Genomic DNA, 57,671 nt, shown 5'->3' with positions numbered 1-57,671 from the left:
CAGGTGCATACTTTCAATTGGAAATACTAGCAACAGGAATATCTAGTAGTAGTCACGGGATTGCTGATTTTCAAAATGTTTCCTCTACAAGTAAAGATTCATTTAGATTCCCAACTTCTGAACCGGAAGAAGGGCAGGTGGATAACAACGAAATTATATCTCTTTTTCATCAAGGTGAAATTTTCCACTTGCTAGAAGTTGATGGTGGGGAAAAAGAATGGACAGCCTTTGAAACGGGTGATACAGGGTGGGGTTCATCTACATTAGCGCCCCTGTTTTGGTTACAGGGAGTTGACCAGGTAAAACCTCTAGGGACTTCTCGTTATCAGCTATCAATTAATATGCAACGGTATATTTCTGAACAACCCACGTCTGATGCACGTGCTCAAGCAAAAAAATCGTTGGAGAACAATATGGTTGGCTTGTCAACGCAAATACTTTCCTGTGAAGTGAAATGCGATCCTCGAGGGCGAATTGAATGGCTATCTGTTATTATGCCAATAGATAACTCTCCAGAAATCCCAGTTAGTTTGGAAGGAGAAGAGGAAGTACAACCAACGAAAAAGACTATTTCGCTGAGCTTCATCGATCATCCCCCATCCATTCCTAAACCTGATGCAAATTTTCGCTATTCGACAATGGAGTTTATTAATTCAGCAGTAGAACAGGATAAGTTGGACTTGCCTACAAGAGAAAAAGACTGAGATTAATCTTTTTTCAAAATGGATTCTTCTGCTTACGGTATATATAAAATTTGTAAGGTATTTAAAGCTACATAAAACTGAGATGTACCATATAACCCTTTGAATTATCCAAAGTGCATGATATTTTAAACGACTTTATTGTGCCCTTTTTGTAGAACAATTAGGTAACAGTACCAATAATTAAACAACTTTATTCCCACATTTGCCAAGAAAATGGGTGGTGTAATGCGCATTTGCGGCTTTAAAAATAAACAACTTTATTGTTATTGATCAAGACGTACAGAGGTGCGCTTTCTCGGTTCTTTTTCATGGCTAAATATCTAGTCACCTTGTGGCGGTTGATTTATAAAAAAATCTACGACTAAGATGTCCTACTTCCTAAAATCAACTCCGATTGGTGTAAGATTTTTTTAATTCGGGTATTGTAATTATGGACATCATGAAAATATCTATTTTCCATTCTCAAATTACATTGCAAAATTTTTATAGGAGATGAGATTTTGACTTTAAATAATAACGGTTTTACTTTAAACGATGGTGCAGTGCTTCCTTTTGTAGGATTAGGCACGATTGGTATTAATGGCGATCAGGGGACGTTTGAAATTTTAAACGCCTTAAATATAGGATATCGCTTGATCGATACGTCAACAAACTATGATAATGAAGGAATTGTCGGTGAATCGGTGCGTCGGTCTGCACTGCCCAGAGAAGAAATTTTAGTCAGTACGAAATTGCCCGGCGCCTACCATGAATATGATAGAGCATTTATCTTTATTCAAGAATCACTACGCCGCACTGGATTACAATACTTTGATAAGTATTTAATTCATTGGCCGAATCCTAAGGACGGCAAGTATGTGGAAGCTTGGAAGGCTTTAGTGGATGCTCAAAAACAAGGGTTAATCAGAACGATTGGCGTTTCAAACTTTGAACCTAAACATCTGGACGACATTATCGAAGCAACAGGTGTGACACCTGCTACAAACCAGGTGGAGCGTCATCCGTATTTTAATAATAACCGTATGGTGGAAGAAAATAAAAAACGGGGCATTCTTACTGAAGCTTGGAGCCCTTTTGGTCGAGGATATCTGAATGACGTGCTGGAAAATGCTACAATTAAAGAAATTGCGGATAAGTACGATAAGACCCCGGCAGAGATCATTTTAAATTGGAATTATCTAGCCGGCGTATTCTCTATACCAAAATCAAGTAATCAAGTACATCAAGAAGATAATTTCAATAGTACCAACTTTGAATTAGCACCTGAGGATATTAAAAAAATTGATTCATTGGATAAAGGAGAAGACGGTCGAGTAGAAGGGCAGGACCCAAACGAATACCACGAATATGTGTAGGCAGGGCGCTATAAAGTGAAACTTCACTTCAGGGGGGATTTTTGCTCTCCCCCCCCACTAAGGTATTCGTTTCATATAGACAATGTCGTTTTTGATAAGATATTCGGTTGGAAAATCTGAATTAGAAGTTTTTGAACAATAGATAAAAGGAGGGTCTGCTTTAAACAGGTCCTCTTTTTATTTTTAAAATTGTTCTGTTAACACGATTATGTAAAAAGGGTTAATTTAAATGAGATTAATGTTATATATATAAACAGTGTATCTCATCAATTGCTTCATAAATAATAACTATATTTTTATGCCGCACTTATAAGAACTGATTACTGTCATCAAATTTTCCAGTCGACCATGGTATTTACCACCGTTTCCCATCGTATTTGCCAATACATATGTAAAGCACTGGGACACCTTGTATTGGAATGTAGCTACGCCTTACCATTTAGCCAATAGTAAAACAAGAATGTGTTAGAATAGTTAGTAAGATTTAGTTAACAAACAATGAAACTCTTAAAAATATCCTAATAGAAAAGAGTTCAGTTAAAAATAGGAGGGTTTTAATGAAATCTATTACGAAAAAACGTACAAAAGCATTTTTAATTGATTTGGCAATCTCAAGCGCTGTAACAGCTGGTGTAGAGTATTTTCTAAGGAAAAAGGTGAAAAGCGAAGCGATTCACGCCCTAGTAACACCATCCATCGTAATGTGGACACTTGAATATGGACAGCTACGCCGAAATGGTCAAACATTTGGTTACAAAAAAATGGGGCTAGAACTCGAAAGCAAGGAGGGTTCAGAGCTGACATCTGGCCAAATTATAAAACGGATGGGTTATCGGGATACTGTGAGCTTTTTTGATTACTTAAAAAACCCTAAGAACTTTGAAGGCCAGGATGGAGCGGTACTTACTCACGATCGTTTTTCGAATACTGTAGTGAAAGAACTTTGAGAGATAAGTGTCAAGTCGCAATAAAGTTGCTTAACAACAAAAAAGTTTTGAGTGTTCGATTATACTAAAATTAAACGAACGTGCCTATATCACAGCTGAAGAGATGCTTGCAGAAAGTTCAACTGAAATTCAACCGATGGGAATAGGCCGTGGCATCTTATCTTGCTGCAGTGCTTGGTATTAGTGCTATCGGTGAAGCAAGCTTGTTTCGATCATTCGTAAGTATTGAAGAGGTGATTTGATGCACAAACTTTTGGCGATCTCAATTTTAGGAATGGGTTTAACTGGTGGCGTCTTAATAATTTCGGTCTCACAGTTATTTAGACCTCCAATAGGGAATATGTTGAAGATGATTAACGCTGCTTCAACAGTAGCTTTTATTATCTTCGCCGTCTCAGCTTTAGTATTTCGTCGGCGATTAAATGAAAAAAGAGAGTAATATATTTATTAATTTAATAAGGTCGTTATTAAGGAGTAGACAATCTTGTCTACTCCTTAATTGTTTGTTCTATGTATGGTCAGTTCGAGTAAACCCCAGAATTTTTGACAATAATCTCTTAAACTGATATCTCATATCGTACACAGGAAAACCGCAAGCTTTATCGAACTAGAATTATAGCAACCTAAAGTAGGCAAAATAGGTAATTTAATTTAAAGGGTTATGACGGACATCATATTTATGAATTATAGGTAAAATCTTGGAATGAGAGTACTTGATGAAATAATAAAGAGGCATCCAGTAATTGGGCGCGATTGTTGATGGAAGCATCTACAACGTATACTAATTCACTATAATTATATCTGCACTATACGTTATTGAATTGAGATAGAAAATTTATTGGGTAAATATCTAAGGAGGATTTCCAGGAAAATGAACGCTTTAACCAAATTTGAAAATCAACTAAAAAAGGACAAAATTAATAGTGCTCTTGTACAGAGGGATAATACTAGGATGGTCGAATATTACCGCAATAATAAAATGAAAGAAAAGCAACATAAAATATATTCTGTTACAAAAAGCATTTTATCCATAGTGGTCGGAATAGCAATAGATAAGGGGTATATCGAAAATGTTAACACACCAATTGATCATTATTTTCCGGAACTTAATAATACCAGAGAGAAGCAGAAGATCACAATAAAGCATCTACTTACAATGACTTCAGGAATACATTGGCCGGGTAATGGTAGCATGATACCAAGCAAAAATTGGGTCAACTTTGTACTTGATCAGCCTATTGATAACCCTCCTGGAAAAGAGATGGTTTACAGTTGTGGTTCTTCCCATTTGGTAAGTGCCATTTTACAAAAAGCTACCGGATTAAACACAGAAGTCTTTGCCAGAAAGCGGTTATTTACGCCACTTGGCATTACAGATTATAACTGGAACCATGATGCTCTAGGCATAGCTATTGGTGGGTTTGGATTAACGCTGAGAACAGAGGATATGTTAAAAATCGGCTAACTATATTTAAACAAGGGGAGATGGAAATCCAAACAAATCGTACCCTACCGTTGGATTGAGGAATCTACCGGTCCTAAGGTCAAAGTTGATGGTACAACTTCATACGCTTATCACTGGTGGAATGAAACATTCGATGGTCGAATTGGGAGGATGTTCTTAGCGTCTGGATATGAAGGACAGTATATTATTGTTGCACCTTACCACCAATTGGTTGCAGTTTTTACCAGCAGTATAAAGGATGATGCAAAAAGACCTTTAATCTATTTCAAAAGACTTTCTACTAACTTATGTCAGGAGTCAGTAAATGCTTTTTCGTCTCCCTTAAAAAAGTATATGCATTTTTAGTACCTATAAAGAATTGATGCTAATTCATGCTTATCTAACCCTTTATACAATGTGAAAGCTGTAAAAGGGTATTTTTTGTAAGTAGTTAATTAAAGGAAATAACTACTATTCAGTAGTTCCCCCAACTATCCCCTAGATTTATACAAAAAATAAAGGTCTTTTCAGTAAAGTATAGAATAAGTAAAACAGATAAACAAAAGTTACAAAAATTAAGTACACTTCATTTTATACAAAGTATCTTTATTAAAATAAATATAACACTTCCAATTATAATATATTCCCCTCCAGAAATGAGGTGAGCACCATAAAAAAGCTATTCATCATACTAGGTAGTCTTTTCATTGTTACGGCTTGTACAGATGCTAAAATAACGGTTCCTATAGAAAATATGAAGAAGTATCGCAAGAAAAAGAAATAGTTGAGGAAACGGGAGAAGAAACAGGCAATGAAGAACTAGTTCCCCAGAATGCTAATGAAAAAATAGATATTTCCATACTTAGTAAGTCAGACGTTGTTACACCAAGCAATATTGGTTTCTGTTGGAATGAAAGTGTAGAGGAAGACTGTGCACTAGCACCGAAAAATCCAAAAGAAGAAATTCCAAGCGAATCACCGTTATTAGTGAATAAAGAAGAAGAACTAGAAATCTATATGTATGTAGAAAGAGATAAATTGTTAGTCTCTGCTCAACCTTACAAAGTGGAAGTTATCCAATTTAGCCTTCGCGATGAAGAAGGGAAAATTGTAGATAGCAAGACAGATAGGGACCTAATTAAATTTGCAGCTCCTGATGAAAAAGGAGCACATTTTTATCTTATACATGTAATCTGGGATGAAAATGAGACAAAGAGAGCCTATTATGCATTCCGAGCAGTCGTAAGCTAAACGAATTTCGGCTATACCTTAATCAATTTGCAGGATCTTTTCTCTGGTTTGTTCAGAGGTAAGAAAGAATAAAAATTGGCGTTACATTGTTCTTAGACAGCAACAGCCACATCCAGCTTCAGCGCCCAGAGACTAGCGCGACTTCTCTCACCTCCGTACGATAAGTCAACATCAGCTCCCTACGGTCGCCGTGTTTCCTTTATCTCCTGCGGCTCAGTCCAGTCCATAAGTCTCTAAACGGTCGCTTGCGCTTTTGATCTAGGAGGTATTTCTATGAAGGATTTGTTATTATTTGAATTTAAAAAAATAACCAAAATCCTCTATTTTATGATGATGCTACTAGCATTAATCGCATTTGTTAGCTTTTTCTTTATTTATAGTTACGTTCATACAGCAAGGGTTGATGATTATATTTATAATAACGAAGCCATAAAATCAAGCCATCAATTATCAATTGATGAGCTAAGTAATACAGAGGAGGATAGAGCTACAAATAAAGAAGATATCAAATTTTTCCGGGGAGAAATGGAAGAGATCGATATGCTGTCTGAATCTGCTAGAAATCATGATTGGGAGAATATTATCCGTTACGAAATAGCATCTTCTGAAGAAACAGTCAAAGTACTTCCGTCTCAATCAGAGGAGAATGTTTACACATGGCCTACGCACTTTACAAATGAAGTTGTTATGGAAAAAAACAAATGGCTTCTCGAACACCACATAAAACCTGTCCTTCCTATACATAGTTTTTCAGAAATAACGGCGTATGACAGGGTGTTCAACACAGCCATTGATGAACAAATTGCATATGAATTTTTTAATAAGTATGATTCGTCTTCCATATATTTTTTATTTCTTCTTGTTGAAAATGGCTTAACCATTGGAGGGGCTATTTTCTTTTTATTCCTTTTTGGAAGTATGATCACAAGAGAAGGTCTAGGTCGAAATGGACCAATTCACTTCCTGGCTACCATGCCATTGAAGCGCTGGAAAATTATCTGGAGTAAGTTGATAACGACTATTCTCTTAACATTCTTTGTATTATTTGCCACAATCCTATGGGGAACCTTACTAGGAATTGTTTTTGACCGTTTTGGTGACTGGGGCTACCCTGTCCTCATTTACGAACCTGATTTCTCTTTTCGATTTATAGAGATGGGAAACTTTATTCTATTATCATTGCTACTCTTTTTAAGTTTATTGATTTTCTGTTATAGTTGGCTATTTTTATATTCTGTTTTATTGAAGCAGACGTTTATGACAATTGTGCTTACCATCATCACAGTGGGGTCGGGTTATCTACTAAGCGGTTCCGATATTGCAATAACCCAAGAGCTTGCACCATTTAATCCTTTTCATTACTTTCATATTACCGAAGTTATTACAATGGAATACGCATTTAACGCAGAGAACTATAATTTCACCATGTGGAACGGTATTATAAGTTTATTTATCTTCAGTTTAATTATAATACTCGTTGCTTTCTTACTTTTTAGAAGAAAAGCCAAGTAGTATTAGTTTAGTAGGATGAGGAGGATTCCGATGATTGTCCAGGTTGATAACTTAAAAAAGAAATATAAAAAAGACTGGATTCTTCAAGGGGTTCAGTTTGAAATAGATCACCCCCAAATCGTTGCATTAGTCGGCCCAAATGGCTCGGGGAAAACCACTCTATTTAATTGTATGACGAATCTATTATCTTTTAATAGTGGCAGGATTAAACTGCTAGAAAAGGATTATACGGATACATCCCTTTTCTATGATATTGCATATTTACAGGATAATCGAATTCTCTATGAAAACTTAACTGCATATGACCATTTGAAATTCGTTTCTAGTGTTATGAAGCTTCCTAATTCGAAAATAATAGAAGTGGCAGAGCGGGTTGGTATGCAACGTTATTTGAAAAAACGGATTCAAAAATTCTCGCTCGGTATGAAGCAGCATCTCCTTTTGGCGATGGCGATCATAAATAGTCCAAAGTTATTGCTAATGGATGAGCCAATAAATGGATTAGACCCTACTAGTGCCATTAATATGCGGAAGATCTTATTAGAGTTGCACGAAGAAGGTACCACTATTATTATTTCTTCCCATAATTTAGATGAAATTGATCGGCTAACGAACACGATTTACTTTATGAAAGATGGAAGAATTTTAGAAGAATCATTGAAAGACTATAATACAAAAAAGTATTTTCTAACTGTAAACCAGATAGACCAAGCAAAAGCCATTTTAGAAGAAAACGCCTATCCTGTTAAAGTTAATGAGGAGGAACAGATTGAATTTGATGACAATCATACGTCACTGCAAGAAGTGATTAGCCTCTTAAACCAACACAATATCCTAGTTGAGGATACGGAAATCATTCGAATTGGAGCTGAAAAAAGGTACTTGGAATTATTTGAAGGGACCAACTCGGAATGAGGGTATTTTTATTTGAGTTGAAGAAAATTGCTTGGACGAAGAAGTTTCTCGTAATACTTCTAATTCTTTTCTGTTCTGTTGCATTCTTATTCATTCGAAATAGTTTATTTGCGGATTACGCCCAAGAGCAAAAGATGAAAGAGCTCACCTTATTTATAGAAACGAGTGCTTCTCATGATTTTAACTACACAAATGAGATAGAACGCTTCGGCAGCAATGAGGAGACGGAGAGGAAACAAGCCTTAAACCTAAAAGTGTGGGATCTTGCAAAGGAGCTGGCTAATTCATTTACAGCAGAGGAATGGAAATCGACTTTAACAATCGAAAACAGTCTATTAATTGCAATTCGCAATTATAAGGCGACAGGCGAAGATTATCCTATTTCCGAAGATGATATCTCCTATAAACTAGCCAGGAACCATACTTTATTAGAGTTAGGGATTGCCCCGGAATATGAGAACTATAGCACAGCTTTTCCCAACTTCCTAAAGCAAGTGGTTGATGTATTCATTAATTACGGTGGTTTACTAATCGCTTTATTGCTTGTTGGAGAAATTGTGACAAGAGAATTTGAGAATAACTCTATTCGTCTATTATTTACATTACCATTAAGCAGGGCAAAGTTATTTTGGAGTAAGTATGTTAGTGCGCTTACTATTTCCTTTTTTACTTTTATCTTTGTTATAGCCGTCGGGATGTTGGTCGGAAAGTTATTCGGGACAGATGGTTCATTTGCTTATCCAGTACTGATTGAGAAAGAGGGACAATTCTTCTATATGCCTACAATGGACTACATACTTTATGTTATCCTGCTTTTTGCTATCATGCTTCTTTTTGTTACGGTTTTATATGTGTTTTACAGTTTAGTGTTTAAGCATTTACTTGCCACGTTAGCAGCTATCGTTGCAACGCTGGCAGGTGGCTATCAATTAGGAAATTTGATCAATTGGGCACCTTTCTCCTGGGTAAATCCCTTTCAATACATTTTCCCTCAAGAAGCAATTCTGTATCAGAACAATGAGCTGTTTTATCAAGGGATTCCCGTTACTTTGTTATTGACGTTGCTGTTACTAGTTATTTCCATATGGAGAATGAAGCAGAGTTTTGATTAAGGGTGGAATGGTGTGTCTGTTACTGTTAGTTCACTCATAACATATTGAAATCTAATTAAGTTGCTAAGGAGAGAAAGCATATGAAGTTTGTTCTTATTACTGGACCACAAGCAGTAGGTAAAATGACAGTGGGGCAGGAGTTAGCAAAGATAACAGACCTAAAACTATTTCATAATCACATGACGATTGAATTGGTCAATCATTTTTTTGACTATGGCACGAAAGAAGGGAAAAGATTAGTAAACTTATTTCGGCAAGAGATATTTGAAGAAGTCTCAAAAAGTAATTTGGAAGGAATGATTTTCACATACTTATGGGCGTTTAATTTACAAGCTGATTGGGATTATGTAAACAGAGTAACGCAGCTATTTGAGTCCAAGGGGGCCACAGTCTACTATGTAGAACTAGAAGCTGATCTGGACGAGAGAATTCAACGTAATAAAAGCTCTAATAGGCTGGAACACAAGCCTTCAAAAAGGAATGTTGAATGGTCTGAAAATGAGTTGAAGCGCTCACTTGAGAGCTATAGATTGAATTCTTTAGAAGGTGAGATCAATTTCCCGAACTATATGAAGATCAACAACACCAATTTGAGTGCGGAGGAAGTTGCAGAATTAGTTAAGAGGGAGTTTAATTTATAGAAGTTGCCTGAGAAGAATATAAAAAATCACAAATCTTCGAGGATGGAAGCTTTTGAATGGGGAGACTTGAAAAATGGAAATAAGAAAACCAAGTGAGGTTGAAATCGAAAAGATATTAGCACATTCACCCCAAGCGATATTTGAGGGAACTTTAGGAGAAGTAGAACCAACGATTGAGAAAGCAAAACAACTAGTAGAACCTCTTTTAAGAAGGGGAGTTATTATTTAATAGCAACTGAAAACAATGTAATAACGGGTTGGATTCTTATAGGAGGAAGCAAAGATCAGTTTTCAGATAAGGCAATCGGATTTATTTATAAATTGTTTGTTTTAGAGGAATACAGAGGTAAAGGCATTTCAAAGCAATTGATTAAAACAGGCGTTGAACAATTGAAACAAGAAGGATACTCCGAAATTCGTTTAAGCGTATTTGATGGAAATCCAGCAATTAAGATATATGAAAGTCTCGGCTTTAAAAACAGGACAATTACAATGAATATTTCATTATAAATAAACTTCTTTCATCGTTTGTTTGGGAGCAGCAATTTTAGTTTATCTTAAAGCTTGGTGTTATCTATTAAAAAAGTTTTCGTGCTACTTATATTTAATAATAATGTGCTATTTTGTAAGGATAATTTATATGTTTTATAACTTAGTATTCAATAAGAGGAAATTTTAATTTAGCTTTTTTTAAAATGCTTTTGAAAAGGGGGTAAGTACTAAATGCAATTAGGAAATGTATTGGTATTTGGCGGGACAGGAATGCTAGCTGAAGCCACTGGATGGATTGCTCAACATGCAAATCATACAATCGCCTTTGGAAGGGATGCTCATAAACTGGCACGATTAACCCAAAAGTATGAGGCTGGAACAAAAACTCTAGACTACACGGATATTGGTGCATTAAGAGAAAATATAATAAATGCTTACAAAGAACATAAAGAAATCAATATGGTGGTTGCCTGGATACATAATACTTCTCCTAAAGCGGTGTCTGTAATAAAGGATACACTAAATCAGCTACAGCTTCACCAAGAATGGACTCTGGTTTTAATAAAAGGTAGCAGTAGTCGTTTATCAGATATTAAGGAAACGCAAGAAGAGAAATTGCCAAACTGTACTGTTAAAGAAGTTAGGTTGGGGTTCAAAATAGAAGAGCAGGGCTCTAGATGGTTAACCCATGGTGAAATTTCAGATGGTGTTATTCAAGCCATTAGAGGAATTGACAAAGAAACGATTGTTGGGACATTAGTGCCTTGGCATAAGCGGCCGTAGTATTTTTAGAGTAGTGCAACATGGCAGCTTTCACCTTCGATTGTTGTAGTGCTGTCATTTAACCAAAAAAATAACCCACCCTTGAGTAAGCAGCTCTGGTGGATTATTTCTACCCTATGCTGACCCCCTTGCAGGGAGCCTTAACTATTGCAAACCGTTTGGTGTACCAGCATCAAGTGGTTTTTTAATTATATGTTATCTTACTTGTATTCTACCCTATTCTAAGTAAAAAGAAAACAATCACTCAATGGCATGAGTTTTTTCTGTGGTATCTATAACCAGAAGTTCACAAAAACCAAGTAAAAGCTCTTTAATGATCCACGACAGACATGCAAACCTAAAGTACAATCATGGAACCGCACATTTTGGGCAAAAGGGTACTATGTCAGTACAGTGGGGCTCAATCAAAAAACGGTGGCAAAGAACATTAATGAACAGGAATCTAAGGATAGATTACGAGACAACATGAGTAAAAGTGAATACGTCGATCCATTTAAAAAGTAGGTAGGAATATAAACGGTTGACGGTCAATTTCGAAGCCCCTTTAGGGGGCCTCGTTGGTAAAGTGACCTTATAGGGCGAAACTAAAACCGCCCGTTTTACGGGCAGATAGTTAATTTGTTTAAAAAGAAGTGAAATGAAAATTAGTGGTGAATGTTAGGCGTAGATAAGCCACGGCCAGATCCAGCCTGAAGCTGTGCTAGGGTGGAGATGAATTGTTTGGTTTTCCTGTATTAAATACAAATAACGAACATTTGTGCGTTTTTTCTGATATAATAGATGTAATATTCACATAAGAAGGTTGTGAAAAATATGTCTATTCACAAAGCCTATAAGTTCCGAATCTACCCAAATGCATCACAAGAAGTCTTCATTGCGAAGACGATTGGTTGCTCCCGTTTTGTGTTCAATCATTTCCTAAATCAATGGAATGAAGCTTACACGAAGACGGGAAATGGCTTGACATATAAGGCTTGTTCCGCCAAACTGACACAACTTAAAAAGCACTTAGTATGGCTTCAAGAAGTGGATAGCATAGCCATGCAGTCAGCGCTTAAACACTTGGCTAATTCTTATAACCGCTTTTTTAAAAAACAAAATAAAGCGCCACGCTTTAAGTCAAAGAAAAACCCTGTTCAGTCTTATACGACGAAGTGTACCAATCATAATATAGCGGTGGTTGGGAACAAACTCAAATTGCCAAAATTAGGTCTTGTTAGATTTTCCAAGAGCCGAGAAATTGACGGACGTATCTTGAGCGCTACGATCAGGCGCAATCCGAGTGGAAAGTATTTTGTTTCGGTTTTGGCTGAAACAGAAGTAAAATCGTTAACCAAAACAGGTTCTGCTGTTGGAATTGACGTCGGACTCAAAGATTTTGCCGTTCTTTCGGATGGAACATTATATAAGAATCCGCAACATTTTCGTACATTAGCGTGCCGCTTGGCAAAAGAACAGCGTATTCTATCACGGCGTAAAGAACTGGCGATAAAGCAAAAACGAGCCTTACAGGACGCCAAGAACTATCAAAAACAAAAACGAAAAGTGGCGCGTCTCCATGAGCGTATCAGCAATGCACGGCATGATTACCTGCATAAAATTTCTACTGCTATTGTCAAAAACCACGACATTATTGGTATCGAAGACTTGCAGGTGTCCAACATGCTGAAAAATCACAAATTAGCAAAAGCTATCAGCGAAGCGAGCTGGTCCCAATTTCGACAGATGCTGGAATACAAAGCGGCCTGGTATGGGAAGCGCGTGATAACCGTTGCCAGAAATTTTCCGTCTAGTCAGCTTTGCTCCACACCAGATTGTGGCTATCAAAATAAAGCCGTTAAAAATCTCGGGTTGCGCCAATGGGTTTGTCCCCATTGCGGCGCCCATCATGACCGGGATAAGAACGCAAGCTTGAATCTTAGAAACGAAGCGTTACGTACTTCTAACTGCGGGAGCGCAGGGATAGCCTAATAACATAACTTTCGGGTACGAAGGTGTTCTTAGGAATCCCCCACTGCAAACGTCCGTTAAGTGGGGGTCATTCAAGAAGGGCCGCCAACTGCAAATGGGCTGCCACATGCGGGCCATGCTCTTGGTAGAACGGTCAAAGATTTTGCAAGATACAAAACAATGTCTGGCTATCAGGTCTTACGAAAAGCTTGGGATACCCATGGCTTACCTGTGGAATTAGAAGTAGAAAAACAGTTAAATATTCGTGGAAAAGATGAGATTGAGGAATACGGTGTTGAGAATTTCATTCAGAAATGTAAAGAAAGTGTTTTTGCTTATGAAAGTGAATGGAAACAATTTATAGAGGCACTTGGTTATTGGGTTGATATGGAAGACCCTTATGTAACGCTAAACAACGAGTACATTGAGTCTGTCTGGAACATCTTATCCACAATTCATGAGAAAGGTTATTTATATAAAGGGCATCGAGTTGTCCCATATTGTCCACATTGTGAGACTTCCCTTAGCTCTCATGAAGAGGCACAAGGCTATAAAGATGTTTCCGATTTATCTGGAACAGCTAAGTTTCGGTTGACTCTTTTTACAGCCTGTATGCCGAGATCGATCAATTTAATCCAGCTAGTGACTTGGGAGGAACTCCGACAACGCTCGATAAATGGGTTGTATCTCGTTTAAACACCGTTACAAGGGATGTGGTTCAAAGTCTAGAGGATTATGACATTACAAAAGGCGCAAGAACCATCGCCACCTTTGTTGATGAACTTAGTAATTGGTATGTAAGGCGTTCAAGACAACGTTTTTGGAGTAATGGAATGACGGAGGATAAGCGAGCAGCATTTAGTACCTTATTTGAGGTTTTAATGAAGCTTTCTCAGCTAATGGCTCCTTACACACCATTTGTTTCAGAAGACATATACACAAGCTTAATGAACGAAAGTGTGCATATCTCGGATTATCCACAACCAGATAAAAAACTTGTGGATGAACGATTAGAAAAAGATATGGATGCCGTTTTGGAAATCATAGAGCTTACCAGATCGCTGCGAAATACAGTAGGCATAAAAACAAAACAACCACTATCCAGGTTGGTTGTCGTTCCAGCAGAAGAATCCAGTTTATCCACTTTGCAGAAGTATGCTTCTATCATCGAGGATGAAATGAATATAAAGGACGTAACATTTAGAGAGGATGCTCGAGATTTAGTACAGTTAGATTTTAAGTTAAATTTCTCAGTTGTTGGACCAAAGCTGGGTAAATCTCTAGGTGAAGTGAAAAGCAAAGTAGAAGCATTAGGGAACCTGGAAAAGGCGAAGTTTCTTGAAGAGAGCGAATTGCAGGTAGTACTAAATTCAGGTGACACTGTAAAACTCACTAAAGAGGACGTTCTTGTTGAGAGAAAGGGAAGAGATGGCTTTGCATTACTGGAAGGTAGTCATTTCCTAACCCTATTAGATACAAATGTAACGCGAGAATTAAAAGAAGAAGGATTAGTAAGAGAAATAATTCGAGCAGTCCAAACATACCGAAAAGAATTGAATTTACCAGTCGATTTACGAGTAGACTTATTCATCCAGGCTGATACATGGCTGCAAAACGTTCTGATTGAGCATGATGAATTAATGCAACGGAACCTAATATTAAACAATGTTCATTTTGAAGGTAAACCAGATATGAGAAGTTTCCATGTAGAAGGCAATGAAATAAAAATGTTTATTAAATCATAGGAAAACCATGTAGGATAAGACACCTTGCTAAACAGGAGCAAGGTGTCTTTTTTACATAAGTTTTTAGTAGGTTGGGTTGAATTAAATGAAACATCCTTTAGATAAAAACGTCTTACTTATTGGGGAGGAATAAATACAATGCAAAAGTTATTGCGATTTGTAAGTGTTTTAATTATTACCTTGGTCGTTGTAGGTTGTCAGAATACAGAGTACTCAACAAAACCGAATCAAGAACAAAATAATATTCCTGATTACACCCCTTCAACTGAAGACGTTAAAGATAGAAATGGTGATATTGAGAATATAAAGAGGTTTGAAGAATTTCGTCAGAATGTGGAAAATGGACGGAAAGATAGCGTTAGAGTAGTGAGGTATACCACTGAAGGTGACCCAATGCTGCACGACCTAGAATATAGCGGGGAAATAATAACTTCAACACGTGACACAAGAAGGGATACGTTTGGCGACGGGGAGATTAATACCACAACTTGTACCTCAATAAAAATAATAGAATCCACAGAAAGTACGGAGTACGTTTTAGAGGGTTGCGAGAATGTTAAAGACGATATTATTTTAGTAAATTTAAACTTATAGGTGTTGAGTAGTGCTGAAAATATGACACATCGTCTCTATACATATGGCTTTGTCATAAATTATAATACCCAAAGAACACCTGGAAAAGGTAGTGCAATTTTCCTTCTTACTGGAAGCGGTTATACACTTGGTTGTGTAGCAACTTCTCAATCAAATGTCGTATCAATTTTATAGTGGTTGGACCCATCTAAAAATCCAGTAATCGTTATGACTCCTAGTCAAAATTTGAGTAACTACTAAAAGCTAAAAGACCTCCAGTGTAGGTCTTTGCCAAGGGATTTAAATAAAATGCATGCTAGGGTTATTTTGGAATATATCATGAATAGTGGAGCCTCTCTATTAGTGAGAGGCCTGTTTGAAATATTTACTTCTTTACTGCATGAATGTAATGAATTGTTTCAAATGCGGTTAAGTAATCGTTTCGATTGCTAAAATATTGCTCATTAATTTTGTAAGGAGATAACTGTTCATAGATTAGCAAACCTGATTTCTCTAACACCTTTTCCATTTCCGATATAGAGTAACATGATTTCATGGGCTCTCCGCTAGCTTCGGCCATTTTAACCATGTTCTCTACCCTGTTTGAGAGCCCTTTTTCTTCAAAAAGACATTCATCTGCATAATCAAAAACAATAGAGCTCCCAGTTGGAACTTTGGAGAATAGTTCTTCTAATAAGCTAGAAAACTCATTTTTAGTTAGGTAATAAGAAACTCCTAGCAAACTAAAAAATGTTCTTTCATATTTAAAGTTTTTTTCTAGTAGTTTTTTATATGAAAATATGTCTGTAAAATCCATTGGAACAAAATGGATATTACTCGGTATTTTTATATTAACTTCATCCAATCTTTTCACTTTAAATTGTTGTGTAGATGGATGATCAATTTCAAAAATTTCAATGGTATTCTCCAATTCAGGATGTCTTATGGAAAACGTATCGAAGCCAGCTCCGAGTATTGCATATTGCTTTACCCCTAAACTAATTTCATTCTGTAAAACACTTTCACAATACGCCGCACGCGCCAAAGGTGTAGGAGATAACTGTACTTGTGTGATCCATTTTAATATTTCTTCTGGTTTATCCTTATACTTTTCTGCAATTTCTTTGTTGAAGAACTGAATGCCTTTCACCATATTCTCTTGAATGTTATGAAAATCTTGTTGGGAAAGTAACTGTATAGCGATAAAGTCATCAAAGATCTTTGGCGAGTCATATTTACTATGATATGCCCGACTGAATGCCGATACTAAAGAAGTTAAACTGGATTCATTCTGCTTCATACCAATTTCCTCCTATAAAAATAAGATTCCCCTGGCCAGGAGAATTTTATTATATAGAAAAAATTATTAACTGTAAATTATAGCATAAATAAATTATTTTGTCAAATATTTAGAACTGAACTGTTATTGGTTGCGCCCCCTTTTTAAAAGGCGGTCTTAAATGTATAATCGTAAACTCTGAAGTTAAGGAAACAGATTAAAACAAATGAAAGACTGGGTGCTTTAATGGGTTACATAGATGGGATAGACATTAAAGTATTCAATTATATAAGCTAACGGCTGATCTCTTATTTTAAATCTCATAACAGGATTTCAGATGTATACAACTAACAACTGGACTGCAAATTTAAAGAAGGATATCTTCTCTGTTTTGTGGAAATTAATTAGACAAAGGATTTTAGTTTAATCTTTGTTAAGGAGGTCGCTTAGTGTGAAACCATCTATATTATTCCTCGGGACCGATCATTTTTCTGAGCAAAATAACGGTGATATGTTTTACAAGAATGGGAATTCCTCATTAAGTAATAATGAGGTTGATCAACTAGGATTCCGCTTAGCTAAACAGTGTAATCTTAATCGGGTGAATGCGGTAAATTGGATTGAAGATGAAGAAGGCATCCCGGATTTTACAAATTTGGGTAAATGGGAACAAACGGATGCGAATAAATCATTAACAAAGCTGGGGCAATTTGGACTGCTAAGTATTGGTATTATCGTAATCTGTTAATCTATAAAATTTGGTTACCTTAATAGATTCAAATCAGGAAAGAATTTTTGTTTTATATGGCTCTGGATACCTCCATTTACTATTACAGTTTATAAAAGAGAGTGGACTTTTTGATGTTAAATTAGCCAATGACTATCTCAATTAGTTTCATTGGAACTATAGGGGGATTATTTTGAGAAAAAAACGATTGTTGCTGATTGTCCTTAGCCTTGTTTTTGTAATCGCAGCTTGTAAGGAAGATAGAACCATTAAAGAAGAAAAATGGAAAGATAATAGTCCTTTTTTTACAAATGAGTATGGTGAGATGTTTGGAAAAGAAGGTATCATAGGAATAATTGGTCCTAAAACAATTACAAATGAGGGACAAAAGTGGATGTGGCATTTTTGGGGAACTGAAGAAATTTCTCATAAAGAATGGGAAGTAAAAGCATTTAAGCAAGGTGAAGAAGAATCGATAAATCCCATTACATTCAAAGATGAAAAATTATCTCCTCGTGGTGGATCTTTTAACGGGCATGCTCGTTCAACTGTAATGTTTCCATCATCAGGGACATGGAAATTAGAGGTTTATATTGATGGGGAATATTTTGGTGAAATGATCGTAGATGTGATGCAGGAATGATAAGTTCCGAAGTACAACAACTTGCCACAGTTTATTAGAAGCAGAGCCATACTTAAGGGGGAGACAATGAAGAAAGCACTTCTGATTATAGACGTTCAAAATCATATGTTTCAAGAAGGTAGTGTTGTATATGAAGGGGATAGGTTACTACAAAATTTAAAAGAACTAATCGATTCAGCACGTACTACAGAGACGCCGATCTTTTATATACAGCATAATGCGCCAGGTGGTCAGCCTTTAGAATTTGGTACGGAAGGGTGGGAAATTCACCCTGAAATTATGCCTGACAAACAAGACGTAATTATTCAAAAGGCTACTCCAGATTCCTTTTTAAATACTACTTTAGAAGATGAACTTAAAAAACAGGGTATTGAACAACTGGTAATTACCGGAATTCAAACAGAAGTATGCGTGGATACGACTTGCAGAAGAGCGTTTAGTTTGGGTTATAAGGTTACGTTAATTTCAGATACACATAGTACTTGGGATTCACAAGCCATTACAGCCCAAGAAATTATAAACCATCATAATGGAGTACTACGTTGGTTTGCAGAAGTTAATCCTAGTAGAAGTATTACATTTGATAGATGAAGGTGCTTAAGCTATGGCTTGGTACTTCTTGGAGGAAAAGATATGTTAATCAATACGGACAGACTATTGATACGAGATTTTCAATTTGAAGACTGGAAATCTGTTTTGAAGTATACATCTGATAGTAATGTAATGGAATATATACCTGAAGGAGTATTATCTGAAAAGGGAGTAAAAGATTTTATAAGAGAAAACACTGATGAGAATGCGGGAAAATTCCCTGTGATTTTAAAGGAAGAAAATGCACTTATAGGCCATATGGTTTTTCATAAATGGGGTGGAGAGAGAACTTATGAGATAGGGTGGGTGTTTAATCCAAAATATCACAACAAAGGGGTCGCATCAGAAGCCGCATTGGCTATTCTCAAGTATAGTTTTGAAGAATTGAAAATTCATCGGATAATTGCCACTTGTCAACCTCAAAATATTGCTTCTTACCGTGTTATGGAGAAGATCGGAATGAGGAGAGAGGGCCATTTCAAGAAGTGTATACCTGCACATTATAAGAAGGGTAATAGGGATTGGTGGGATGAATATTTTTATGCAATTTTAGCTGAAGAGTGGGAGGGAAAAATAAAGTTGTAATGAAATCTGTTGAAGATAAAATCGTCTTTTTCTCATATATTGTCTGACTGAAGGGGCTATTATGTCACAGATTAACTAGTGTAATTTAATGAACTTAATTGATCAAGTAGGCTCTATAGGGACAACGATTTTTTAGGGAGGTTATTAAGTAATGGAAGGAGGGGAGTTTATATGACTCAATATATTTATATAGCTTCACCAATGAGGTTGCCAGAAGGTTCATTTGGAGCAAGTCCCATATCTCCTGAACAACCGAATATCTTTAAAAATGAATTTGATTTTGTACATTTATATTTCGAAAATAACTATGATAGCGAGAAAAAGCAAAGGTTTACATATAGCCCACATTTTTCATATAAACATCAAGTAGCAGCATGTTCTAACCAAATTCCCTTAAAGAATGACTTAAGTGGAAGACCAGAGGAAGAAAAATGCTTATCGATTCTATATAACTATGTGGAAGAGGCCATTCAAAATAGTAACATCATAGAGTATTTTACTTCGCTGAACGGCGAGGAAGACGCAAGACTTTCAAAGAAAAGAAGCATTAACTGGCTGGATATAAAAAATCCATATGATTTAGTTCTAGAAGACCGTGAGTTTTTGGAGATTACTCTATGGAATTAAAATATAACATAAACTAAATGTCACTTAAGTTAATCACAGGAAATCGTCAAGGGGGCCATTATGTCACAGATTAAAAAATTCCACAGAGCTTTTGGCGTTTATGGAATTTATATAGAAGACAACAAACTCTTAGTTATAAACAAAAGCAGAGGACCATATAAAAACCGTTATGACCTTCCTGGTGGTAGTCTAGAGGAAGGGGAGGGCTTATCAATTGCGATGCAAAGAGAGTTTAAAGAAGAAACGGGAATTGATATCGAGATCCTTAAAAACCTGGGCGCAATTGATTTCATCGCTCCTTGGGACTGGAAAGGATTTACGCATGTTCATCATATTGCGGTGTACTATGAGGTCAAAAGGATAGGAGGCAAAATAATCAAACCTGCACAGTTCGAGGGACAGGATTCTCTTGGCGCTGTTTGGGTAACAAGGAAAGAAGTATCACTAGATAACGCCTCTCCGTTAGTACTTAAAGCTTTTGAGTGGATGAACAAGAACGAACTTGGAATAGAAACTGTCTGTTACGATCAATGGGAAGTTAAGGAGTAAATATAAAAGTAGGTGCGGTAATGAGGCTGGTTTTCGGCAGTAAGAATGAACACGTGGAATATAGAGTTAGAAAAGGCGTTTATGCTGTTATTTTCAATGATTTAAAAAATAAAGTACTAGCTGTCCAGACCGCCAATGGTAATCACTTCTTACCCGGGGGAGGAATGGAAGATAATGAAAGCGATATAGAATGCCTGAAAAGAGAGATGATAGAAGAAACAGGGTATAAAATTGAGATAAGCTCCTTTATAGGTAATGCCATGTGTTACTTTTACTCTACCAAAAATGAACCTCTATTAAGTGATGGATATTTTTATCGAGCAAAACTATTGGAGAGAGTGCAAGATTCGGTAGAAGAGGATCATTATGTAAAATGGGTAAAGCTAGAAAAAATGGAGGAGTCTTTTTTTCATGAGCATCAAATTTGGGCAATTAAGAAAGGGCTAAATATTAGAGTTACATAAATTTAGGTTTGGAATGCTAGCGCGTAAAATCCTACGGTTATAACGAGCGTCTTAGAAAGGGTGTAGTACAAACCTAAAATGAGTGATTACTCACTTTACAAACAACTTCAAGCAAGCTAAAATAAAAGTGATTAATCACTCACTAAGCTGTAAGGAGGAATTACATGACTAAAGACATTCTTTCAATAAGTAAAGTCGAGAAATCTTATGCAGGGAAAGAGGTGCTGGGTTCCATTTCCTTCGCTTTAGAAAAGCCAGAAATTTTTGGTCTGCTCGGTCCTTCAGGGGCAGGAAAGACGACGCTCGTGAAGATTATTTCTGGTATTGAAGAAGCTACAAATGGCGAGACAAGAGTTCTTGGAACAAATATGCCTAACCTCCAACAAATGAAGAAAATTGGTTATATGGCTCAGTCGGATGCTTTATACAGTGAGTTAACTGCAAAAGAAAACATCATGTTCTTTTCCGCGTTATATGGACTAAAGAAGAGCGAGATAAAGCGACGTATTCAGGAAATCATAGCAATGGTCGATCTCGAACAAGACATGAATAAAAAGGTAGCGGATTTTTCCGGTGGCATGAAACGAAGGTTATCACTAGCCATTGCATTAATACACGAACCAAAGATACTCATATTGGATGAGCCAACTGTAGGAATTGATCCGGTTCTGCGGAGAAAGATTTGGGGTAACTTTCAAGAGCTAAAAGCTTCTGGTACGACAATTATCGTCACAACGCATGTCATGGATGAAGCGGAAAAGTGTGATCGCCTGGGAATGATTAGAGATGGAGAGATGATTGCGATCGGGAGCCCTGATCATTTAAAGTCAGAAACTCAAACAGAAAGTATTGAAGATGCCTTTTTATATTATGGAGGTGTGCTCCATGCGAATTAAAGCAATGGTTACACGGATTATTAAGCAATTCGTCCATGACAAACGGACAATCGCGTTATTGATTGTAGCACCAATCCTTGTACTTACTCTGTTGTCATTAGTTTTTAATGGTAAAGAATATACTCCCATACTGGCACTTGTTGATGTTCCAATGCCAATCTCAACGGAACTTGAAGAAAGCGAGGCTGAGGTTTCTAATCAATCATTATCTGAAGCAGAGGAAATGCTCGAAGAAAAGCAGTTGGATGCCTTTGTTACGTTCGAAAATAATACCCCTACCATTACATTGGAAGGAAGTGATCCTACAGCAAACCGTGCCACACTGCAGGTGATTCAAAATGTAATAAGCAAGCAACAACAAAATGAAAATGTAGCAATGGAAATTGATTATTTACACGGTAGTGAGGATATGACTTCCTTCGATAATTTTGGACCGGTATTTATCGGCTTCTTTGCTTTTTTCTTTGTCTTTCTAATTGCGGGTGTATCATTTCTGAGAGAGCGAACGACAGGCACACTCGAAAGATTGCTGGCTAGTCCAATCAGACGGTGGGAAATAGTTGTCGGTTATGTGGTGGGATTTGGCTTCTTTACTGCGCTACAAACGATTATTTTGGCATGGTATGCAATATATATTTTAGATATGATGATGGTTGGAAACTTTCTATACGTCCTCTTAATTTCATTAATGACAGCCTTTGTGGCTCTTACTCTAGGTACATTACTGTCTACATTTGCTAATAATGAGCTGCAGATGATTCAATTTATTCCCATCGTTATTGTGCCGCAGTTTTTCTTTTCGGGTGTGTTTAACCTAGAAACAATATCGGATTGGGTGAGCTGGGTCGGGCCATACACACCGTTATACTACGCTGCAGATGCATTACAAGATATTATGATTCGTGGGTATGGGTGGCAGGAGATTGCCATCGACTTTTATATCCTCTTAGGTTTTTCTTTAGTATTCATGCTATTAAATACATTGGCATTGAAGAAACACCGTCGTTTATAATAGAGGGAGAATAAAAGGCTGAAGGAGTTTGATGATGACAAAAAATGATACAAATGGAGAATCTATTTTTGAATTGAGTGTAGAAGAAAATAAAGAATTAACCCAAAAGCAAAAACAAATTCTCGAAGCAGCCATTAATATATTTGCTGAAAAAGGTTACGCAGCTTCCTCAACAAGTGAAATTGCCAAACAAGCAGGTGTTGCTGAAGGGACAATTTTTAGACATTACAAAACCAAAAAAGATTTACTGATTTCGATTGTTTCTCCTATAATGAGCCGGTTAGTGGCACCCTTTGTAATCAATGATTTTAAAAAAGTTCTTCACACTAATTATGAGACAGTTGAAGAACTACTAAGAGCTATATTATTTAACCGAAAAGCTTTTGCAGAAAAAAATCTCCCAATCATTAAAATCATGCTTCAAGAAATCCCTTTTCACCCGGAATTGAAAGAACAGTTTATGAAGCATGTTGCAAGTAAGGTCTACACAAGGCTAGAGGATATTGTGACGCATTTTCAGTCTCAAGGGCAAATAATCGATATGCCAACATCCTCCATTATAAGGCTAATAGCTTCTTCGATGATTAGTTATCTAGTAACACGCTTTATCATAATGCCGGAGGCTGATTGGGATGATGAAGCAGAAATTGAGCGGACCATTCAGTATGTTATGGGTGGGATAGGGAAATAGCAGAGGTTGCTCAGGATGCACATCTAAACAAGAATTGTAATAAGAATAAGTCAGAGTTTTCTTTTTATCCATATTCGGGTATACTAAACGTAGATAATCATAAAATAAAATACCGCTAGTGCTGTCACACTAACGGTATCAGTGCAGTAGCCCTTCAAGGGGGCGACTCGCTAATTGGTTGATAAAATAACCACCTACTTAGCTGTCAGGCATAGGGTGGTTATTTTTTATGGTTAAATGACAGGATAGCAACGATTAACGTTCCAAAAGAAATCATCAGAACAATTGCCTCAAATACTGCCATTGGCATCACCCCCTTTCTAAAAGGGAGCGAGCCACCACCCATGACAACCTTATGCACTTATATGAATTATAGCATTTTATTTGTATAGAACTATAGCCAGCGAAGGGAAAAATCTAAAAATTTACTGCTGTATTTTAATAGCTTTTCTCATATAAAAAACTACAAGGATAAGGAATGAGATGGAAATGATTAAAGCTGTTATTTTCGACTTAGATGGTACATTGTTAAATAGGGATGCTTCTGTACTAAAATTTGTAGGAAATCAGTATGATAGGTTGAATAAAGGGCTTAGTCATATCTCGAAAGAAATTTATATTTCCAGATTCATAGAATTGGATCGGCGAGGTTACGTATGGAAGGATAAAGTCTATCAGCAATTGGTGGAGGAATTGAATATTACCACCATCTCATGGGAAATGCTGCTTGAAAATTACATAACCGAATTTCACGATAGTTGTGTCCCCTTTCCCAATCTAATTGCTGCATTAGAAGATTTGAAAAAAGAATCAATTCGATTAGGGTTGATTACAAATGGGAAAGGACAATTCCAGATGGATAATATAAGAGCTTTAGGAATTGATAGCTTCTTTGATATAATCCTTATTTCGGAATATGAAGGGGTGAAAAAGCCCAATCCAGAAATCTTTTTAAAAGCCCTGAATCAATTGAATGTACCTGCTAATGAGAGCGCTTACGTTGGAGATCACCCTGAAAATGATGTAACAGGTGCAGAAAATGTAGGAATGGTTGGCATTTGGAAGAGAGATTTAGGCTGGAAGGATGTAAAGGCACAGTATGTAATTGATGATTTAAAAGAGCTTTCTTTAATTATTCAAGAATTAAGTAAGGCGGCGTAAAGAGGAATAATTACTTTAGAAATATTTGTTAATTTAAACAATTCATCCTTCCTCTGTTGTAAGATAGAGCAAAAGGATTTTAAACATATAAGGGGGATTTGTATGTTCAAAAGTAAAAAACTGTTTTATATAGCTCTTATTTTTTTTATTTTATCTATGGGCTTAAATTTTCCATTTCCACACAAAAGTCCTTATGGAGAGACAATTTTATCTATACTCAACATACCTATTGAAACGGTTAATGGTTTTCAATTTGTGGGGATCACCTCACTTGTCCTATTGATAGCAAGTTTAATTTTTCTTACCAGATCATTAAAAAAATATCGCGCCCGTGCTGTCCTTATTGCTATTCTTATTTCAATGTTTTTACCCATGATGCTTGTTAATCTTTATCAAAAAAACCTAGCTACGGGCATCTATGCTATTTCTTATGAAAGAGAATGGAGTAGTTGTGAATTTGAAATGATTGATGATGTAACGTTGCACGGAGAATGTGAACTACCTTTTGAAAATTATAGAGGTAATGTAAACCAATTCACTGTTGAATTCCAGGAAAGGTACTATGCAGATGATGAGGTGTCCATGCTATCACTTATGAACCAAACCGCCCCTTACGAAGTACGGTTAGAAGGCAATGAGAAAAAAGTAGTAAAAATAAACGTGGATATAGATGTATCAAATATGGAAAATCATGTAGAGAATGGATCAGCGAAAGGTATAAATATTATTATCAAATCAGGAGATGAAATACGAAAACTATAAGAGTATATAACTATCTGATAGTTACATGTAATGCTTACAAATTTATTTATATATAGAGAGGTATCCCTCATGTCAAAAATAAAAAGAAAAGGATTTTATTAAAGCTGCGAGGTTAATTGGCGAAGTATATGGCCATATAGATAACAATGTTGGGGATCCTTTTTTAGAATATAGGGTGAGAACTCTAATATATGGTGGTTTCTTTGAAGTCAAGGGAATCCCGAAAGCTATGCGGTACTATAGTATAAAATTAAAGCAATTTGCTGGAAAAGATAAGGGAGAGTTTTCATATGACAAAAGGAAACAATGTGTATTTAAGACCAATTGAAGACAAGGACATAGAAGGCATCTTTAATAGTCTCCATGAAGAGGAAGGCCTTTACATGACTGGTACGCGCAAGGTGTTTACGATGGAAGAGGTTCGAAATGCTTATGAGCGGTTTAACAAAGATTCCACTCGTCACGACTTCGCTATTTGTTTAGTAGAGGACGATCAAATGATAGGTGATCTAGCAGTCAATGACATCGACCTAGATAACAGGAAAGCGATGTTCCGAATTGCGATACATAATAAGGATAACTATGGAAAAGGTTATGGAACTGAAGCTGTAATGCTTGCTCAGAAATTTACTTTTGAAGAGCTGCGCCTAAATAGATTAGAGTTACAGGTCTATTCTCATAATCCAAGAGGGATACGCTCCTACGAAAAAGCTGGTTTTAAGAGAGAAGGAGTATTAAGACAGTCCCTTTTCATGAGAAACCAATATTCCGATGAAATCATAATGAGCATCCTATACGATGATTATGTTGGCAGAAATTAATAAACGCACCTAAAGATCCCAATACAATATATTGTCTAGAACAACTATAGCAATATAGAAGAAATATATTGTAGATTTATATAATAGAATCGCCATAAGGAGGAATTGAAATGAGTAAAGTTGTTCTAAATATCTCCATGTCTCTTGATGGTTTTGTAGCTGGAAGTAATGATAGTCAAGAAAAGCCTTTAGGGGATCAAGGCGAAATTCTGCAAGCCTGGATGTTCTCTGGAGAGGAAACTAGCCAGACGAATTCTTTTTTCAAGCTTTCAAGCATTGATAAGGCCATTTTTGATTTAGCCGCTGAAAAAACCGGCGCCATGATTGTTGGGCGAAGGACTTACGACATGGTGAATGGATGGGGAGGAAGTCATCCATTGGCAAATGTCCCGGTTTTTGTACTTACACACAGTGTTCCAGATTCTACACCATCAGGTAATACACCTTTTACTTTTATCACTAACGGGATAGAAAATGCTGTAAAACAGGCCAAGAAAGTAGCTGGGTCAAAGGATGTAAGTATTGGAACTGCAAGTGTTGCTCAACAATGTATTAAAACGGGTCTCTTAGATGGTCTGGATTTACACATTGCTCCAGTATTGCTAGGAAAAGGAACCCGGTTGTTTGATCATATTGGGGAAGAGAGCGTAAAGTTAGACTCCACAGAGGTAATAGAAGGAACCGGTGTTATACATGTTAAATACAATATTTTGAGATAATTAGTTCCAAAACAAAAACCAAGGCAACTTTTCGTATCAATTATTAGAAAAGTTTGCCTTTTTTGTTTCCTTTTGTTGTAAGATAGAGAAAGAGAAATTTGTAAGATTTTGGAGGAGTGAAAATGGGCATTAGGAACTCAGCGAAGGCGATTATTATTCAGGACGATCAATTGTTAGCAATTAAAAAACAGGACCAAGAGGGCTACTATTATATTTTACCTGGTGGTGGACAGGAATTTGGAGAAACACTTCCCCAAACACTAAAAAGAGAGTGTATCGAAGAAGTTAATGCGGCTGTAGAAATTGGTGACCTAATCTTTATACGAGAGTATATTGGAAAAAATCATGAGCATTATGAGTTTGATTCCGAAGCTCACCGGATGAACTATATGTTTCTATGCAGTATTGCAGAAGGGGGTGCAAATTTAGGAAACGGTACAGCCCCAGATGAGGGACAAATTGGTGTCGAATGGCTTCCTTTATCCGAGTTACTGAATTATAGGCTTTACCCTCGAACACTTCGAGAATATATTATTGACTATAATGAAGGGAAAGAAGCGCCTGTTTACTTAGGTGATGTAAATTAATTGCAAAAAGGTTTATGGAATCATGATAGGCCAACCTTGAAATAGGAGAAGGGGGGATACGAAACATGACTAAAAATATATACATCATCAGACATTGCAAAGCGGAAGGACAAGCACCGGATGCGCCGTTAACAGAAGAAGGGTTCATTCAAGCAAAGGAACTAGCCGAATCTTTATCAGATTTAAAGGTAGATAGAATCATTTCAAGCCCATTTGTTCGAGCTATCCAGACGATTAAGCCCTTTACAGAAAATAAGGATATAGATATTGAGGTAGATAGTCGTTTAGCCGAACGCGTCCTTAGCACCACCTTTCTTACGGATTGGATGGAGAAGCTAGAAGAGACTTTTGACGATATGGATCTTAAGTTTGAAGGTGGAGAATCAAGTAACGAAGCAGTGAAGCGAATTGTAGAGGTAGTCGATGAGATCGTAGTTAGTGGCTCTGAAAATACAGTGATGGTGGCACATGGAGGGATTATATCTTTATTACTAAACTTCTATGATAAAAGCTTTGGTTTCGAGCAATGGATGGGTCTACGTAATCCTGATGTCTATCATTTAAAGGTTACCGAGACCAATGCTAATTTTAACCGTTTATTGAAAGATTGATTAGTAATTGGTATAAAACGCAGCAGGAGTTAGGAGGTTGGGTCATTTGCCTACAAACGTATATTTTGTGAGACATGCTCATTCTATGTATACACCAGACGAGTTGGTAAGACCTTTATCTGAACGTGGCTTTAATGACGCAAATATCGTAACTGCATTACTTAAAAATGAAGCTATTGATGCTGTCTATTCAAGTCCTTATAAGCGGGCCATCCAAACAGTTGGAGGGATTGCAAAGTACATAGGTAAAGAGATTAAGATAATAGATGACTTCAAAGAAAGAATCCTCGCGGAAAAGCCTGTGGAAGATTTTACAGAGGCGATTACGCAGGTTTGGGAGGACTACGAATTTTCATGGTCTGGTGGCGAATCAAACAAGGTTGCTCAAAAAAGAGGCGTAAACGCAACTTTAAAAGTTCTAGAAAGTAACAAGGGAAAAAATGTCGCAATAGGCACACATGGTAACATAATGGTTTTGATTATGAATTCCTTTAACAGTAAATATGGATTCGAATTTTGGAATCAAATTGAAATGCCAGATATTTATAAACTATCTTTTGAGAGGCAAGAGCTCATGTGGGTGAAAAGGGTATGGAAATAAGAAACTTTGATTTAAAATATCGGAGGTTCACTTCTTCAATGAAGAAACGGTTATAGGAGAAGAAAATATGCAAAAATTACAATTAGAAAAATGGTTGCTAGAAGTAGATGTAGGTAGGACGAGAGAATACTATAAACAAGATCAGGAACTTTGCAATTGCGTAGATTGTAAAAACTATAGAGAAGCTTGTACACAGATGGATTCTCAGATTAAGGACGTATTTGAAACGTTAGGTATAGACCCTACAAAACCAGATTTGTTATCAGAGTTTGGGGAGGCTGAAGATGGATTACACCTTTATATGGTGCATTATTATTTGGCTGCAAGCTTAGTTGAAGGAAAGTATTGTTTGGATTCTGATTGGACTTCTGAAAACACGGCTATTTTAGGCAATTTTACTTTTGGATTTGCGGAAGTGGACCCAAGTGAAAAGGATGATTTACCAATGTCTGGCCTTTGGCTAGAGTTTGAATCAAAAATCCCGTGGATCTTACATGATCCCCAGTAAGTTTCCTCTACTATGTAGCAAGAACATAGTAGAGGAAATAATTTTCATCATTGTAAAAAGTCGTTAAGTAGAAAACCCTAATTTTTTCGCTTCCATAATGATCGACTCCATCAGCATACGGACGGTTTGCCTTTTTGCCATAGTGGCGTTTTGGCCTGCCCAAAGAGACATAAAGTCCGTCTTACCCTGATTAGCGCTGGCCTTTCGAATATCCTTTGTTAGGCTATTCTGTACAGGAAAAGCTGGTACTTGATGTTCGTTCGCTCTCATAGAGGAGATAAATTCGTTCTGTATTCCTCTTGCCCACTTTCCGGAAAAGGAGCGGGTTATAACAGATTGGTCTTCTTTTGCATTCAGTATGGCAGCTTTGTGCAGCTCATTTGCTCCACTTTCTAAACATGTCAAAAAAGCTGTACCCATTTGCACCCCTTGGGCTCCTAAACAAAGGGATGCCATGAAACCCCTACCGCCCATAATACCCCCAGCAGCAATAACAGGAGTACTGACATTGTCGACTACCTGGGGAATAAGTGTCATTAAGCCGACCATACTTTCATCATTCGACTGGAGGAAGTTGCCACGGTGTCCGCCAGCCTCACTGCCTTGTACGACAATGATATCCATCCCGGCCTTCTCTATGGCAATAGCTTCCTTCACCGTAGTTGCTGTGCCGATAAGAAGTATATCGTGTTGTTTTAAACGGTCCATTACTTCCGTAGTAGGAACCCCAAAAGTAAAGGAGCAAATGGGCACTTTTTCCTTTATTACTACATCAATTTGCTCCAAGAAAGTGTTATATAAATCATTAAAATCTGGTTTTTCAACAGTATTTTTCTCTGGTAGCTGTAACTTACGCCGAAACTGGTTCAACCTCTCGTTAGCAGTAAATATTTCTTCTTCTGTTACGTGAAATTCATTTGGTACAAAGAGGTTTACTCCGAAAGCATGGGGAGTTAATTGCTGCACTTTCCGTATTTGTTTGCGGAGCTGGTCAGGTGACATATAACCTGCTCCAATCATTCCAAGACCTCCAGCATTAGCGACTTCTGTAACCAAATGAGTAGTCGTTACACCCCCGGCCATTGGTGCTTGAATAATCGGGTACTTCACTTTCAAAAGATCCGTGACATTATGTAGCATCTTTATCTCCTTCCCTCTTCTATATTGGTTAGCCTCAGAAGTGAAATTCTTGCTGTGTTTCTTATTCTAAGTTACTTCTTTCTTATGTGAGTTTCAATCATCAGTTACAAATGAATCTAGATACTCTCCAAGGAAAAACAATGGAGAAACTGTCCCTCAAACAGTTAATTCATTTTCTGTTTTGAGTTGCAAAGCTCTACTTAAAAGGTTCTGTAATACAGCAGCAAAGAATGCTATAACAGCGGAACAGAAGATGATCACTAATCCGATAAGCAATATTCCGGGATTGGCAGCATTTATGGATAGAAGGGAGATAAACCCTACAATGTACAAAAAACTTATGATTAAAGCGCAATACTTAATATTTTTTAAGGGAAATAAAGACTTAGTCGAGAAAGCTTTATTATAATTAATATAGCGTAAGAGCTTTAATGCTTGATACAGGGCAATGAAGAATGGGAGGGTTGTCACAAGTAAGCCAACTAATAATGGGTATTGTAAATAGGCAAACTCTGGATACATTTCAGCGAAAAAGTTTGCCTGATATGGTAGCCAAAAAATACTTAGAGCTAGTACGATTAGCCCAATAGTGACTATAGCAGACTTCAGAAAAAGCGTTGTTCCTTGTTTCATAACCTACACCTCATCCTGTTTGTTTTTTTACATCTTACTATATTATTTATTGATTGATTATCAATAAATTTTTATCAATTTTCAGTTATGCAGAAACAAAAGAAAAAGACCCCTTCGAGAGAGGTCCCAGTCTGAAGAGTACAACCTCCTCGAGACTTATAAAGTTGCGGTATAGGAACGTTAAACCTTGGTAGTATTAGGATAAGAACGGAGTAGCGTAATCTTCTTTTGCTGTGTTCGTCCCATGATTCTGTCTAATATTTGATCCAGATACATTGAAAATGGCGTACTCGTACGCTGACGTGGTCTTGGTAAATCGATAGACTGGTTCAGACTAATATAACCATTTTCAATGACGATAACACGATCGGCAATGGCTACAGCCTCTTCCACATCATGTGTTACCAAAATGGCTGTAAACTTTTTTTGCTGCCAAAGGTCCTCAATAAGTGCCTGCATTTCTAAACGGGTTAATGCATCTAGCGCACCTAAAGGTTCATCAAGTAGTAATAGGGAAGGTTCATGTACTAAAGCACGAGCTAAGGCAACGCGCTGTTTTTGTCCGCCGGAAAGCTTGGCTGGCCAGTCTGCAATTCTGTCCTCTAGTCCTACTAGCTGTAAAGCTTTCTTAGCCCTAGCCTTTCCCTCTTTCGTGAGGCCAAGTGACACATTATCGATTACTTTTTTCCAGGGAAGTAGACGGCCATCTTGAAACATCATTCGTGCTTCGCTATTTAGTTCTGCTAGCGGTCGTTGATCCATGATCAATTGTCCCTTACTAGGCGTTTCTAAACCTGCCAGTAACCGAAGTAGGGTGCTTTTCCCACACCCACTTTTTCCAACGATTGCAACAAATTCCCCCTTTTTAATAGATAAATTAATATCCTTTAACACACTTCTTCCAGGGTAGTTTTTTTCAATGTGCTTTGTTTCAATATGAAATTTTGGTTCCTTTTCTTTCAAGTTCCTTACCTCCTTTCTTTACGATCCATTCCAACGAAGCAATTTCCTTTCAAACAGCTTGGCAATGACATCCGATAGTTTTCCGAATAAAGCATAGAGAACAATACTTAGAACAATCACATCCATTTGCATAAATTCTCTTGCATTCATCGCCATATAGCCAATTCCGGAATGGGCGGAAATGGTTTCGGCTACAATAAGTGTTAACCACATAACGCCAAGAGAAAAGCGCACACCGACAAGGATGGAAGACATGGCTCCAGGCAGTATGACATGAAAGAATAATGCTTTTCCTTTTAAACCATAGGCCTTTCCCATTTCAATTAACCCTTTATCTACAGATTTAATTCCGTGGTAGGTGTTGATATATACTGGAAACATCACACCAAGCGCGACAAGGAAAATCTTGGAGGTCTCATCTATACCGAACCACAAAATAACCAGAGGAATTAAGGCTAAATGTGGAATGTTACGTAGCATTTGAATGGAGGTATCAAAGAATAATTCTGCAAAACGGAAAATACCATTAAACAAGCCAAATGCAAATCCAATAACGCCACCGATGAGAAAACCAATTAATGCCCTGCCAAGGCTGATGGAAACGTGGTCCATCAACTCGCCTGTGGAAGATAAGTCAATTGCTGCTTGAAACACTTGTGTGGGAGCTGGAAGGATGCGGGAGGGGATAATACCTACTACGGATAATAGCTGCCAGCCAACCAATAGCATAATTGGAACTAGCCATGGTATGAGTTTTTCTGATAAGTTTTTTGTTGAAAATTTCACGATCCTGGCCCTCCTTTATTTAATCAGTTATTCGCTAAAACATCTTTCACCTGAATTTCTTTCGGTATAATATCCAGTTCGTAAAAAGTATCCGCTATTTCTTGTTGTTCCTTTAAGATTTCTTCATTTATTTCATCCACTCCATATGTCCGCCTCTTTATGGACTTCAGAATAGAGTCCTCTTCAATGTTAAGAATAGGGGTTAGTATTGTTGCTAGTTCCTCCTGATTACTGTTGGCCCAATCAGATGATTTTTGTATTTCGTCTAATAGAACGTCAATCATCTCTGGGTTATTCTTTTCAAAGTTTTTAGTCGCAATAAAAAAGTCTCGATCTGTTGTTAAGCCTTCCCCATCTATTAGAAGCTTTCCGTCAGAATGTAGCTCTGTCGAGGCTGTATAAGGGTCCCATACCACCATCGCATCGATGTTCCCTTGCTCAAAAGCAATTCGCGCATCACCTGGTGACAAAAAGGCAGGTGATATATCGCTATACTGTAATCCTGCTTCTTGTAATGCTTTTACAATTAAATAATGGGAACTGGAGCCTTTTGCAAAACCGACTTTTTTTCCTTTTAGATCTTCTGTACTTTGAATATCTGAATCATTGGGTACGAGAATCCCACTTCCCTTAAATTTTGACTTGCCAGCAGCGACCATAACAAATGGGGCATCTGCCGCTTGTGCAAATATGGGAGGGGAATTTCCGGTTCTGCCAAAATCAATACTTCCTGCATTTAACGCTTCCACTAAGGCTGGACCCGCCTGGAATTGCTTCCACTCGACTGTGTATCCTTCCTCTTCTAATCGTTCTTCTAATGTACCGAGCGATTTTAAAATAATGAGAGGTCCATTTTTCTGATAGCCAATACGAATTACCTTGTCTCCCTCGGAGTCTGCTTCCGATGATCCACCACTCTGACTACAACCAACAAAAAGGAACAAACAAATAGCGCTTATAAACAACAACTTCATTTTCTTTTTCATTAATCGAACCTCATTTTCATAAATTTGCGCAGATGCTAGCTCAGTTTGTAAAACGAAACAAATACCAACTAGAGGCAGAGGAAAATTAACCAAAGAGAGGCTCTGCGCTTTTCTTATCTGGTTTTAGCCTATGTTTGAATGAAAAGTAGGTTCCTGTCCATTGTAAAATAATACCCAACATATTTTTTATTCTGTGTGGGAAGCTAGTCAGGAAGAGAAGGTATTATCTGTATATCTAAGTATTAAATGAAAACATCTTGGGAGGGAAAGAAATGAGTAAGCTTAATAACAGCAAAGAAGAGGAGGCGCTTCACGCTGGTGAGGTTTATAACCTGTGGTCTTATCTTTATAATACAAAATGCTTTTGTGTCACCATGCAGGTTTTAATTAATCATACAGGGGACAATGATTTAAAGGTGTTATTGGAGGATGTGCTGGAAAACGGTTTTACCCAGGAAGAACAACAAGTCGAAACATTGTTGAAGGAGACTGGGATTCGCCTGCCGCCTGCCCCGCCGGATCGCCCAAATGTGGAAACACAGGATATCCCGGCTGGAGCACGCTTTAATGACCCGGAGATTGCTGCCCTTGTGCAAAAGGAGCTTATAGCGGGTCGAATGTCGTCTAGTTATATCATCGGAATTAGCTTCCAAGAGAAGCTTCGTACCATGTTTGAAGAATTTAATACGCAAAAGGAAGAATACGAACTGAAGTTACTAACACTAACAAAGGAAAAGGGCTGGATTGTGTATCCGCCAATTAATACCAAATAAAGGATTTTAGTAAAGGAGTAACGTGATGGTAAAGGCTGCAAACAAGGGGATGACAATACTTGCAATTGGTTCAATCCCCTTAATAATGACACTTGGTAATTCCATGTTAATCCCAATTTTTCCTAAAATGAAATCCTCATTAGAGCTATCACAAATGCAAGTTAGTTTAACGATCACCGTGTTTTCCATTGCTGCTGCCATTCTTATCCCGATTGTAGGATATCTTTCTGATCGCTATTCAAGAAAAGCAATTATTCTTCCATCCCTGTTCTTATTTGGTTTGGGTGGTTTACTAGCGGGATTAGGCGCAGCTGTTTTCTCGGATTCTTATACATGGATCATAATTGGAAGAGTATTACAAGGTATTGGAGCAGCAGGAACAGCACCAATTGCGATGGCATTGACGGGAGATTTGTTTAAGGGTGGCGAACAAAGTAGAGTCTTGGGGATTTTTGAAGCATCAAATGGACTGGGTAAGGTTTTATCCCCTATTTTTGGGTCCTTAATTGCCCTAGCTGTCTGGTATTTTGTCTTTTTTGCTTTTCCCATCATAAGCTTTCTTTCTTTGATCCTCGTATGGCTCTTTATTAAAGAAAAAAGCTTTAAACAAGCTCCTCCACCGTTTAAAAAATATGTAAGGGGTTTGGTAAGTGTTTTTAAACACGAGGGAAGGTGGCTCTTTACGACCTATCTTGCAGGCGGAGTCTGCCTGTTTACTCTATTTGGAATCTTATTCTTCCTTTCCGATGTTCTGGAGACGAAATACTCGATAGATGGGGTGCTCAAAGGTCTTCTGTTGGCAATTCCTTTACTTGTCATGGTCATCACATCTTACATTACGGGGAGTAAAATCGGGAAGAATCTAATGAGGATGAAACGATTAGCAATACTTGGACTTGTCCTCATGACGCTATCTTACAGCCTTCTTACTTTCTTCGAAAAGCTGATACCTTTTCTTATCGTGCTGGCCATTAGCAGTGTGGGGACTGGCCTCGTATTGCCTTGTGTAAATAGTATTATCACAGGAGCAGTAGGGAAAGAACGCAGGGGCTTTGTCACTTCCTTATACGGTTCCGTCCGATTTCTTGGTGTGGCACTTGGTCCACCTGTTTTCACTCGTTTAATGGATTGGTCTAGAACGGGCATGTTTCTTTCTGTTGCAGCCCTAACGTTTAGTGTAGGTCTCCTTGTTTTCTTCTTACTGCATGTAAAGGGGATGGATGGGAAAGACGAAAAGAAAACAGCAATTCGTTATTCGTATTTTTAAGCCATGTGCCCGGCTATTTTAGGGCGCAATACATAGCGGTTTCTCATTTCCTTCTCCAACTAATCGTATAACTTTGATAAAAATCTAACTGGCATATTAAGTTAACCATTCTTGTTGAGATCCATTGGCTTCCAAGTGCGAGAAGAATGATTTTCCAATCTATTATGGCGGCTGTAAATATAAAAACACAGCAATTAATCCAGAATAATGGTTGTCCTGGAGAGATACTCCTTTTATTTGAGACAATCAGGGCAATTACCCCAACACCTCCATTAGACACCCCTTGTCGCATTAGCAGCCCTATCCCTGTGCCAAGTAATAACGAGCCACAGAAAAAATCCAAGAGAAGATTGCGATTCGCTATAATAAAAGTTTGTTCAAAAAAAAGGATAGAAACCGAAGTCATCGTAATTCCAATAACGGTCCAGACCGCAACCCTTTTTCCGAGATATTTTACCGCAAGCAAAAGCATGGAGGCATTGACTAGCCATAAGGCAAGCCCTGTATTGAGATGGAACCAATAGGTTAACAATACTGCAATACCTCCAGCCCCACCAGATGGGATGAAATGAGGAAACAAAAATAGCCCCATTCCCATTCCTTGAAGAGACCCTCCAGTTATAACGATTATGGTTTTTACTAGTAGGTGTGTCATCAGATTCCCCCTAAGGAGGCTCTAATGAAACGCCCATTAGGACAACCCCCTTCATCATCCTATTCAAACCAGCCTTTAATCATGTTTTAAAATCTCAGGAGATTATGCAGCGATGTGAGGAATATAATCAGTGAAAGGGCTTTATAGTGGTGCCTTTTATTGTGTAATTAGTATATAATATACCTGTCAGAATATAGAGATCTATGAAAAAATAACACAATAATGCATTGTGGTAGAGGGATTATTGATGTTACATAGTTAAAGGGGGAACCATATGGAACTTGCATTACAGTATCACTGGGAGATTTTTATTGTGGCAGAGGTGCTATCCATAGCATCGTTGCTTTTATTTTGCGTTTTTAGATACTTTTTTAATAAACAAAGGCTTAGTAGAGGGTTTATCGCCTTATTTTTAGCCTTGTTAGCAGCAGAGGCGCTACTAGGGTTATTTGTATATCAGGAAACTGGCGAAATCTCCAGCTTTTTAATCATTGTTACTGTTTTTGTTATTTATGCTTGTACTTTTGGAATAGCAGATTTTAAGAAGTTGGACCGATGGATGCGCAGGAAGATTGGGACATTTCGTGGTGTAGAGCTATTAACAGAGAAAGACTATGAGATTATCCGTAGGGACAAGGACCCCAAGTATAAGGCAAAAAAATATCGTATTTCTTCTCTCATACATTTGGCTGTTTTTCTGGTGGCTCAAGCCATCTTTTGGAGTTTAGGGACAGATAGTATGGCCGAAGTGAAATGGTACCTGACTGATTTTTCTTGGGTAGAAAGAGGCGAAGCGGAAGGATCTCCTTATCCAAATGATACGATTTTTTCAATTGGTGTGATATGGGGGCTTGTTTTTATCATAGACTTTTTGTATTCATGGTCGTATACACTATTTCCGAGTAAATAAAGGAGCGGGTTTGTTATGGAGAAGGTACTACAGGATTTTCCTGTACTAGAAACAGAGCGTTTAATTTTGAGGCAAATACGTAAAACAGATGCTAGGAGCATGTTGAAATATCTATCTGATAAGGATGTAATGGAGCATTACGGATTATTGCCTTTTCAAACGGAAGAAGAGGCACTCGATGAGATAGCCTGGTATGATTCGATATTTGCTAAAAAAACAGGGGTTAGATGGGGGATTACTATCAAAGGGGTGGATGAAGTAATTGGCAGCTTTGGTTTTCTAAACTATGTGGCGCAACATTCTCGCTCCCAAATCGGTTATGAGTTAGATAAGCAATTTTGGGGAAAAGGTATAGCAAGTGAGGCAATTGAAGCGATATTGAAATACGGGTTTGGTGAAATGAATTTACAACGCATTGAAGCATTAATTGAACCGCCAAACGTGGCATCATGTAAGCTTGTCGAACGAACTGGTTTTATTAAGGAAGGCTTGCTAAGAAGTTATGAGTTTAATGGAAAAAAGTTTGATGACCTATATATGTATTCCCTATTAAAAAGCGACTATGAGTCTATGTAACACGCAAAAGTGGTAGTACCAAGTTTAATAGTACTATTAACATTTTGACAGGGGTGAAGCGAGATGAAAGCCATTTTATTTGATTTTGATGGGACATTAGCGAATACACTACCTGTTAGTTTCTATGCCTTTCAACAGGTGTTCAACACGTATGATGGAAAAGATCTCTCGGATGAAGATGTTAAGAATATGTTTGGTCCTCCCGAGCCAGAGATTATTCGGGGTAACCTGCAACATTCAGATAAGGAGAAGGCAGTTGACCTATTTCTTGAAATTTATGAGAAAAATCATAAAGCGTTAGTAGAGCCGAATCAGGAAGTTACGGACATGATCCAAATGCTTAAAGAGCGCGGGTATAAACTGGCAATCATCACAGGGAAGTCTAGGGAAAGTTTGGATATTTCTCTTAATGCCTTAGAAATGGATGAAGCGTTTTTTGATTCCATTGTTACTGGAGATGATGTGGTGAACGCGAAGCCGAACCCCGAAGGTATTCTTAATACATTGCGAGATATGAATATCGAGAAGAGCGAAGCAATGTTTATCGGAGATAGTAACGCGGACATTGAAGCGGGAAAGCAGGCAGGTGTAACCACTGTAGGAGTACAATGGCTACCTGAATTCCAATCTAGTGAATTTACAATGAAGCCTGATAAAATATATAAAAAAGTATCCGATTTTACACAGTCATTTGGTTAATAACAGAAATAGTTGGCATAGAAAAATTCAAGATTCATTTAGTCCATCTTATTTTAAATAGCGAGATGGACTGGATGCGGATCGAATTTTCCCCTAACGATTCCAATTATGTTGCTTCATTTGTACCCTGCCTTTTTGGTCAAAGGTGACACCTTCTTGCTCAAGGAGGTGTCGCTGGTTCTTAAATCCTGGGGCGAGTTCTCCTGACTTCTTCACGACGCGATGGCTTGGTAGATTGCGTTCAGGTGGTGACTGCCTCATCGCCCACCCGACTACTCTAGCATTATGTGGCTGTTCCAACATCCCAGCAACCTGGGAATATGACACCACATGTCCTCGAGGGATCTGGGCAACGAGGTCATATACTTGATCAAAAAAACCTTTATTCATATTATTCTCCTTCTAATACTTTCTTTAACACATTAACGTGATTATAGTTTTTATCTTTAGCTCCGTATAACAAAACGAGTCGTTCATTCGTCGCTATTTCCTTTAATTTTTCAAGCGCTTCCTGCTGTTCTTCATTCTGTGCCAATTCTTCCTTATACAGTTGCTTAAATTTATCAAACTTATCTGGATCATGATCAAACCATTTTCTAAGCTTTGTACTAGGTGCTACTTCTTTCGCCCAATAGTCGACGCCAGCATCAGCCTTCGAAATACCGCGTGGCCACACTCTATCTACCAACACTCGGTTGCCACCTAATTTGTTTTCTTCCTCATAGATTCTTTGCAATACGATAGAGATTTAGAATCACTCCTGTATAAAGAATGTTGATATTTACCCCAAATATCACTCAGATAAACGGTTAACCTTACTATTATCAACCATAAGTCGATACTTGCCAGGAGACACTCCGGTCCAGCGTTTAAACGCATTTTGAAAGGCACTTGGTTCAGAAAAATGCAGCAAATAAGCAATGTCTCCGACAGAATGCTCCCCTTCAGTAAGGTAGCTTTCTGCCAATACTTTTCGAACTTCGATGGAAAGCTTACTATATGAGGTGTTTTCGTCCTTTAGATCTGCTTGTAACGTTCGGGAGCTTACCCCAAAATTATCAGCCGTCTGGTTCAAGGTAGGTAAAAACATAGGCATACATTCATTTAACCATTTTACAATTTGATAGGACAAGGTATTTTCCTGTGTAATTGCTTTGCTATCCTTTTTGGCTACATTTTCAAATAAACTCAAAAGTTTTGGGTTAGCATATAAGACGGGAAAGTCAAGAACTTCTCTATCCATACATATAGACGATGTTTTGGCTGAAAATGAAGGCTCAACACCAAAGGTTGAGACGTAGGCTGCCGCGTCCCCTGGGTTCTCATGGCTAAATTGTACAGAATGCAAAGGGATCTTCCGGTTACTAAGCCTGCAAGTGAGGTGATAAACAGAACTAGCCATATCCTCTATGCAATGTCGTGACATAGGAGCGTGTGGCTGAAAGTGCAGCTGGATTTGTAGCTTGTTTTCTTTTACCTCCCAATCAAGGTTAAACCCATTATATAAGATGACGTTATATCGTTGATAAGCGCGGAGTGCATCACCGATTGTTTTCGAATGCAACATAACATACCCTAGTACTCCCATGTCCTCAAAGGCAATATTTTCTCCTTGGTGTAAACCAAAAAATGCATCCTCTGTACAGGAAGCTGCGGCATGCATTAACTTTTCTAAATCCATCGCTTCAATCCGTGTATCCACATCACGAAGAAGTTCAGGGTTCATATCCACCATACCGAATAGCTGCTCCTCTTTTATACCATGTCTGTGAAGTGATTTTACTATTGGATAAACCATTGAGATGGAAACACCGAAAGCCGTCATACCTCTCTCTCCTCTACTTTGCGCATATCAACATGTTTATTGCGCTATTCATCATTTCTTTGTCTATAAAACTATTCTATGCTTTTTGTAGCAATACTTCTAGGGCATGGTTTTACAAATTTTAATTCGATGAAATGTAAAAAGGAGGAAGGATTTTGAAAGAAAAGATTCTGATTATAAATGGCCATCCAGATCCGGAGAGTTTTTGTAGGAGTTTATCCGAGGCATACAAAGAGGGAGCAGGAGCTACGGGTGAGGTGCGCTTCATTGATTTAAGCACAATAAATTTTGAACCAAATCTAAAATATGGGTATAGAAAACGAACGGAATTGGAAGTTGATTTGATTAAGGCTCGGGAATGGATTGAATGGGCGAGCCATTTGGTTTTTGTGTATCCGACTTGGTGGGGGGCCATGCCTGCTTTATTAAAAGGATTTATTGATCGGGTGTTTCTTCCAGGATTTGCTTTTCGCTATCGGGAAGGTTCTGCCCTTTGGGATAAACTATTGACTGGAAAAACAGCCCACCTTATTGTAACGATGGACACACCATCCTGGTACAACCGTTTGGTTTACCGGCGTGCTGGACATCAGGTAATGAAACGCAATGTATTGGATTTTTGTGGTATAAAACCAGTACGGATAACCGAAATAACTCCAGTTAAAAATTCTACAGATTATAAACGTGCTACATGGTTGAGGAGAGTAGAGCGGCTTGGGCAAAAGCACTCATAATAGTGTATCAATTTAATTCATAAGACAACGACAAAGAAAAGAGCCAGACTCTTGCTGCTTGTTTTTTCATGATTTCTTGCATTATCCTATCTTTAGGAGGGATGGCAATGATATACATAGGATTAACAGGCTGGGGGGACCATCATGCATTATATCCTCAACAAATGAAACCAAAGGATAAACTACAAGAATACAGCAGTCACTTTCCCGTTGTAGAGGTGGACAGTTCTTTCTATGCCATTCAGCCAGAAAAAAATGCAAGGAAATGGGTAAAGGAGACACCTGATAATTTCCGTTTTATCGTGAAGGCATATCAAGGAATGACAGGACATCAGCGTGGGGAGGAAAACCAATTCTCCTCTAAAACGGAGATGTTTCAAGCATTTATAGACTCCCTAAAGCCCTATTTACAGGCAAACAAATTAGCGATGGTTCTTTTTCAATTTCCACCATGGTTTACCTGTAAAAAGGAAAATGTCGATTATTTACGTTTTTGTAAAAAGCAGATGGGCGACATCCCTGTAGCCTTAGAATTCCGTAACCAAACTTGGTTTGAAAAAAGGTTTAGAGACCAAACACTTGAATTTATGACAGCGGAAGGTTGGATTCACTCGATTGTAGATGAACCCCAAGCAGGGGATGGCTCCGTACCAATCATTCCTGTTGCGACAGATGAGAAGGTGACCTTAATTCGCATGCATGGTCGAAACCTCTATGGCTGGAACAAGCCTAAGGATGCAAATTGGAGAGAAGTTCGCTATTTATATAACTATAATGAGCAAGAACTGCTGGAATGGAAGGAGCGCATCCTTCAGCTAAGCAAGCAAACGAAAGATATTGTCGTTCTATTTAACAATAATTCGGGTGGCGATGCAGCAGACAATGCAAAGACTTTTCAGCAAATGCTGGGCATTGAATTCGAGGGTCTAGCACCTAGGCAGATGGATTTGTTTTAGTCTAGCTAAAAATTCTGTGCCTCCGTCTTTTAAGTCTTGTGAAGAGGCTGTATAAAATAAACGCACTCACAATGATGATACAGCCAATGAGCACCCAATGTAGTGTGTTTTGCTGTGAATTTATCATAATCGCATTAAACGTCCAAATTAACACGAGTGGGTAAAACAGATCCCTTTGATAGAGAATGAGGGAGATAGCAACCAAGCTAATCCCGAGTACCACAACGAGCGTCCAACCTGCTTCTCCTATCCCAATAAAGGAAAGCGCGTTACTTCGTTCTATATAAGTGAAAACATTTACGATACTGGCTAAAGATACCCATCCAGTATAGATTGAAAAAGGTGCATAGTCCCACGTATTGCTGGCTTTATGTTGGTGTACCTTTTGATAAATCCCTACTAGTGAAATTAATAATAAAATAATAATGCCTGCTGATAACAGAATCATCTGCTGGGTGAAGGTAATAATCCATAAGCTGTTTAATACAAAATTTAAGGGAATCATAAAACGTAGCTCTCTGTAAAGATCTGCTTTTGGGTCGCGAGCGAAAAAACCTTTTATAATCCAAATGAACAAAAGTAAATAGATGAGTCCCCATATTGAAAATGCATACCCAGCTGGCTGGATAAGGGCTGGATCCTGATTGGCAACTTGACCTACTTGGGATCCAACAGAATAATTCACAAAAATCATACCAGCGAAAAAGAGTAGATATATAAGTGAAATTTTCCACGGATGCATAATAACTCCTCCTAGAGCGGTTCCTTTTTCTCAACTCTTCCCTGTCTAGCCAAGAAGTAAAACAAGACTTCGTAAGGGCATTTCGAATTTTTGAAAAAAGGTATTGCCTTTTTCAAGTATTTGTAATAGCATATATAAAAATTAGTTATAAGTGCGTGTTCAAAAAGGAGGATAAAAAGGACCGAGAAGTTCGAGGCGGCGTAGCTTTGAGTACCGGAACGTATGCAATTAATACGTGAGGAACGGAAAAGCAAGCCAACGAGCTTCCACAGGATGTGGTGACTTCGACGTTCGACACAGGACGTGTCGGAATTTAGTCGAAGGTCATCAGTACCGATGTGTCATTTTTAACGGATTTTTTGAACAACCTCTATAAGTAGTGAAGAAGAGGAAATGCATTATTTTGCCAGTTATCAGAGAGGGAAGGCTTGCTGGAAACTTCCTAACGCAGGGAAATAAATGTACCACCTCGGAGCTGTATCGGGGAAATTGAGTAACCAATACCGTAATTGCTGCGTTAAAGCAACCAAAGCCAGTGAATCTTTCATTGGGAAATTGGGTGGAACCACGAACATACACATTCGTCCCTTATACCGGGATAGATGTGTTTTTTTATGTTAGGAAAATATAACTTATAGCCATGGAACAAAAGACAACGTCGTAACATTTTGAAGACTCAAGTACACAATCGTGCCAAATCGATCGATGGCAAGTTTACTAATAAAAAAATGCTAGGAAAAGGATAGGTATTATTTTTACAGCTGACAGAGAGGGAAGAATTGCTGCGAACTTCCCAGTGATGGAAAATAATACACCACCTTGGAGCCGTATTGGGGAAAGTAGAGTAACCAATACCGTCTACGCTGCGTTAAAGCGTCCAAAGCCAATGAAGTTTTTCATTGGGAAGTTGGGTGGAACCACGAGTAAACGCACTCGTCCCTTTATTGGGATGAGTGCGTTTTTTAATATCTAAAGGAGGAATTTTTATGGAGAAAATAAGCGTTCAATTTCCAGATGGGCAAGTCCAAAGCTATTCAAAAGGGATCACAATTCAGGAGATCGCCGCATCTATTAGTTCAAGTTTGGCAAAGAGAGCGATAGTAGGAAAGGTTGATGGGCAGCTTGTAGATATGGCGCAGCCTCTTGGGAAAGGTGGTCCGTTATCAATTTTAACACTAGAGGACGAGGAGGCATTAGATGTGCTGCGTCATAGTACAGCACATATCTTGGCACAAGCATTAAAACACTGCTTTGGTGATGTGAAGTTAGGGATTGGACCAGTCATTGAAGATGGCTTCTATTATGATGTCAAGCTAACAAAGAGTTTATCGCATGAGGATCTGAAAATGATTGAGAAAGAAATGAACAGCATTATTAAAGAAAACCTGGAAATAAAACGGAGAGTGTTATCGTATCAAGAGGCGAGAAAGCTATTTGAACAAAAGGGGGAATCCTTTAAGTTGGATATCCTTGAAGATTTAGAGGAGGGTGCTGAGATTTCCATCTACCAGCAAGGGGAGTTTATCGATTTATGCCGTGGACCACACCTCCCACGAACTGGTTTGGTAAAAGCCTTTAAACTAACACATGTGTCCGGCGCATACTGGAAGGGTGATCAGAATGGTGAAGTGATGCAGCGGGTGTATGGGGTAGCATTTCGTAAAAACAAGGAGCTGGAGGAATATCTTCAATTACGTGAAGAAGCGGAAAAACGTGACCACCGGAAGTTAGGGAAACAATTAGAGCTGTTCATGTTTTCAGAGGAAGCACCAGGCATGCCATTTTACTTACCAAAAGGTCAAATCATCCGAAATGAATTAGAAGCATTTTCAAGAGAATTACAAACAAAAGCTGGTTACGAAGAGGTTCGGACACCATTTATGATGAATCAGCGGTTATGGGAACAATCTGGCCATTGGGATCATTATAAAGAGAATATGTATTTCTCTGAAGTAGACAATACAAAGTTTGCGATGAAACCAATGAACTGCCCAGGCCATATGCTTATTTTCAAAAATAACTTATATTCCTATAGAGACTTACCAATACGGATGGCAGAATTTGGCCAGGTTCACAGGCATGAGTACAGTGGTGCCTTGAATGGAATGCTTCGAGTTCGTTCCTTTTGCCAAGATGATGCCCACCTCTTCGTAAGGGAGGATCAGATTGAAGAGGAAGTAAAGGCTGCAATTCGGTTAGTGGATGCTATGTACCGGGCATTTGGCTTTTCGTATACTGTTGAGCTATCAACACGTCCAGAGAAATCGCTCGGGTCTGATGAGCTCTGGGATCATGCAGAAAATTCTTTAGAAAATGTGCTTAAGCAAATGGGTGTCGCATACCAGGTGAATGAGGGAGATGGCGCGTTTTATGGTCCGAAAATTGATTTTCACATAAAAGATGCATTAAAGCGAAGCCACCAGTGCGCCACTATTCAACTCGATTTTCAAATGCCGGAAAAATTTGACCTCACATATATTAACGAAAAAGGGGAAAAGGAGAGGCCAGTGGTTATACATCGCGCCATATACGGTTCGATTGATCGTTTCTTTGGAATTCTTATCGAGCATTTTGCCGGGGCATTTCCTGTCTGGCTGGCACCTGTGCAAGTGCAATTACTTCCTGTTGCTGCAGTACATGTAGATTATTGTTTAAAGCTTCAGGGTGAATTGCGACAACAAGGAATCAGGGTTCACATAGATGAACGTAATGAGAAGCTAGGATACAGAATAAGGGAAGCCCAAATAAAGAAAGTTCCCTATGCACTTGTCATTGGAGATGAAGAAATAGAGAGCGGGGATGTTACAGTACGACAATATGGCGTGAAAGAAACAGAGCAATTGGCCTTCCATAATTTTAAAGAGTTACTGGAGGAGCAAGTGGCGAAACGGGTATTGTGATAACTTTGGGACAAAGCGTTTGGTTTAAAATATATTAGAATGGATCGGATTTTGGTACAAAAAGAGGCCAGCCTTATAGGGTTGGCTTTTTTTACGGAAATTAGTAGAGATTGATGGCGGAGTTTTTGTTTTTGTGAGAAGGGGGAGTGAATAGACAAAAGGATATCCAATCGACCACAATAGCAAGTGAATCGACTAGAAACGCCTCCCAATCAACCACAATAGCGAGTGAATCAACCAGAAACACGTTCCAATCGACCGAGCTAACCCTGAATTGAGCTAACCTGTCAGGGCTAATGTTCTCTTCTAAAAGTGCTTATGAAACCCCATCTGTAAAATGTTCACTTTTTGTTCTAATTTCCATGAACATTTTATGACAGAAAATACTTTTTAATTGTTTTTCTCCTTATCTGGTATTAATATAATAATATGTTTGTGAAGTTTGTAACAATAATAGTTTTGTAGTTTTAGAATATAGCTAATTTATAAGGAAGGAGTATCTCTATGAAAATAAAATGGATGATACTAGCAGCTATCCTCACTGTACTTACTGTATTAACAGGCTGTGAGCCATTAGCTGTATTGGATCCAAAGGGACCACAAGCACAGACGCAGGCAGATGTTATCTTACTTTCCATTGGAATTATGTCGTTTATTGTCATTGCAGTCTTTGCAATTTTAATTTTTATGCTGGTTAAATATCGTGCGTCTAAACAGCCCGAGGATTATAAGCCGCCACATATTGAAGGTAATGTATGGGTTGAGGCAATCTGTGTAGGGATTCCTGTTCTGATTGTAGCCTATCTTTCTTTTGTATCGGTAGAGAGTAACTACAAGGTTGAAGCAACACCAGAAGGGTATGATGAAGAACCGCTCGTTGTTTACGCATCTTCTTCTGATTGGAAATGGCATTTTAGCTATCCGGAAGAAAACATAGAAACAATGAATTATCTTTATGTACCAACAGATCGCCCGCTTGAATTTAGATTGTATTCATACGGCCCAATAAGTGCTTTCTGGGTACCACAATTGGGTGGACAGAAGTACGCGATGTCCGATATGGTAACAACGCTTCATCTAGCAGCAGATGTTCCTGGTGAATATTCTGGTAGAAATGCTAACTTTAGTGGGGAAGGATTTGCAGAGCAAACGTTCAATGTAAATGCCGTCTCACCAGATGAGTTTGATGAATGGGTGGAGGAAGTGCAAACGACTGCAGACCCAATAACAGAAGATAAGTTTGAAGAACTTCTGGAACCAGGCCATCTTGGTCAACAAACCTTCACAGGTACACACCTAGAGTTCATGCCTGCACCAGAAGGGGAGCATGGTGGTCATAATCATGGTGGAGATTCAGAAGAAAGCCATGATGAGCATTCTGACCATTCAGATGAAGAACACAGTGACCATTCCGAGCAAGATCATGAACACTAATTGAAAGTAATGTCCTAGTTTTAAACAATAAGGTCGGCGTGTGTCAGCGTATGTGCTGCCATGCCGGCCTGAGCATGTGAAGTTTTTTAAGAGAAAAGGCGGTTGACTATTCGATCAGTCCTTTTTAAATGGAGTTTCACTTTATAGCAGGTTTGAAAGGAGTAAAAAATATGGAGTTCTTTGAACGTTTTGCGATACCTCATCCAAGTCCGATTATATATGCCTCCATGGTTGCAATTGGGATTACCCTACTTGCAATTGTCGCTGGTTTAACGTTCTTTAAAAAATGGGGTTATCTATGGCGCGAATGGCTAACAACCGTTGACCATAAGCGTATTGGTATTATGTATTTAATTTCTGCGCTCCTTATGCTTTTCCGTGGAGGCGTTGACGCACTGATGATGCGTGCACAGTTAGCTACACCGGACGCTCAGTTGCTCGACTCGCAACATTATAATGAGATATTTACAACACACGGTGTTGTTATGATCATATTCATGGCAATGGCGTTTATTATTGCCTTAATGAACTTTGTTGTACCATTACAGATTGGTGCACGAGATGTAGCATTTCCGCGTTTAAACGCACTAAGCTTTTGGCTTTATTTTATGGGCGCGATGTTATTTAACTTGTCCTTTGTTATTGGTGGTTCGCCAAGCTCTGGTTGGACATCATATTTTCCGTTGGCAGGTAATGAGTTTAGCCCGTCGGTCGGAACGAATTACTATATGATAGCCATTCAGATTGCGGGTATAGGTACCTTAATAACGGGTATTAACTTTATTGTAACAATTCTTAAAATGCGTGCACCAGGCATGAAGCTTATGAAGATGCCGATGTTTACCTGGTCTGCATTGATAACCAACTTAATCATTACCTTTGCATTCCCTGTTCTTACTGTTGCACTTGCAATGGGAACAATGGACCGTTTATTCGGCACGCAATTCTTCACAACAGGTAATGGTGGAATGGATATGCTATGGGCCAACCTGTTCTGGGTTTGGGGACATCCGGAGGTATATATATTAGTGCTTCCAGCATTCGGTGTTTATAGTGAAATCATTTCTACCTTTGCAAGGCGTAATTTATATGGATACAAATCGATGGTTGCTTCAATGGTAATTATCTCGGTTCTATCGTTCGTAGTATGGGTCCATCACTTCTTTACGATGGGTCAGGGAGCAATGGTTAACAGTATTTTCTCTATTACCACAATGGCAATTGCTGTTCCAACAGGTATTAAAATCTTTAACTGGTTATTCACCTTATATAAAGGGAGTATCCGATTTACAGTTCCGATGATGTACTCACTAGGATTCTTACCTATCTTCACAATAGGTGGGGTAACAGGTGTTATGCTTGGTATGTCAGCAGCTGATTACCAATATCACAACACAATGTTCCTTGTAGCGCATTTCCACTTAGTTATTATTCCAGGTGTAGTATTTGCGATGCTGGCTGGTCTAACATACTGGTGGCCTAAGATGTTTGGCTTTATGCTAAACGAACGAATTGGTAAGTGGGCATTTTGGTTTATTTCAATCGGTACATGTGTAGCATTCTTCCCGATGTTTATATCCGGGTTAGATGGTCAGGCACGCCGTATGTATACCTATTCTGAATCCACAGGCTTTGGCTTTTGGAATATGCTGTCATTTGCTGGCGCAGTGATGTTAGCTATTGGGTTTATCATCATTGTTTACAATATCTATTACAGTACTCGCTATGCTTCAAGAGATATCGGAAGCGACCCTTGGGATGCACGTTCTCTTGAATGGGCAACAAGTACACCAGTACCGGAATATAACTTTGCGGAAGTTCCTCAAGTGAATTCAAGTGAAGCATTCTGGGATTCCAAATATAACGGCCATAAGCTATTTAGTGGAAAATTGAAAGAAATCCACATGCCGAATAATAGTGGTGTGCCATTTATTATGAGTTCACTGTTCTTTGTTCTTGGGTTCTCCTTTATATTTAGCATATGGATTGGTGTTGCTATTGCCTTGTTAGGTATTGTCGCATGCTTAGTTCATCGTTCCTTTGAGCAGGATCACGGGTATCACATACCTGTTGAGGAAATTGAAAAAACAGAATCTGAATTGCGAGGTGGAAAATAATGAAATTGGATCACTCGCAGCCGTTAGAGTATAGCTCTGAACAGGGTCGTTTAAATATATTAGGTTTCTGGATCTTTATTGGAGCAGAAATTATGCTCTTTGGTACTTTGTTTGCTTCCTACTTTACATTAGAAGGACGTCATGGAAGTGGACCGAGTGGAGCAGAAATCTTTGAATTGTCACCAGTATTAATCGAAACAATCTTACTGCTTACAAGTAGTTTTACCGTTGGTTTAGCAGTGCATGCAATGAGGCTTAAAAACAAGAAAGCGATGATGACATTCTTTATCATCACGCTTGTTCTTGGTGCAGGATTCCTTAGTATGGAGATCTATGAGTTTAATCATTACATCCATGAAGGAGCTGGCATAACAGTAAGTGCCTTCACGTCTGCATTGTTAACAACGATAGGAACACACGGATTACACGTTACATTAGGCTTGTTCTGGGGATTATTTATCCTGATACAGGTTGCAAAACGTGGTTTCACACCTGAAACTGCAAATAAATCCTTTATATTCTCTCTTTATTGGCACTTTCTAGATGTTGTTTGGATCTTTATTTTCAGCTTCATCTATCTGAAAGGAATGATGTAAATGAAGGAATTATTTCCACTAAAACAGGTAATGGGATTTGTATTTTCCCTTGTCTTAACAGCCGTTGCTTTATTGGTATACTTCGTAGATATGTCGTTCGCACTAGGCATGACAATCTTACTTGTCACAGCGTTTGTTCAAGCAATGTTGCAATTAATGGTGTTCATGCATGCTAGAGAATCAGAGGATAGTGGTTTAATTCTATCTAATGTTTATTACGGTGTTTTTATTGCAGTAGTGACAGTCTTCGGTTCATTACTAGCATTAATTTGGGGATATATGTAAGGATTACGAAAGGAGTGCTCTTAACGAGCACTCCTTTTTTCAATAGTAATTCACCCTGTTATGCCAAAATTTATTTTGAATCCTTGGTTTTAGATTCCAACCTACCATAACGCTCTTTTATTTTTTCTTCTGTTCCAACGAAAAACACACCCATCAAGAAGAGGAAAACTGCTCCCATTACGGTTCCGATTCCAATACCAGTCCAAAGACTCTTATCACTAATGAAAAAGCCATATAAGAATATCAATATGCCTGCTGTCAAGATGACAGCGCCAGTATATTTGACGGCACGTATAATTTTAATTCGTTGTTTCATATTATCATCCTTCCCTGTTAAATTCTTTCTATGGTGTAAGAGGCTAAAATAATTTAAACTTCTCTACTTAGACTCTACCCGTTTTACAAGAAAGGAAAAACAGAGATTGTAAAAACAACACTTAAAAACGGAAATATGTATAGGAAAGTGTATGATTTTTTCCAAACAAAAAGGAACGCCTGATGCGCTCCCTATTTAAGGATTTTCGGTTTGCTAAATTTTTCTAAAACCTCTTCCGTTGCTACAAAAAACACACCCATTAAAAAGATGAATACTGCCCCCATGATTGTACCAATGCCAATGCCTGTGATTGCACTGTAATCGCTTACGAAAAATCCATATAAAAAGATGACGATCCCAAGTGTAAGTACAGTTGACCCTGCAATTTTAACGGCATTTAACATTTTCTTACCTGTTTTCATAGAAATCATCCTCCCATAATTATATTATTCACCTTGTTCACAAAGTTGTCAAATAGTTTGTGTCAAAAATGTGAAATATATTATGGTGAATGGGTTTTCGAGTTCAGTATTTTGAAAAAGAGTACAAAAAAAGTAGCAAATAACGGATTTGCTACTTTTACTTAAACGTATATAAGATAGTTTAATCGACAAAAAACCATAAAAAGTAATTATTGCAGTGTACCGCAAAAGATGGTAAGCTTAATTAGTTACTTATTTGTTAATCTAAACGTATATTATCTCCAAATATATTGTATCATTAACTATAAGTAAAGTCAACTATATATATTCCGAAAATGAACTGGAGTTGATGTAATGAGCGTGGGACCAAAGGACCGAATGGAAGAACAAGAACGTATAGATTATGTGCTAAAGGAAATCGAGCGTAAAGAAACAGCATTATATTCTAAGGCGACGGGTTTAAAGGAAGATGTAATTGAACTAAGAAAAACCTTTTGGGATGATGTTACCGTCAACCTTGATGAACCGGATGATGTCATTGAAACACAAGCCAGTATAAAACAGCAGGCCGAATTTTTAGCAGAAAAAGAAAGATTTCATGGAAAAATTGGTGATGAGCTGAAAGTATTAAAGCGAATGAAGAAGTCTCCATATTTTGGTCGTATTGATTTTAAGGAACACGGTGATGATCAGGTAGAGAAACTCTATATTGGAATATCTTCCTTTTTGGATAGACAGGATGAAGATTTTCTTGTTTATGATTGGCGTGCACCTATATCAAGCCTTTATTACGATTATGCCTTGGGTAATGCTTCGTATAATGCCGTGAACAGTGCGATAGAAGGTGAGATATCATTAAAACGGCAATTTATTATTCGAGACGGAATGCTTAAAGGTCTATTTGATACTGGAATCACGATAGGGGATGAAATGCTTCAAGAAGCACTCGGACATAATGCTAGCACGGACATGAAAAATATTGTAGCTACCATACAGAAGGAGCAGAATAGGATTATCCGTGAAGAGCGCAGTAAATTGCTACTTGTCCAAGGAGTGGCAGGTAGTGGGAAAACCTCCGCCGCACTTCAACGGATTGCTTACTTAATGTACCGATACCGGGAGGAGTTAAACCCTGAAAACGTCGTTCTTTTTTCGCCGAACCCTTTATTCACTGGGTATATTCGAAATGTTCTTCCAGAGTTGGGGGAAGCGAATGTTAGACAGACCACTTTTCTTGAGTATCTAAGGGAGGGAATTGGAGAAGGCTTTACTGTAGAATCCCCTTTTGAACAGATGGAGTACGTACTTACAAAGGAGGACAGTGATGCTTATCAAACTCGACTTAGTAGTATGGAATATAAAGCAACATTGGACTTCAAGAAATTGATTGACATCTATGTAGAACAGCTACGGATGCAAGGGATGCAATTTAAAAATATTTCCTTCCGTGGGGAGATATTAATATCCAAAGAGGAGATCAGCGAGTACTTTTATGCACTTGATGAAGCCATAACACCTGTCAATAAAATGGAGATTGTTGCAAAATGGCTGCAAATTGAGCTAAAGCAGTTTCAGAGGCAGGAAGTGAAAAAGGATTGGGTAATGGAAAAGGTCGAGTTGCTTGATAAAGAAGCGTATTTAAAAGCGTATTATGAAGCTCAAAAATTAGATGAGGATATGTTTGTGAATGAGGAGAAGGTCCTTCGTAAGGCAGTTGTCAGAAAGATGTTCGGTACTTTGCGCAAACAAATAGAGAATTTTGATTTTGTGCACGTTGCAAAAAACTTCCGACTGCTGTTTTCAACCACAAGAGAGCTGGAAAATACTCCGAAGAACTGGAATGCGATTTGTGAGCAAACGATAGATGACTTTTCCGATAACCACCTGACCTGGGAGGATGCAGCACCATACCTTTATTTTAAAGGTAAACTCATTGGGGATAAACAAGAGCGTGCAGTGCGTCAGCTATTAATTGATGAAGCACAGGATTATTCATCCTTTCAGTTTGCTTTTATTAGACATCTCTTTCCCTATACTCGCATAACATTACTTGGTGACATCAACCAGGCTATTTATGTTAATGTAACAAAGGAAAACCCACTTGTACCTGGCATACAAGAATCTGAACACGAGCGAATTACACTTACGAAAAGCTATCGGTCGACCAAACAAATAACAGAGTTTACTAAAGCATTTGCTCCTGGTGAGGAAGAGATCGAGGCATTTAACCGTGATGGTGCCAAACCCACGTTACTTCGACTAACCGATCCGTCCCACAGCTCCCGTGCTATTCTAACAGAGAGATCTGCTTATTTAGAGAAAGGGCACGAGATGATTGCGGTTATTTGTAAAACAGTACAGGAAACAGAGCGTGTCTACAAGGAACTAAAAGAAGTCGTACCTGTTACACAAATAACCGAAGAGACGTACGGTTTCTCTAAGGGTTTCATTGTGCTCCCAGTATATTTAGCTAAGGGTATTGAGTTTGATGCTGTAATTATCCCTGACGGATCCTCTAGCCATTATAAGGAAAAGGATCGAACATTGTTTTATACCGCTTGTACAAGAGCGATGCATGATTTGACGATCATTTCCGGTGAAGAACCGTGTCACTTCATCAAAGAGGCGAAGGTAGACACGTACGAAATTGTAGAGGACGAGATTGAAAAATAAGCAAGTCTGATTTTAAATTAAACCTTTGAAAATAACATAGTAATTAGCAGGCCAAATCGATGTGATTTGGTCTTTTCTTTTTACATATAGGGTGGGTGAGTACTGCTATTTTTTGAAACCGACATGAAATTGTTTTTTCTATGTTGTTCATAATTCTGTAATATTTACCATAACTACCCCTTATAAGCACGATATAAAAAGGTTTTCATTTAATTGTTCATTTCTAATAACCGATAGTAAAAGAAGGCCCTCTAATTGGTAATATTTGGACAGGTGATAAGAGAGAGTTTCTACATACATAATTACACAGGTTAATGTTATGATTGACTTTGGGTCTAATCCAGTGGTTTATAGTTGGATATCTGTAAAAGTTGGCAAGAAAAACCTCTATGTAACTAGAAGACACTGGCCCAACAAAATAGAGATGAAGCAGCAAATATTGAATTTATATGCAGGGATTCCTAATAGCAATTCATGCATTACACATATTATTAGATTTATTATGGAAAAAAAGAGGGGAAAAGTGATGGAAAAGTATGAAATGAAAATTTACAAGGACGTGCTATTTTTCAAGTATTATGAAATGGCAGAGACTGTAGGAGAAGCAGAACAGCAGGCGGAGGAAGTAAAACGCGTATTAAGTCAGCCTGGCGTTACTAAATTTCTAAATGATAATAGCGCTATCCAGAATTCAAAACCTGAGGTAAACGAAGTATGGGGTGAATTAATGAGCTGGATTGGTAGCAATGTTGAAAAAACCGGTACCATCGCAACTAATGAGGCGTGGAAAAACCAGTTAAACCGGCTATCTAAAAGTGCGGGCGCCTATGATTCGCTACGTGCCTTTTCCAGTCTGGAAGAATCTCTAGAGTTCATGGGGATTCCTGATTTTAAATTGTAATAGCACCTTCAACATACTTGTTAAGGTTGCATATGAAAAAAGGGCTGCCATTTGTCTTCCCGACAAAGAGGCAGCCTTTTTACTATACTAAATTTTTATTGATTATATTGGTTGGATTCAAATAGATCAATGAGTTCAACCTTTGGATATTTATCATGAAACCAATTTAAAGCAAAATCGTTCTTAAATAATGCTACATAATTGCCCTCTCTGTCTTGCACGAGCATACTACGCTCATCGAAAATAGAGGGGTCTAATTCGTTCTCATTTAACCATCTTGGGATACGCTCGCCGATAGACTCTAGCATAACCTCCGTATTATATTCCGCCTTCATTCTGTGTTGGAATACTTCGTATTGTAATTCACCAACAGCACCAATAATACGTGCATCATTGCGATACCCTTTAAATAATTGAATAGCCCCTTCTTGTACAAGCTGCTCAATACCTTTGTTAAACTGTTTTCCCTTCATAACATTCTTAGCTGTTACCTTTTTATATAATTCTGGTGGAAATTGAGGGAGTTCATCATAATCAAATTGTTTTTTACCGGAAACCAAGGTGTCTCCGATTCGGTAGATGTTGGGATCATAAATTCCAATAATGTCACCGGCATACGCCACTTCAACCGTATCTCTCGATGAGGCAACGAATTGCTGGGTCTGCGAAAGCTTTATCACCTTGTTGGCCCTAGCCAGCTTTACACTCATACCACGTTCAAATTTTCCGGAGCAAACTCGCAGGAACGCCACACGGTCCCGATGTGCAGGGTTCATATTTGCTTGAATTTTAAAGATAAAACCTGAAAATTCTTCCTCATCAGGTTGGATAAGCCCCTCTGTTGATTTCCGAGGAACAGGTGCAGGAGCCATGGAAATAAACGTGTCAAAGAATGTTTGAACACCAAATGGTGCTAGTGCACTTCCGAAAAATACAGGTGTTTGTTCCCCGGCCATAACAGCGTCTAGGGAGTAGGAGTCCCCAGCTTCATCAAGTAGTTCCAACTCATCTTTGGCGACCTTATAGCCTGATTGGGAACGTAACTCTGCATGTTCTTCATTGTTTAAAGCCTCATAGGGAATGGAGTTTTCCTCTTCATTCCCATTAAATTGAATAAACTGCTTACCTTGACGATCAAAAATACCAAGGAATTGTTTTCCCATGCCTACTGGCCAATTCATAGGGTAGGTTTCAATGTCGAGTACTTCCTCAATCTCTTCCATAAGATCAAGTGGCTCCCTGCTTTCGCGATCCATTTTATTAATAAACGTAAAAATAGGGATCCCTCGCATGCGGCAAACCTTAAAAAGCTTCTTAGTCTGCGCTTCGATTCCTTTTGTTGCATCAATGATCATGACAACACTGTCTACTGCAGTAAGTGTTCGGTACGTATCCTCACTGAAGTCTTCGTGTCCAGGTGTGTCCAAAATGTTGACCTGGAAATCTTTATATGGAAAATTCATTACACTAGATGTAACAGAAATACCACGTTGTTTTTCTATTTCCATCCAATCTGAGGTTGCGTATTTGCCTGTCTTTTTCCCTTTTACTGTGCCTGCAGAACGAATCAAATTGCCAAATAAAAGCAACCTTTCCGTTAAGGTTGTTTTTCCCGCATCTGGGTGGGAAATGATGGCGAACGTCCGTCTTTTTTGCACTTCATCATGTAAGCTCATATATAAAATCCCTTCTTTAATATAATTTTTTATAAGTACGTTGTTTCACGGGATTTTTTACATTGGATGATTCTCCTTTAATTGATCTTTTTATATGATAGCAAACCATGCCTCCTTTCAACAAGCTTATTGTTGTGAAGGCATATTATCGGGCCCAATCAATCAATATTCGGTTTCAATCGACCATAAAGTAGGGCCAATCAACGCCAAAGCTGTTTCAATCAATCATAAAAGAGGCCCAATCAACGGCGAGGCAGGTTCAATCAATCATAGAAGAGGGCCAATCAACGCCAAAGCTGTTTCAATCAATCATAGAAGAGGTCCAATCAACGACAAGGCTGTTTCAATCAATCGTAAAAGAGGTCCAATCAACGACAGAGCTGATTCAATCAATCATAAAAGAGGCCCAATCAACGGCGAGGCAGTTTCAATCAATCGTAGAAGAGGCCCAATCAACGACAAGGCTGATTCAATCAATCATAGAAGAGGCCCAATCAACGGCGAGGCAGTTTCAATCAATCATAGAAGAGGCCCAATCAACGGCGAGGCAGGTTCAATCAATCATAGAAGAGGTCCAATCAACGACAAAGCTGTTTCAATCAATCATAGAAGAGGTCCAATCAACGACAAAGCTGTTTCAATCAATCATAGAAGAGGCCCAATCAACGACAATGCTAATTCAATCAATCATAGAAGAGGTCCAATCAACGGCGAGGCAGGTTCAATCAATCATAAAAGAGGCCCAATCAACGGCGAGGCAGTTTCAATCTGGACTTCTGTCAAGAAAATAGACATTTTAAAATGGTGCTTGTTTAATGAAAAACACTACCGCACTTCGTTTGCTGCGTGATGAATAAGTACAAAGTAAAAACCACACTTTGTACTTATTCATCACAATTGGTTTGTTTAAGAGGTTTTTTTCAGTATGTTGTTTTTGTAATGACGTTCAAAGTGATTAGGAGAATAGTACCCTAGAGTTGAGTGTCTTCTTTTCTCATTGTAACGATTACTAATATAGTAATTAACGGCTCTCATGGCCTCAGCGCGCTTCTCAAACCGGACTCTGTATACAAGTTCTTTTTTTAACGTCGCATGAAAAGACTCTATACAAGCATTATCATAAGGGTTTCCAATTCTACTCATGCTTACTTTCATTTTCCTTTCTTTTAACAATTCCATATATCCATGTGAACAATATTGTGACCCTCGATCAGAATGGTGTATGAGCCCTTCACCAGGCTGGCGGGTAGCTATGGCCATTTTTAAAGCAGCTAATGGCAATTCCTTTTTCATATTAGGTGCCATACTCCATCCCACCATTTTCCTGGAAAACAAGTCTATAACCGACGCTAAATAAAGCCATCCCTCTATTGTCCAAATATACGTAATATCTGTGACCCAGGCTTTATTAGGAGCGTCTACAGTGAAATTCTGGTTTAAGAGATTTG

General features: G+C 38.2%; 64 protein-coding genes, 4 pseudogenes and 2 other annotated features (1 of these 70 running past the window's edge). Of the genes and pseudogenes, 52 read left to right on the top strand and 16 right to left on the bottom strand.

The window, feature by feature from the left end; genetic code table 11:
* From K3T81_RS18080 to K3T81_RS18005, 17 genes and pseudogenes are all read left to right on the top strand, one after another.
* Positions 1–704, top strand: partial view of a hypothetical protein gene (locus K3T81_RS18080; RefSeq protein ID WP_238022047.1) — the 3' portion only. It extends 58 nt beyond the left edge of the window; 704 of the gene's 762 nt are visible here — the last part of the coding sequence; the start codon falls outside the window, past its left edge; the stop codon is at positions 702–704.
* 500 nt (positions 705–1,204) lie between these two features.
* Positions 1,205–2,059: an aldo/keto reductase gene (locus K3T81_RS18075; RefSeq protein WP_238022046.1), complete on the top strand. Its 855-nt coding sequence runs from the start codon at positions 1,205–1,207 to the stop codon at positions 2,057–2,059.
* Between the two features lie 557 nt (positions 2,060–2,616).
* Complete coding sequence (locus K3T81_RS18070) at positions 2,617–3,006, top strand: RDD family protein (protein WP_238022045.1); 390 nt, start codon at positions 2,617–2,619, stop codon at positions 3,004–3,006.
* Positions 3,007–3,247: 241 nt separating this feature from the next.
* Entirely contained in the window at positions 3,248–3,445 is a 198-nt protein-coding gene (locus K3T81_RS18065; RefSeq protein ID WP_238022044.1) for a hypothetical protein, read from the top strand.
* 432 nt (positions 3,446–3,877) lie between these two features.
* Positions 3,878–4,471 carry a serine hydrolase domain-containing protein gene (locus tag K3T81_RS18060; protein WP_238022043.1) on the top strand — a complete coding sequence of 198 codons (594 nt, stop codon included), beginning with the start codon at positions 3,878–3,880 and terminating at the stop codon, positions 4,469–4,471.
* A gap of 966 nt (positions 4,472–5,437) precedes the next feature.
* A complete protein-coding gene (locus tag K3T81_RS18055; RefSeq protein ID WP_161464745.1) occupies positions 5,438–5,701 on the top strand; it encodes a hypothetical protein in 264 nt (87 codons plus the stop codon).
* 273 nt (positions 5,702–5,974) lie between these two features.
* The gene (locus K3T81_RS18050; protein WP_238022042.1) at positions 5,975–7,213 is read left to right on the top strand and encodes an ABC transporter permease subunit; all 1,239 of its coding nucleotides are present in this window, start codon (positions 5,975–5,977) and stop codon (positions 7,211–7,213) included.
* 30 nt (positions 7,214–7,243) lie between these two features.
* Positions 7,244–8,128, top strand: a complete 885-nt coding sequence (locus tag K3T81_RS18045) for an ABC transporter ATP-binding protein (protein ID WP_238022041.1) — start codon at positions 7,244–7,246, stop codon at positions 8,126–8,128.
* Positions 8,125–9,240, top strand: coding sequence for an ABC transporter permease (locus K3T81_RS18040; RefSeq protein WP_238022040.1), 1,116 nt, complete (start codon positions 8,125–8,127; stop codon positions 9,238–9,240). The genes K3T81_RS18045 and K3T81_RS18040 overlap by 4 nt, the downstream gene beginning before the upstream one ends.
* 80 nt (positions 9,241–9,320) lie before the next feature.
* Positions 9,321–9,881, top strand: coding sequence for an AAA family ATPase (locus K3T81_RS18035; protein ID WP_238022039.1), 561 nt, complete (start codon positions 9,321–9,323; stop codon positions 9,879–9,881).
* A 73-nt stretch (positions 9,882–9,954) separates the two neighbouring features.
* A pseudogene (locus tag K3T81_RS18030) lies at positions 9,955–10,391 on the top strand (N-acetyltransferase family protein).
* Positions 10,392–10,604: 213 nt separating this feature from the next.
* Complete coding sequence (locus K3T81_RS18025) at positions 10,605–11,156, top strand: Rossmann-fold NAD(P)-binding domain-containing protein (protein WP_238022038.1); 552 nt, start codon at positions 10,605–10,607, stop codon at positions 11,154–11,156.
* Between the two features lie 301 nt (positions 11,157–11,457).
* A pseudogene (locus tag K3T81_RS18020) lies at positions 11,458–11,660 on the top strand (transposase); the annotation flags it as partial.
* A 309-nt stretch (positions 11,661–11,969) separates the two neighbouring features.
* Positions 11,970–13,127 (top strand): IS200/IS605 family element RNA-guided endonuclease TnpB, encoded by a 1,158-nt coding sequence (tnpB, locus tag K3T81_RS18015; protein WP_238022037.1) that lies wholly within the window; start codon positions 11,970–11,972, stop codon positions 13,125–13,127.
* A gap of 66 nt (positions 13,128–13,193) precedes the next feature.
* Positions 13,194–13,703 (top strand): annotated as a pseudogene (locus K3T81_RS19710) (class I tRNA ligase family protein); the annotation flags it as partial.
* 116 nt (positions 13,704–13,819) lie between these two features.
* Positions 13,820–14,851 carry a DUF5915 domain-containing protein gene (locus K3T81_RS19705; RefSeq protein ID WP_420830855.1) on the top strand — a complete coding sequence of 344 codons (1,032 nt, stop codon included), beginning with the start codon at positions 13,820–13,822 and terminating at the stop codon, positions 14,849–14,851.
* 138 nt (positions 14,852–14,989) lie between these two features.
* Positions 14,990–15,445, top strand: coding sequence for a DUF4362 domain-containing protein (locus K3T81_RS18005; protein WP_238022036.1), 456 nt, complete (start codon positions 14,990–14,992; stop codon positions 15,443–15,445).
* A 364-nt stretch (positions 15,446–15,809) separates the two neighbouring features.
* On the opposite strand, the gene K3T81_RS17995 is transcribed toward K3T81_RS18005, so the two are convergent.
* On the bottom strand, positions 15,810–16,724 hold the full coding sequence (locus K3T81_RS17995) for a class I SAM-dependent methyltransferase (protein WP_238022035.1): 915 nt from the start codon (positions 16,722–16,724) through the stop codon (positions 15,810–15,812).
* A gap of 430 nt (positions 16,725–17,154) precedes the next feature.
* Here K3T81_RS17995 and K3T81_RS17990 point away from each other — a divergent pair, with 430 nt between their 5' ends.
* The 11 genes from K3T81_RS17990 to K3T81_RS17945 all read left to right on the top strand — a co-directional run bounded on the left by K3T81_RS17990 (position 17,155) and on the right by K3T81_RS17945 (position 23,488).
* Entirely contained in the window at positions 17,155–17,451 is a 297-nt protein-coding gene (locus K3T81_RS17990; protein WP_238022034.1) for a DUF5694 domain-containing protein, read from the top strand.
* A gap of 10 nt (positions 17,452–17,461) precedes the next feature.
* On the top strand, positions 17,462–17,596 hold the full coding sequence (locus K3T81_RS19700; protein ID WP_379554785.1) for a DUF5694 domain-containing protein: 135 nt from the start codon (positions 17,462–17,464) through the stop codon (positions 17,594–17,596).
* A 27-nt stretch (positions 17,597–17,623) separates the two neighbouring features.
* A complete protein-coding gene (locus K3T81_RS17985; protein ID WP_238022033.1) occupies positions 17,624–18,073 on the top strand; it encodes a DUF4871 domain-containing protein in 450 nt (149 codons plus the stop codon).
* Between the two features lie 66 nt (positions 18,074–18,139).
* Entirely contained in the window at positions 18,140–18,664 is a 525-nt protein-coding gene (locus K3T81_RS17980) for a cysteine hydrolase family protein (protein WP_238022032.1), read from the top strand.
* A 42-nt stretch (positions 18,665–18,706) separates the two neighbouring features.
* On the top strand, positions 18,707–19,249 hold the full coding sequence (locus K3T81_RS17975) for a GNAT family N-acetyltransferase (RefSeq protein WP_238022031.1): 543 nt from the start codon (positions 18,707–18,709) through the stop codon (positions 19,247–19,249).
* A gap of 171 nt (positions 19,250–19,420) precedes the next feature.
* The gene (locus K3T81_RS17970; RefSeq protein WP_238022030.1) at positions 19,421–19,876 is read left to right on the top strand and encodes a hypothetical protein; all 456 of its coding nucleotides are present in this window, start codon (positions 19,421–19,423) and stop codon (positions 19,874–19,876) included.
* Positions 19,877–19,936: 60 nt separating this feature from the next.
* Positions 19,937–20,425, top strand: coding sequence for an NUDIX hydrolase (locus K3T81_RS17965; protein ID WP_238022029.1), 489 nt, complete (start codon positions 19,937–19,939; stop codon positions 20,423–20,425).
* Positions 20,426–20,445: 20 nt separating this feature from the next.
* Positions 20,446–20,889 carry an NUDIX hydrolase gene (locus K3T81_RS17960; protein ID WP_238022024.1) on the top strand — a complete coding sequence of 148 codons (444 nt, stop codon included), beginning with the start codon at positions 20,446–20,448 and terminating at the stop codon, positions 20,887–20,889.
* Positions 20,890–21,053: 164 nt separating this feature from the next.
* Positions 21,054–21,785: an ABC transporter ATP-binding protein gene (locus K3T81_RS17955; protein ID WP_238022016.1), complete on the top strand. Its 732-nt coding sequence runs from the start codon at positions 21,054–21,056 to the stop codon at positions 21,783–21,785.
* The gene (locus K3T81_RS17950) at positions 21,775–22,797 is read left to right on the top strand and encodes an ABC transporter permease (RefSeq protein ID WP_238022008.1); all 1,023 of its coding nucleotides are present in this window, start codon (positions 21,775–21,777) and stop codon (positions 22,795–22,797) included. The genes K3T81_RS17955 and K3T81_RS17950 overlap by 11 nt, the downstream gene beginning before the upstream one ends.
* 34 nt (positions 22,798–22,831) lie before the next feature.
* Entirely contained in the window at positions 22,832–23,488 is a 657-nt protein-coding gene (locus K3T81_RS17945) for a TetR/AcrR family transcriptional regulator (RefSeq protein WP_238022000.1), read from the top strand.
* Positions 23,489–23,708: 220 nt separating this feature from the next.
* On the opposite strand, the gene K3T81_RS17940 is transcribed toward K3T81_RS17945, so the two are convergent.
* Positions 23,709–23,798: a putative holin-like toxin gene (locus tag K3T81_RS17940; RefSeq protein WP_238021992.1), complete on the bottom strand. Its 90-nt coding sequence runs from the start codon at positions 23,796–23,798 to the stop codon at positions 23,709–23,711.
* 179 nt (positions 23,799–23,977) lie between these two features.
* On the opposite strand from K3T81_RS17940, the gene K3T81_RS17935 reads away from it, so the two are divergent.
* The 9 genes and pseudogenes from K3T81_RS17935 (at position 23,978) to K3T81_RS17895 (ending at position 29,258) form a co-directional block, all read left to right on the top strand.
* Positions 23,978–24,649 carry an HAD family hydrolase gene (locus K3T81_RS17935; RefSeq protein WP_238022054.1) on the top strand — a complete coding sequence of 224 codons (672 nt, stop codon included), beginning with the start codon at positions 23,978–23,980 and terminating at the stop codon, positions 24,647–24,649.
* A 102-nt stretch (positions 24,650–24,751) separates the two neighbouring features.
* On the top strand, positions 24,752–25,411 hold the full coding sequence (locus tag K3T81_RS17930; protein WP_238021970.1) for a hypothetical protein: 660 nt from the start codon (positions 24,752–24,754) through the stop codon (positions 25,409–25,411).
* An 88-nt stretch (positions 25,412–25,499) separates the two neighbouring features.
* Positions 25,500–25,670 (top strand): annotated as a pseudogene (locus K3T81_RS17925) (DUF3658 domain-containing protein); the annotation flags it as partial.
* Between the two features lie 31 nt (positions 25,671–25,701).
* Positions 25,702–26,232 (top strand): GNAT family N-acetyltransferase, encoded by a 531-nt coding sequence (locus K3T81_RS17920; RefSeq protein WP_238021969.1) that lies wholly within the window; start codon positions 25,702–25,704, stop codon positions 26,230–26,232.
* Between the two features lie 110 nt (positions 26,233–26,342).
* Positions 26,343–26,951, top strand: a complete 609-nt coding sequence (locus tag K3T81_RS17915) for a dihydrofolate reductase family protein (RefSeq protein WP_238021960.1) — start codon at positions 26,343–26,345, stop codon at positions 26,949–26,951.
* Positions 26,952–27,073: 122 nt separating this feature from the next.
* Positions 27,074–27,538, top strand: coding sequence for an NUDIX domain-containing protein (locus tag K3T81_RS17910; RefSeq protein ID WP_238021951.1), 465 nt, complete (start codon positions 27,074–27,076; stop codon positions 27,536–27,538).
* A 65-nt stretch (positions 27,539–27,603) separates the two neighbouring features.
* A complete protein-coding gene (locus K3T81_RS17905) occupies positions 27,604–28,149 on the top strand; it encodes a histidine phosphatase family protein (protein ID WP_238021937.1) in 546 nt (181 codons plus the stop codon).
* A gap of 46 nt (positions 28,150–28,195) precedes the next feature.
* Positions 28,196–28,750: a histidine phosphatase family protein gene (locus tag K3T81_RS17900; RefSeq protein ID WP_238021930.1), complete on the top strand. Its 555-nt coding sequence runs from the start codon at positions 28,196–28,198 to the stop codon at positions 28,748–28,750.
* 67 nt (positions 28,751–28,817) lie between these two features.
* The gene (locus tag K3T81_RS17895) at positions 28,818–29,258 is read left to right on the top strand and encodes a hypothetical protein (RefSeq protein WP_238021923.1); all 441 of its coding nucleotides are present in this window, start codon (positions 28,818–28,820) and stop codon (positions 29,256–29,258) included.
* Between the two features lie 63 nt (positions 29,259–29,321).
* Here the strand turns inward: K3T81_RS17895 and K3T81_RS17890 are convergent, their stop codons facing one another.
* The 5 genes from K3T81_RS17890 to K3T81_RS17870 form a co-directional block, all read right to left on the bottom strand.
* The gene (locus tag K3T81_RS17890; protein WP_238021921.1) at positions 29,322–30,398 is read right to left on the bottom strand and encodes an NAD(P)H-dependent flavin oxidoreductase; all 1,077 of its coding nucleotides are present in this window, start codon (positions 30,396–30,398) and stop codon (positions 29,322–29,324) included.
* 156 nt (positions 30,399–30,554) lie between these two features.
* Positions 30,555–31,031 carry a DUF2975 domain-containing protein gene (locus tag K3T81_RS17885; protein WP_238021913.1) on the bottom strand — a complete coding sequence of 159 codons (477 nt, stop codon included), beginning with the start codon at positions 31,029–31,031 and terminating at the stop codon, positions 30,555–30,557.
* A 180-nt stretch (positions 31,032–31,211) separates the two neighbouring features.
* Positions 31,212–31,994, bottom strand: coding sequence for an ATP-binding cassette domain-containing protein (locus tag K3T81_RS17880; RefSeq protein ID WP_036576917.1), 783 nt, complete (start codon positions 31,992–31,994; stop codon positions 31,212–31,214).
* Between the two features lie 18 nt (positions 31,995–32,012).
* Entirely contained in the window at positions 32,013–32,780 is a 768-nt protein-coding gene (gene ssuC, locus K3T81_RS17875; protein ID WP_036576918.1) for an aliphatic sulfonate ABC transporter permease SsuC, read from the bottom strand.
* A gap of 23 nt (positions 32,781–32,803) precedes the next feature.
* Positions 32,804–33,766 (bottom strand): sulfonate ABC transporter substrate-binding protein, encoded by a 963-nt coding sequence (locus K3T81_RS17870; RefSeq protein ID WP_238021905.1) that lies wholly within the window; start codon positions 33,764–33,766, stop codon positions 32,804–32,806.
* Between the two features lie 272 nt (positions 33,767–34,038).
* Here K3T81_RS17870 and K3T81_RS17865 point away from each other — a divergent pair, with 272 nt between their 5' ends.
* Positions 34,039–34,539: a DUF3231 family protein gene (locus K3T81_RS17865; RefSeq protein ID WP_238021898.1), complete on the top strand. Its 501-nt coding sequence runs from the start codon at positions 34,039–34,041 to the stop codon at positions 34,537–34,539.
* A gap of 25 nt (positions 34,540–34,564) precedes the next feature.
* Entirely contained in the window at positions 34,565–35,806 is a 1,242-nt protein-coding gene (locus K3T81_RS17860) for an MFS transporter (RefSeq protein WP_161464478.1), read from the top strand.
* A gap of 43 nt (positions 35,807–35,849) precedes the next feature.
* On the opposite strand, the gene K3T81_RS17855 is transcribed toward K3T81_RS17860, so the two are convergent.
* Positions 35,850–36,461 (bottom strand): YitT family protein, encoded by a 612-nt coding sequence (locus K3T81_RS17855; protein WP_238021890.1) that lies wholly within the window; start codon positions 36,459–36,461, stop codon positions 35,850–35,852.
* A gap of 274 nt (positions 36,462–36,735) precedes the next feature.
* Here K3T81_RS17855 and K3T81_RS17850 point away from each other — a divergent pair, with 274 nt between their 5' ends.
* The 3 genes from K3T81_RS17850 (at position 36,736) to K3T81_RS17840 (ending at position 38,646) form a co-directional block, all read left to right on the top strand.
* A complete protein-coding gene (locus K3T81_RS17850; protein ID WP_238021881.1) occupies positions 36,736–37,371 on the top strand; it encodes a serine hydrolase family protein in 636 nt (211 codons plus the stop codon).
* A 15-nt stretch (positions 37,372–37,386) separates the two neighbouring features.
* Positions 37,387–37,947 (top strand): GNAT family N-acetyltransferase, encoded by a 561-nt coding sequence (locus K3T81_RS17845; RefSeq protein ID WP_238021872.1) that lies wholly within the window; start codon positions 37,387–37,389, stop codon positions 37,945–37,947.
* 63 nt (positions 37,948–38,010) lie between these two features.
* Entirely contained in the window at positions 38,011–38,646 is a 636-nt protein-coding gene (locus tag K3T81_RS17840) for an HAD family hydrolase (protein ID WP_238021870.1), read from the top strand.
* A 93-nt stretch (positions 38,647–38,739) separates the two neighbouring features.
* On the opposite strand, the gene K3T81_RS17835 is transcribed toward K3T81_RS17840, so the two are convergent.
* Genes K3T81_RS17835 through K3T81_RS17825 form a run of 3 tightly spaced genes read right to left on the bottom strand, consistent with a single transcriptional unit; the run spans position 38,740 to position 40,471 of the window.
* A complete protein-coding gene (locus K3T81_RS17835) occupies positions 38,740–39,036 on the bottom strand; it encodes an MGMT family protein (protein ID WP_238021868.1) in 297 nt (98 codons plus the stop codon).
* A gap of 1 nt (position 39,037) precedes the next feature.
* A complete protein-coding gene (locus tag K3T81_RS17830; RefSeq protein WP_238022052.1) occupies positions 39,038–39,394 on the bottom strand; it encodes a DUF488 domain-containing protein in 357 nt (118 codons plus the stop codon).
* A 45-nt stretch (positions 39,395–39,439) separates the two neighbouring features.
* Complete coding sequence (locus K3T81_RS17825) at positions 39,440–40,471, bottom strand: AraC family transcriptional regulator (protein WP_238021854.1); 1,032 nt, start codon at positions 40,469–40,471, stop codon at positions 39,440–39,442.
* A gap of 155 nt (positions 40,472–40,626) precedes the next feature.
* Between K3T81_RS17825 and K3T81_RS17820 the strand changes: the two genes are divergently transcribed.
* Positions 40,627–41,205 carry an NAD(P)H-dependent oxidoreductase gene (locus K3T81_RS17820; protein ID WP_238021851.1) on the top strand — a complete coding sequence of 193 codons (579 nt, stop codon included), beginning with the start codon at positions 40,627–40,629 and terminating at the stop codon, positions 41,203–41,205.
* A gap of 107 nt (positions 41,206–41,312) precedes the next feature.
* The gene (locus K3T81_RS17815; RefSeq protein WP_238021843.1) at positions 41,313–42,161 is read left to right on the top strand and encodes a DUF72 domain-containing protein; all 849 of its coding nucleotides are present in this window, start codon (positions 41,313–41,315) and stop codon (positions 42,159–42,161) included.
* 1 nt (position 42,162) lies between these two features.
* Here K3T81_RS17815 and K3T81_RS17810 read toward each other — a convergent pair whose 3' ends face one another.
* A complete protein-coding gene (locus tag K3T81_RS17810; protein WP_238021841.1) occupies positions 42,163–42,903 on the bottom strand; it encodes a tryptophan-rich sensory protein in 741 nt (246 codons plus the stop codon).
* A gap of 373 nt (positions 42,904–43,276) precedes the next feature.
* Positions 43,277–43,495 (top strand) — a binding site (T-box leader).
* A 132-nt stretch (positions 43,496–43,627) separates the two neighbouring features.
* Positions 43,628–43,847, top strand: a binding site (T-box leader).
* A gap of 42 nt (positions 43,848–43,889) precedes the next feature.
* Here K3T81_RS17810 and thrS point away from each other — a divergent pair.
* The 5 genes from thrS (at position 43,890) to qoxD (ending at position 50,235) form a co-directional block, all read left to right on the top strand.
* The gene (gene thrS / locus K3T81_RS17805) at positions 43,890–45,803 is read left to right on the top strand and encodes a threonine--tRNA ligase (RefSeq protein WP_238021839.1); all 1,914 of its coding nucleotides are present in this window, start codon (positions 43,890–43,892) and stop codon (positions 45,801–45,803) included.
* A gap of 504 nt (positions 45,804–46,307) precedes the next feature.
* Positions 46,308–47,237, top strand: coding sequence for a cytochrome aa3 quinol oxidase subunit II (qoxA, locus tag K3T81_RS17800; protein ID WP_036576943.1), 930 nt, complete (start codon positions 46,308–46,310; stop codon positions 47,235–47,237).
* Between the two features lie 170 nt (positions 47,238–47,407).
* Positions 47,408–49,354, top strand: a complete 1,947-nt coding sequence (gene qoxB, locus K3T81_RS17795) for a cytochrome aa3 quinol oxidase subunit I (RefSeq protein ID WP_238021829.1) — start codon at positions 47,408–47,410, stop codon at positions 49,352–49,354.
* A complete protein-coding gene (qoxC, locus tag K3T81_RS17790; protein ID WP_058950361.1) occupies positions 49,354–49,950 on the top strand; it encodes a cytochrome aa3 quinol oxidase subunit III in 597 nt (198 codons plus the stop codon). Before qoxB ends, qoxC begins: the two co-directional genes overlap by 1 nt.
* Complete coding sequence (gene qoxD / locus K3T81_RS17785) at positions 49,951–50,235, top strand: cytochrome aa3 quinol oxidase subunit IV (protein WP_036576949.1); 285 nt, start codon at positions 49,951–49,953, stop codon at positions 50,233–50,235.
* A gap of 70 nt (positions 50,236–50,305) precedes the next feature.
* Here the strand turns inward: qoxD and K3T81_RS17780 are convergent, their stop codons facing one another.
* Positions 50,306–50,551 (bottom strand): hypothetical protein, encoded by a 246-nt coding sequence (locus K3T81_RS17780; protein WP_238021821.1) that lies wholly within the window; start codon positions 50,549–50,551, stop codon positions 50,306–50,308.
* Positions 50,552–50,742: 191 nt separating this feature from the next.
* Positions 50,743–50,973, bottom strand: coding sequence for a hypothetical protein (locus K3T81_RS17775; RefSeq protein WP_106895523.1), 231 nt, complete (start codon positions 50,971–50,973; stop codon positions 50,743–50,745).
* A gap of 354 nt (positions 50,974–51,327) precedes the next feature.
* On the opposite strand from K3T81_RS17775, the gene helD reads away from it, so the two are divergent.
* The gene (helD, locus tag K3T81_RS17770) at positions 51,328–53,646 is read left to right on the top strand and encodes an RNA polymerase recycling motor HelD (protein ID WP_238021813.1); all 2,319 of its coding nucleotides are present in this window, start codon (positions 51,328–51,330) and stop codon (positions 53,644–53,646) included.
* 526 nt (positions 53,647–54,172) lie between these two features.
* A complete protein-coding gene (locus K3T81_RS17765; RefSeq protein WP_238021803.1) occupies positions 54,173–54,547 on the top strand; it encodes a hypothetical protein in 375 nt (124 codons plus the stop codon).
* A 95-nt stretch (positions 54,548–54,642) separates the two neighbouring features.
* Here K3T81_RS17765 and K3T81_RS17760 read toward each other — a convergent pair whose 3' ends face one another.
* Positions 54,643–56,223, bottom strand: a complete 1,581-nt coding sequence (locus K3T81_RS17760; RefSeq protein WP_106895526.1) for a peptide chain release factor 3 — start codon at positions 56,221–56,223, stop codon at positions 54,643–54,645.
* A gap of 94 nt (positions 56,224–56,317) precedes the next feature.
* Here K3T81_RS17760 and K3T81_RS17755 point away from each other — a divergent pair, with 94 nt between their 5' ends.
* Positions 56,318–57,073 carry a hypothetical protein gene (locus K3T81_RS17755; RefSeq protein WP_238021793.1) on the top strand — a complete coding sequence of 252 codons (756 nt, stop codon included), beginning with the start codon at positions 56,318–56,320 and terminating at the stop codon, positions 57,071–57,073.
* A 56-nt stretch (positions 57,074–57,129) separates the two neighbouring features.
* On the opposite strand, the gene K3T81_RS17750 is transcribed toward K3T81_RS17755, so the two are convergent.
* A partial coding sequence (locus K3T81_RS17750) for an IS3 family transposase (protein ID WP_238021786.1) occupies positions 57,130–57,671 on the bottom strand: 542 nt, incomplete at its 5' end.

It is taken from the genome of Oceanobacillus jordanicus (assembly GCF_022095695.1).
Classification (GTDB): domain Bacteria; phylum Bacillota; class Bacilli; order Bacillales; family Amphibacillaceae; genus Oceanobacillus_B; species Oceanobacillus_B jordanicus.
This window is presented reverse-complemented; position numbering and strand designations above follow the sequence as displayed.

Coding starts and splice junctions, on each gene's coding strand:
- K3T81_RS18070 (WP_238022045.1), top strand. CDS start 2,617: ATGAAATCTATTACGAAAAAACGTACAAAAGCATTTTTAATTGATTTG.
- K3T81_RS18065 (WP_238022044.1), top strand. CDS start 3,248: ATGCACAAACTTTTGGCGATCTCAATTTTAGGAATGGGTTTAACTGGT.
- K3T81_RS18060 (WP_238022043.1), top strand. CDS start 3,878: ATGAACGCTTTAACCAAATTTGAAAATCAACTAAAAAAGGACAAAATT.
- K3T81_RS18050 (WP_238022042.1), top strand. CDS start 5,975: ATGAAGGATTTGTTATTATTTGAATTTAAAAAAATAACCAAAATCCTC.
- K3T81_RS18045 (WP_238022041.1), top strand. CDS start 7,244: ATGATTGTCCAGGTTGATAACTTAAAAAAGAAATATAAAAAAGACTGG.
- K3T81_RS18040 (WP_238022040.1), top strand. CDS start 8,125: ATGAGGGTATTTTTATTTGAGTTGAAGAAAATTGCTTGGACGAAGAAG.
- K3T81_RS18035 (WP_238022039.1), top strand. CDS start 9,321: ATGAAGTTTGTTCTTATTACTGGACCACAAGCAGTAGGTAAAATGACA.
- K3T81_RS18025 (WP_238022038.1), top strand. CDS start 10,605: ATGCAATTAGGAAATGTATTGGTATTTGGCGGGACAGGAATGCTAGCT.
- tnpB (WP_238022037.1), top strand. CDS start 11,970: ATGTCTATTCACAAAGCCTATAAGTTCCGAATCTACCCAAATGCATCA.
- K3T81_RS18005 (WP_238022036.1), top strand. CDS start 14,990: ATGCAAAAGTTATTGCGATTTGTAAGTGTTTTAATTATTACCTTGGTC.
- K3T81_RS17995 (WP_238022035.1), bottom strand. CDS start 16,724: ATGAAGCAGAATGAATCCAGTTTAACTTCTTTAGTATCGGCATTCAGT.
- K3T81_RS17980 (WP_238022032.1), top strand. CDS start 18,140: ATGAAGAAAGCACTTCTGATTATAGACGTTCAAAATCATATGTTTCAA.
- K3T81_RS17975 (WP_238022031.1), top strand. CDS start 18,707: ATGTTAATCAATACGGACAGACTATTGATACGAGATTTTCAATTTGAA.
- K3T81_RS17970 (WP_238022030.1), top strand. CDS start 19,421: ATGACTCAATATATTTATATAGCTTCACCAATGAGGTTGCCAGAAGGT.
- K3T81_RS17965 (WP_238022029.1), top strand. CDS start 19,937: ATGTCACAGATTAAAAAATTCCACAGAGCTTTTGGCGTTTATGGAATT.
- K3T81_RS17960 (WP_238022024.1), top strand. CDS start 20,446: ATGAGGCTGGTTTTCGGCAGTAAGAATGAACACGTGGAATATAGAGTT.
- K3T81_RS17955 (WP_238022016.1), top strand. CDS start 21,054: ATGACTAAAGACATTCTTTCAATAAGTAAAGTCGAGAAATCTTATGCA.
- K3T81_RS17950 (WP_238022008.1), top strand. CDS start 21,775: ATGCGAATTAAAGCAATGGTTACACGGATTATTAAGCAATTCGTCCAT.
- K3T81_RS17945 (WP_238022000.1), top strand. CDS start 22,832: ATGACAAAAAATGATACAAATGGAGAATCTATTTTTGAATTGAGTGTA.
- K3T81_RS17940 (WP_238021992.1), bottom strand. CDS start 23,798: ATGCCAATGGCAGTATTTGAGGCAATTGTTCTGATGATTTCTTTTGGA.
- K3T81_RS17935 (WP_238022054.1), top strand. CDS start 23,978: ATGATTAAAGCTGTTATTTTCGACTTAGATGGTACATTGTTAAATAGG.
- K3T81_RS17930 (WP_238021970.1), top strand. CDS start 24,752: ATGTTCAAAAGTAAAAAACTGTTTTATATAGCTCTTATTTTTTTTATT.
- K3T81_RS17920 (WP_238021969.1), top strand. CDS start 25,702: ATGACAAAAGGAAACAATGTGTATTTAAGACCAATTGAAGACAAGGAC.
- K3T81_RS17915 (WP_238021960.1), top strand. CDS start 26,343: ATGAGTAAAGTTGTTCTAAATATCTCCATGTCTCTTGATGGTTTTGTA.
- K3T81_RS17910 (WP_238021951.1), top strand. CDS start 27,074: ATGGGCATTAGGAACTCAGCGAAGGCGATTATTATTCAGGACGATCAA.
- K3T81_RS17905 (WP_238021937.1), top strand. CDS start 27,604: ATGACTAAAAATATATACATCATCAGACATTGCAAAGCGGAAGGACAA.
- K3T81_RS17895 (WP_238021923.1), top strand. CDS start 28,818: ATGCAAAAATTACAATTAGAAAAATGGTTGCTAGAAGTAGATGTAGGT.
- K3T81_RS17890 (WP_238021921.1), bottom strand. CDS start 30,398: ATGCTACATAATGTCACGGATCTTTTGAAAGTGAAGTACCCGATTATT.
- K3T81_RS17885 (WP_238021913.1), bottom strand. CDS start 31,031: ATGAAACAAGGAACAACGCTTTTTCTGAAGTCTGCTATAGTCACTATT.
- K3T81_RS17870 (WP_238021905.1), bottom strand. CDS start 33,766: ATGAAAAAGAAAATGAAGTTGTTGTTTATAAGCGCTATTTGTTTGTTC.
- K3T81_RS17865 (WP_238021898.1), top strand. CDS start 34,039: ATGAGTAAGCTTAATAACAGCAAAGAAGAGGAGGCGCTTCACGCTGGT.
- K3T81_RS17860 (WP_161464478.1), top strand. CDS start 34,565: ATGGTAAAGGCTGCAAACAAGGGGATGACAATACTTGCAATTGGTTCA.
- K3T81_RS17855 (WP_238021890.1), bottom strand. CDS start 36,461: ATGACACACCTACTAGTAAAAACCATAATCGTTATAACTGGAGGGTCT.
- K3T81_RS17850 (WP_238021881.1), top strand. CDS start 36,736: ATGGAACTTGCATTACAGTATCACTGGGAGATTTTTATTGTGGCAGAG.
- K3T81_RS17845 (WP_238021872.1), top strand. CDS start 37,387: ATGGAGAAGGTACTACAGGATTTTCCTGTACTAGAAACAGAGCGTTTA.
- K3T81_RS17840 (WP_238021870.1), top strand. CDS start 38,011: ATGAAAGCCATTTTATTTGATTTTGATGGGACATTAGCGAATACACTA.
- K3T81_RS17835 (WP_238021868.1), bottom strand. CDS start 39,036: ATGAATAAAGGTTTTTTTGATCAAGTATATGACCTCGTTGCCCAGATC.
- K3T81_RS17825 (WP_238021854.1), bottom strand. CDS start 40,471: ATGACGGCTTTCGGTGTTTCCATCTCAATGGTTTATCCAATAGTAAAA.
- K3T81_RS17815 (WP_238021843.1), top strand. CDS start 41,313: ATGATATACATAGGATTAACAGGCTGGGGGGACCATCATGCATTATAT.
- K3T81_RS17810 (WP_238021841.1), bottom strand. CDS start 42,903: ATGCATCCGTGGAAAATTTCACTTATATATCTACTCTTTTTCGCTGGT.
- thrS (WP_238021839.1), top strand. CDS start 43,890: ATGGAGAAAATAAGCGTTCAATTTCCAGATGGGCAAGTCCAAAGCTAT.
- qoxA (WP_036576943.1), top strand. CDS start 46,308: ATGAAAATAAAATGGATGATACTAGCAGCTATCCTCACTGTACTTACT.
- qoxB (WP_238021829.1), top strand. CDS start 47,408: ATGGAGTTCTTTGAACGTTTTGCGATACCTCATCCAAGTCCGATTATA.
- qoxC (WP_058950361.1), top strand. CDS start 49,354: ATGAAATTGGATCACTCGCAGCCGTTAGAGTATAGCTCTGAACAGGGT.
- qoxD (WP_036576949.1), top strand. CDS start 49,951: ATGAAGGAATTATTTCCACTAAAACAGGTAATGGGATTTGTATTTTCC.
- K3T81_RS17780 (WP_238021821.1), bottom strand. CDS start 50,551: ATGAAACAACGAATTAAAATTATACGTGCCGTCAAATATACTGGCGCT.
- K3T81_RS17775 (WP_106895523.1), bottom strand. CDS start 50,973: ATGAAAACAGGTAAGAAAATGTTAAATGCCGTTAAAATTGCAGGGTCA.
- helD (WP_238021813.1), top strand. CDS start 51,328: ATGAGCGTGGGACCAAAGGACCGAATGGAAGAACAAGAACGTATAGAT.
- K3T81_RS17765 (WP_238021803.1), top strand. CDS start 54,173: ATGGAAAAGTATGAAATGAAAATTTACAAGGACGTGCTATTTTTCAAG.
- K3T81_RS17760 (WP_106895526.1), bottom strand. CDS start 56,223: ATGAGCTTACATGATGAAGTGCAAAAAAGACGGACGTTCGCCATCATT.
- K3T81_RS17755 (WP_238021793.1), top strand. CDS start 56,318: ATGATAGCAAACCATGCCTCCTTTCAACAAGCTTATTGTTGTGAAGGC.